This window comes from Mycetohabitans endofungorum (assembly GCF_037477895.1).
Taxonomy (GTDB): Bacteria; Pseudomonadota; Gammaproteobacteria; order Burkholderiales; family Burkholderiaceae; genus Mycetohabitans.
The window spans coordinates 2,245,213-2,302,883 of record NZ_CP132744.1 but is presented as its reverse complement, the minus strand read 5'-3'; the positions used below and the strand labels follow the sequence as shown (position 1 = coordinate 2,302,883).

The 57,671-nt window shown below is 62.6% G+C and carries 39 protein-coding genes and 6 pseudogenes (2 of these 45 only partly in view); 21 read left to right on the top strand and 24 right to left on the bottom strand.

Annotated elements, in window-relative coordinates; translation table 11 throughout:
* The 3 genes from tldD to RA167_RS10040 form a co-directional block, all read right to left on the bottom strand.
* Positions 1–538, bottom strand: partial view of a metalloprotease TldD gene (gene tldD, locus RA167_RS10050; RefSeq protein WP_076785437.1) — the start only. The gene continues 929 nt to the left of window position 1, outside the view; the window shows 538 of its 1,467 coding nt (coding positions 1–538); its start codon is at positions 536–538; the stop codon falls past the left edge of the window.
* 130 nt (positions 539–668) lie between these two features.
* On the bottom strand, positions 669–1,511 hold the full coding sequence (locus tag RA167_RS10045; protein ID WP_139336999.1) for a carbon-nitrogen hydrolase family protein: 843 nt from the start codon (positions 1,509–1,511) through the stop codon (positions 669–671).
* A complete protein-coding gene (locus RA167_RS10040; RefSeq protein WP_237574219.1) occupies positions 1,508–6,070 on the bottom strand; it encodes a YhdP family protein in 4,563 nt (1,520 codons plus the stop codon). Before RA167_RS10040 ends, RA167_RS10045 begins: the two co-directional genes overlap by 4 nt.
* 117 nt (positions 6,071–6,187) lie before the next feature.
* Between RA167_RS10040 and glnE the strand changes: the two genes are divergently transcribed.
* Entirely contained in the window at positions 6,188–9,040 is a 2,853-nt protein-coding gene (glnE, locus tag RA167_RS10035) for a bifunctional [glutamate--ammonia ligase]-adenylyl-L-tyrosine phosphorylase/[glutamate--ammonia-ligase] adenylyltransferase (RefSeq protein WP_237574220.1), read from the top strand.
* A 7-nt stretch (positions 9,041–9,047) separates the two neighbouring features.
* Here glnE and recN read toward each other — a convergent pair whose 3' ends face one another.
* Entirely contained in the window at positions 9,048–10,700 is a 1,653-nt protein-coding gene (gene recN, locus RA167_RS10030) for a DNA repair protein RecN (protein WP_076785435.1), read from the bottom strand.
* An 85-nt stretch (positions 10,701–10,785) separates the two neighbouring features.
* Complete coding sequence (locus tag RA167_RS10025; protein WP_139336998.1) at positions 10,786–11,685, bottom strand: NAD kinase; 900 nt, start codon at positions 11,683–11,685, stop codon at positions 10,786–10,788.
* Between the two features lie 73 nt (positions 11,686–11,758).
* Here RA167_RS10025 and hrcA point away from each other — a divergent pair, with 73 nt between their 5' ends.
* From hrcA to pabB, 7 genes are all read left to right on the top strand, one after another.
* Positions 11,759–12,823 (top strand): heat-inducible transcriptional repressor HrcA, encoded by a 1,065-nt coding sequence (gene hrcA / locus RA167_RS10020; protein WP_076785434.1) that lies wholly within the window; start codon positions 11,759–11,761, stop codon positions 12,821–12,823.
* Positions 12,824–12,968: 145 nt separating this feature from the next.
* The gene (hemH, locus tag RA167_RS10015) at positions 12,969–14,045 is read left to right on the top strand and encodes a ferrochelatase (RefSeq protein ID WP_076785433.1); all 1,077 of its coding nucleotides are present in this window, start codon (positions 12,969–12,971) and stop codon (positions 14,043–14,045) included.
* A gap of 8 nt (positions 14,046–14,053) precedes the next feature.
* On the top strand, positions 14,054–14,461 hold the full coding sequence (locus RA167_RS10010; RefSeq protein WP_076785432.1) for an RNA-binding S4 domain-containing protein: 408 nt from the start codon (positions 14,054–14,056) through the stop codon (positions 14,459–14,461).
* 487 nt (positions 14,462–14,948) lie between these two features.
* A complete protein-coding gene (gene grpE, locus RA167_RS10005; RefSeq protein WP_076785431.1) occupies positions 14,949–15,575 on the top strand; it encodes a nucleotide exchange factor GrpE in 627 nt (208 codons plus the stop codon).
* 146 nt (positions 15,576–15,721) lie between these two features.
* The gene (gene dnaK, locus RA167_RS10000; RefSeq protein ID WP_076785430.1) at positions 15,722–17,665 is read left to right on the top strand and encodes a molecular chaperone DnaK; all 1,944 of its coding nucleotides are present in this window, start codon (positions 15,722–15,724) and stop codon (positions 17,663–17,665) included.
* A gap of 163 nt (positions 17,666–17,828) precedes the next feature.
* Positions 17,829–18,956, top strand: a complete 1,128-nt coding sequence (gene dnaJ, locus RA167_RS09995) for a molecular chaperone DnaJ (protein ID WP_076785429.1) — start codon at positions 17,829–17,831, stop codon at positions 18,954–18,956.
* A gap of 1 nt (position 18,957) precedes the next feature.
* Positions 18,958–20,871: an aminodeoxychorismate synthase component I gene (pabB, locus tag RA167_RS09990; RefSeq protein WP_076785428.1), complete on the top strand. Its 1,914-nt coding sequence runs from the start codon at positions 18,958–18,960 to the stop codon at positions 20,869–20,871.
* A 31-nt stretch (positions 20,872–20,902) separates the two neighbouring features.
* Here pabB and panB read toward each other — a convergent pair whose 3' ends face one another.
* Genes panB through hda form a run of 6 tightly spaced genes read right to left on the bottom strand, consistent with a single transcriptional unit; the run spans position 20,903 to position 26,153 of the window.
* On the bottom strand, positions 20,903–21,721 hold the full coding sequence (panB, locus tag RA167_RS09985) for a 3-methyl-2-oxobutanoate hydroxymethyltransferase (RefSeq protein WP_076785427.1): 819 nt from the start codon (positions 21,719–21,721) through the stop codon (positions 20,903–20,905).
* Between the two features lie 22 nt (positions 21,722–21,743).
* Positions 21,744–22,436 carry a deoxynucleoside kinase gene (locus RA167_RS09980; RefSeq protein ID WP_076785426.1) on the bottom strand — a complete coding sequence of 231 codons (693 nt, stop codon included), beginning with the start codon at positions 22,434–22,436 and terminating at the stop codon, positions 21,744–21,746.
* Positions 22,433–22,975: a 2-amino-4-hydroxy-6-hydroxymethyldihydropteridine diphosphokinase gene (gene folK, locus RA167_RS09975; protein ID WP_076785425.1), complete on the bottom strand. Its 543-nt coding sequence runs from the start codon at positions 22,973–22,975 to the stop codon at positions 22,433–22,435. The genes RA167_RS09980 and folK overlap by 4 nt, the downstream gene beginning before the upstream one ends.
* Before the next feature lie 43 nt (positions 22,976–23,018).
* Complete coding sequence (gene pcnB, locus RA167_RS09970; protein ID WP_370642892.1) at positions 23,019–24,737, bottom strand: polynucleotide adenylyltransferase PcnB; 1,719 nt, start codon at positions 24,735–24,737, stop codon at positions 23,019–23,021.
* The gene (locus tag RA167_RS09965) at positions 24,734–25,432 is read right to left on the bottom strand and encodes an HAD family hydrolase (protein ID WP_076787394.1); all 699 of its coding nucleotides are present in this window, start codon (positions 25,430–25,432) and stop codon (positions 24,734–24,736) included. The genes pcnB and RA167_RS09965 overlap by 4 nt, the downstream gene beginning before the upstream one ends.
* A gap of 10 nt (positions 25,433–25,442) precedes the next feature.
* Positions 25,443–26,153, bottom strand: coding sequence for a DnaA regulatory inactivator Hda (gene hda / locus RA167_RS09960; protein WP_076785424.1), 711 nt, complete (start codon positions 26,151–26,153; stop codon positions 25,443–25,445).
* 111 nt (positions 26,154–26,264) lie between these two features.
* On the opposite strand from hda, the gene purM reads away from it, so the two are divergent.
* Positions 26,265–27,326 carry a phosphoribosylformylglycinamidine cyclo-ligase gene (gene purM / locus RA167_RS09955; RefSeq protein WP_076785423.1) on the top strand — a complete coding sequence of 354 codons (1,062 nt, stop codon included), beginning with the start codon at positions 26,265–26,267 and terminating at the stop codon, positions 27,324–27,326.
* Between the two features lie 44 nt (positions 27,327–27,370).
* Here the strand turns inward: purM and miaA are convergent, their stop codons facing one another.
* Positions 27,371–28,384, bottom strand: coding sequence for a tRNA (adenosine(37)-N6)-dimethylallyltransferase MiaA (gene miaA / locus RA167_RS09950; protein ID WP_076785422.1), 1,014 nt, complete (start codon positions 28,382–28,384; stop codon positions 27,371–27,373).
* Between the two features lie 7 nt (positions 28,385–28,391).
* Positions 28,392–30,737, bottom strand: a complete 2,346-nt coding sequence (gene mutL / locus RA167_RS09945; RefSeq protein ID WP_237574221.1) for a DNA mismatch repair endonuclease MutL — start codon at positions 30,735–30,737, stop codon at positions 28,392–28,394.
* Between the two features lie 133 nt (positions 30,738–30,870).
* Here mutL and RA167_RS09940 point away from each other — a divergent pair, with 133 nt between their 5' ends.
* A complete protein-coding gene (locus tag RA167_RS09940) occupies positions 30,871–31,530 on the top strand; it encodes a VTT domain-containing protein (RefSeq protein WP_076785420.1) in 660 nt (219 codons plus the stop codon).
* Between the two features lie 19 nt (positions 31,531–31,549).
* On the opposite strand, the gene RA167_RS09935 is transcribed toward RA167_RS09940, so the two are convergent.
* Positions 31,550–33,115 (bottom strand): N-acetylmuramoyl-L-alanine amidase, encoded by a 1,566-nt coding sequence (locus RA167_RS09935; protein WP_076785419.1) that lies wholly within the window; start codon positions 33,113–33,115, stop codon positions 31,550–31,552.
* The gene (tsaE, locus tag RA167_RS09930; protein WP_076785418.1) at positions 33,109–33,633 is read right to left on the bottom strand and encodes a tRNA (adenosine(37)-N6)-threonylcarbamoyltransferase complex ATPase subunit type 1 TsaE; all 525 of its coding nucleotides are present in this window, start codon (positions 33,631–33,633) and stop codon (positions 33,109–33,111) included. The genes RA167_RS09935 and tsaE overlap by 7 nt, the downstream gene beginning before the upstream one ends.
* A 14-nt stretch (positions 33,634–33,647) precedes the next feature.
* On the opposite strand from tsaE, the gene queG reads away from it, so the two are divergent.
* From queG to xerD, 3 genes are all read left to right on the top strand, one after another.
* Positions 33,648–34,802, top strand: a complete 1,155-nt coding sequence (gene queG, locus RA167_RS09925; RefSeq protein WP_076785417.1) for a tRNA epoxyqueuosine(34) reductase QueG — start codon at positions 33,648–33,650, stop codon at positions 34,800–34,802.
* Positions 34,803–34,919: 117 nt separating this feature from the next.
* Positions 34,920–35,411, top strand: a complete 492-nt coding sequence (locus tag RA167_RS09920; RefSeq protein WP_076785416.1) for a methylated-DNA--[protein]-cysteine S-methyltransferase — start codon at positions 34,920–34,922, stop codon at positions 35,409–35,411.
* Positions 35,408–36,334 (top strand): site-specific tyrosine recombinase XerD, encoded by a 927-nt coding sequence (gene xerD / locus RA167_RS09915; RefSeq protein WP_076785415.1) that lies wholly within the window; start codon positions 35,408–35,410, stop codon positions 36,332–36,334. The genes RA167_RS09920 and xerD overlap by 4 nt, the downstream gene beginning before the upstream one ends.
* Positions 36,335–36,512: 178 nt before the next feature.
* Here xerD and RA167_RS09910 read toward each other — a convergent pair whose 3' ends face one another.
* The 5 genes and pseudogenes from RA167_RS09910 to RA167_RS09890 all read right to left on the bottom strand — a co-directional run bounded on the left by RA167_RS09910 (position 36,513) and on the right by RA167_RS09890 (position 40,226).
* Positions 36,513–36,875, bottom strand: coding sequence for a type II toxin-antitoxin system PemK/MazF family toxin (locus RA167_RS09910; RefSeq protein WP_076785414.1), 363 nt, complete (start codon positions 36,873–36,875; stop codon positions 36,513–36,515).
* Positions 36,875–37,129 (bottom strand): AbrB/MazE/SpoVT family DNA-binding domain-containing protein, encoded by a 255-nt coding sequence (locus tag RA167_RS09905; protein ID WP_076785413.1) that lies wholly within the window; start codon positions 37,127–37,129, stop codon positions 36,875–36,877. The genes RA167_RS09910 and RA167_RS09905 overlap by 1 nt, the downstream gene beginning before the upstream one ends.
* Before the next feature lie 398 nt (positions 37,130–37,527).
* Positions 37,528–37,915: pseudogene (locus RA167_RS09900) on the bottom strand (IS5/IS1182 family transposase); the annotation flags it as partial.
* Positions 37,914–38,495 (bottom strand): NMCC_0638 family (lipo)protein, encoded by a 582-nt coding sequence (locus tag RA167_RS09895; RefSeq protein WP_139336996.1) that lies wholly within the window; start codon positions 38,493–38,495, stop codon positions 37,914–37,916. The pseudogene RA167_RS09900 and the gene RA167_RS09895, both read right to left, overlap by 2 nt.
* A 54-nt stretch (positions 38,496–38,549) precedes the next feature.
* Complete coding sequence (locus RA167_RS09890; RefSeq protein WP_237574223.1) at positions 38,550–40,226, bottom strand: ShlB/FhaC/HecB family hemolysin secretion/activation protein; 1,677 nt, start codon at positions 40,224–40,226, stop codon at positions 38,550–38,552.
* A 307-nt stretch (positions 40,227–40,533) separates the two neighbouring features.
* Here RA167_RS09890 and RA167_RS09885 point away from each other — a divergent pair, with 307 nt between their 5' ends.
* Positions 40,534–50,058, top strand: coding sequence for a hemagglutinin repeat-containing protein (locus RA167_RS09885; protein WP_076785410.1), 9,525 nt, complete (start codon positions 40,534–40,536; stop codon positions 50,056–50,058).
* Positions 50,059–50,066: 8 nt separating this feature from the next.
* A complete protein-coding gene (locus RA167_RS09880; protein ID WP_076785409.1) occupies positions 50,067–50,327 on the top strand; it encodes a hypothetical protein in 261 nt (86 codons plus the stop codon).
* A 198-nt stretch (positions 50,328–50,525) separates the two neighbouring features.
* Here the strand turns inward: RA167_RS09880 and RA167_RS09875 are convergent.
* Positions 50,526–50,804 (bottom strand): annotated as a pseudogene (locus RA167_RS09875) (transposase domain-containing protein); the annotation flags it as partial.
* Between the two features lie 40 nt (positions 50,805–50,844).
* Here RA167_RS09875 and RA167_RS09870 point away from each other — a divergent pair.
* Positions 50,845–51,435: pseudogene (locus tag RA167_RS09870) on the top strand (helix-turn-helix domain-containing protein).
* On the opposite strand, the pseudogene RA167_RS09865 reads toward RA167_RS09870, so the two are convergent.
* A pseudogene (locus RA167_RS09865) lies at positions 51,425–51,685 on the bottom strand (IS66 family transposase); the annotation flags it as partial. The pseudogenes RA167_RS09870 and RA167_RS09865 overlap by 11 nt on opposite strands.
* A gap of 237 nt (positions 51,686–51,922) precedes the next feature.
* Positions 51,923–52,294 (bottom strand): transposase, encoded by a 372-nt coding sequence (locus RA167_RS09860; RefSeq protein WP_076785408.1) that lies wholly within the window; start codon positions 52,292–52,294, stop codon positions 51,923–51,925.
* A gap of 214 nt (positions 52,295–52,508) precedes the next feature.
* Between RA167_RS09860 and RA167_RS09855 the strand changes: the two are divergent.
* From RA167_RS09855 to plsY, 5 genes and pseudogenes are all read left to right on the top strand, one after another.
* Positions 52,509–52,772 (top strand): annotated as a pseudogene (locus tag RA167_RS09855) (transposase); the annotation flags it as partial.
* 365 nt (positions 52,773–53,137) lie between these two features.
* Complete coding sequence (ltrA, locus tag RA167_RS09850; RefSeq protein WP_076787392.1) at positions 53,138–54,628, top strand: group II intron reverse transcriptase/maturase; 1,491 nt, start codon at positions 53,138–53,140, stop codon at positions 54,626–54,628.
* A 58-nt stretch (positions 54,629–54,686) separates the two neighbouring features.
* Positions 54,687–55,745, top strand: a pseudogene (locus RA167_RS09845) (IS5 family transposase); the annotation flags it as partial.
* A 336-nt stretch (positions 55,746–56,081) separates the two neighbouring features.
* Positions 56,082–56,573 carry an aminoacyl-tRNA deacylase gene (locus RA167_RS09840; RefSeq protein WP_076785405.1) on the top strand — a complete coding sequence of 164 codons (492 nt, stop codon included), beginning with the start codon at positions 56,082–56,084 and terminating at the stop codon, positions 56,571–56,573.
* Between the two features lie 270 nt (positions 56,574–56,843).
* Positions 56,844–57,467 carry a glycerol-3-phosphate 1-O-acyltransferase PlsY gene (gene plsY / locus RA167_RS09835; protein ID WP_076785404.1) on the top strand — a complete coding sequence of 208 codons (624 nt, stop codon included), beginning with the start codon at positions 56,844–56,846 and terminating at the stop codon, positions 57,465–57,467.
* A gap of 28 nt (positions 57,468–57,495) precedes the next feature.
* Here the strand turns inward: plsY and RA167_RS09830 are convergent, their stop codons facing one another.
* Positions 57,496–57,671, bottom strand: partial view of a YajQ family cyclic di-GMP-binding protein gene (locus RA167_RS09830; protein WP_076785403.1) — the 3' end only. It continues 310 nt past the right edge of the window; the window shows 176 of its 486 coding nt (coding positions 311–486); the start codon falls outside the window, past its right edge — the gene reads right to left on this strand; it ends in the stop codon at positions 57,496–57,498.

The window sequence follows — 57,671 nt, the reverse complement described above, 5'->3', positions numbered from 1 at the left end:
CCAGTACGACGTCGTATTCGCCCGCCAGGCCCGCCATGACCTGGGTGATGCGTGGATCTTTCGCGCGAGCCATTTTTTCGACGCGCTCCAGCAGTGCCACTTTTGCATTCGCATCCAGCGAGTGCAGCGGATCGGCCGGCCGGTACAGGTCGCGGCCCGCGACGCCGTGCAACGCACCGGCCGCCCGCACGCGAACCTTTCCGCCACCCGCACGGGCGATCGCGCGGGTGGCCTGGGCGGCTTGTGCCAGCGCTTGCGGCGACAAGTCATCCGAGTACGCGAACGCGGTGCGCTCGCCGGCCACCGCGCGCACGCCCACGCCCTGGTCGATGCTGAAGCTGCCCGATTTGACGATGCCTTCCTCCAGGCTCCACGCTTCGCTGCGGGTTGTTTGGAAGTACAGGTCCGCGTAGTCAACGCGATGGGAGAAAATCTCGCCCAGCGTGCGCACCAGAATGGCCTCATCGAGCCCGTAGCGCGTGAGCAGCAGGTCCTTGGCGGTGGCGAGGTGGCAGAGGTTTGGTTCGATGATGTTCATGCGGGCTCGCCCGTTTGACTGGTAAATGGACAGAAATTGGCGTTGCGACGGCACGATTCAAGCCGCGGGCGACCCTGCTGGAAGCGGTGTGGGCCGCCGCCGCTTTGCGGGCAACGACGCTGCGGTGCGCTCATGCCAGCACCCGATGCCGATACGCTGGCAAGCTCTGCCGTACCTGCGTGATACGTCGGACATCGATCGTGCCCGCTACCACGCCGGCACCGTCCGCGCGCACTGCGACGACTTCGCCCCATGGGTCCACCAGCATGCTGTGGCCCCATGTACGGCGCCCGTTCTCGTGCTTGCCGCCCTGGGCCGCGGCCAGCACGTAGCATTGGTTCTCGACCGCGCGCGCACGCAGCAGCATCTCCCAGTGTGCGTGGCCAGTCGTGTATGTGAAGGCCGATGGCACGACGATGAGCGCGCAGTCGCCAAGCTTGCGATACAACTCCGGAAAGCGCAAGTCATAGCATACCGACAAGCCCACGCGGCCAAACGGTGCATCGAACGCGACGACGTCGGTGCCGGGCCGGATGGTGCGCGTCTCGTCAAACGACTCATCATCTTTTTCGAAGTTAAACAGATGGATCTTGTCGTAGCGGGCCACGGCCCGGCCTTGCGGGTCAAACACCAGCGTGGTGTTCATCACCCGCCCGGATTCTGGTGCCACGAGTGGCAGCGTGCCGCCGATGACCCACACGCGGTGGCGCGCCGCGGCATCGGCGAGAAATTGCTGAATCGGGCCGTCGCCCGGCGTTTCCCGCACGGCCAGCTTGTCGGCGTCGCGGTGCCCCATGAAGCAGAAATACTCGGGCAGCAGCACGAGTTGCGCGCCGCCGGCGGCGGCTTCAGCGATTAACTCGCCGGCGGCCTGTAGATTCCGCGACACGTCCGGCGTGCTGACCATTTGCAGCGCCGCCAGCGCGAACGTGCTGGGCGCGGCACCGCTTGAGCGGAAAACGGAGTTGTTCATTGCCATGACACATAAGATTCAGGTCGGCCCATCTTACCGCGATCGCCCGGCACCTGCTCGACCTGCGGATGTGACCACGAGCCGGTGACCGCGTAGTGGCGTGCGAACGACTGCGAAATGGGGTCCGCCAAGACCAGGCCGGCGACGAAGGTACCCAGGCCGAGCAGCGGGTTGACCACGGCCGTGGCCAGTGCCGCGGTACCCACGCTCAGCGATGGCGCCACCGTCACCAGCAGGTCCTGCTGCTCGCGTCCAAGATCCGCGTTGCCTTGCATCGTGACCTTTGCGGATGTACTGCTCAGCGTGAAATCATCGGTCCTAGCAACGCCGTTGCGGATCGTGCCGGTAGCGGACACATTGTCAAACGGCAGTCCTTCGCCAAACAATGTGTTCAGATCCAACGTCGCCACGCGGGCGAGCGATTGCAAACTGAGCACGCCGAGCAGCCTGGCGGCGCCCGGATCGACCTTCAGGATCTGGCCATGCGACAGTCTGAGCGACAGCTTCCCGCTCAGTGTCGGATAATCGATGTGCGTCGGTCCGCCTCGCCAGCCAACGTTGCCTGATAGCGTGCCATTGCCGCCCTTGAGCGTGCGGGGCAGGCCGAGACGGTCGAGCAGGGCACCGCCGTCGGCGATATCGAGCTTGAAATCCAGCACAGTGCACTGCGGGTTATCGTCGCTGCTGTTGCCGTTGCTGCCGTTATCGTTGCTGCCGCTATCGTTGCTGCCGCTATCGTTGCTGTTGCTGTTGCTGTTGCTGTTGCTGTTGCTGTTGCTGTTGCTGTTGCTGTTGCCGCTGGCGCTAGTGCTAATGCTAGTGCTAGTGCTAGTGCTAGTGCTAGTGCTGGCATTGGCATTGGCATTGGCATTGGCATTGGCATTGGCATTGGCATTGGCATTGGCATTGGCATTGGCATTGGCATTGGCATTGGCATTGGCATTGGAGCGGCGCGTCGTTCTCCAGTTCGCGGTTGCCGACAGCTTGGCTGCTGGGTTTGTCACATCCAGCTTGTCCAATTGCCAGACTGGCGCGCCGTTTTCGTCGATGCTGCGTGCATTGACTTCTAGCTTGCCCAAGTTGTGTCCGCGCACGGTAAGTTCGTTGACGATCAGGTCAATCGCCGGGACATGCTGCGCCGGCTCTTCGAGCGCGCGACTCACCAGTGTCGCCTCGTGGCTGTCCGGAATCACCAGTTTGGCTAGCCGCGCGTCAAGCTGCCCGTATGGGCTGCGCGGCGTCTTCGCGTGCCACGCGATATGGCCGGATACTTCGTCCGATGCAATATTCGCTTGCCATGCGCCCGGTGTTTGTGTCGCATCGACTACCACGTTTTCCCAGCGGCGGTTCAACAATGTCAACGTATCGAAGTGCAGGCCGACGCGGGTAGGCACGAGTGCCGCGACGCTGTCGGGCAGGCTGAGCGAGGTGGCCGTGTCCGGCGAACAAACCGATGGGCCGGCGCAAGCTGCAGTGGGGCACGAGGATGGCGCAGCGGCCACCGGCTCAGTTGATATGGCGTCGGCGGGGACCGACATGGCGCCGAGCAGCGCGCGCCACGCGTCTGCGTCGAAGTGCGCCACATCCACCGCCGCGCTCACGCCTTCACTGGGCAGCACCGCTTTCCGGTTCACGGCGATCGCGCCGCGCATGATGGCCAGCTTGTCGTGGTTGCCGCACCGCACCAGATAAATGGCATTGAGCGGACCGAGTCGCGCATCCAGCCGACTGATGCCTGTCGTGGGTCGTTCACCGGCAGCCGTCGGCCGCAGGCGCATCGAGAACGGCATCGGCGCGCCTGCCGGTTTCCTGAATGGCGCCGGCAGTTGCAGCGCCAGCCCGCTCAGATCCGAGGTGGCCGAGATGTCGGGCGGTTCGTTCTTGCGCGTGCGCATGGCCACCGAGTAAGGGGCGCCGCCCGACATGCGGGTGAGCAGCGTGGCCAGCGGCCCGGGCGGCACTGCAGTCCGGGCTGCATCGGCGAGCAGGTGGCCCGACACGTCGAAGCTGCTTGATTCATCCTGCTGGATCGCGCCGTCGGCGCGGATGTCGCCGCCGAGGAATTGGCCGGTGGCGCGCCTGAACGTCATCGTGTGTTCGGTGAAATCGACCTTGCCATGGATCTGCGTGATCGGCGGCAGCGCCGCGAGCCGCTTGCCGGGCACGAATGACACCGTATTGTCCGCTAGCGTAACCGAGCCGTTTACGCCGACATGTGGCTTATCCGGATGGCGCGCAATCGCCAGCCGCAGCGCCAGCGTCGCGTTGCCTTTAGCCTGCACGGTCTCGCCCAGATGGTCGGACAGTACCGCGAGCGAGCTGCGATTCACGTAGTCGAGCATGTCGGCCAGCGGGCCACTAGCCACGCCATTGATCGCCAGATCCGAGTTCAGCGTGCCCAAATCGTCGATGCGGCCGGTCAACTGCGTGAGGGCGACACGTTGGTAGCGTGCGCGCTGGATATCAAAGCGCAGCACGTTTTGGTCCATCCGGAACAGCCCGTCGATGCCGTCGAACGCGGGCCATACCTGCGGCGTGCCGTTGCTCATCCGCTTCGGCGGGTACGGTGTCGGATCGAATCCGCCGTCTCGAAACGGCGCAACGATCTTGAAGATGCCGGCTTGTGGGTCGTGCGTGTACGGGAACTCGGCCAGTTCGCCATGGATGGCGATCGTCGCATTGCGCGAGGTTCCGGCCGTCAATGCATGGTCCAGGTAGGCGCGGGTATGTTCGCCGACGCCGGTCGGCAGATAGCGCGCGAGGCGGGGCAGCGACAGCCGGTCGAACCTCGCCTCCATGTCGAGCTTGCCGCGTCCGTGGCCGGGATTCGAATAGGTGCCGGTCGCGCTGGCGCGCACGTCCTCGTTATCGACGATGAATCGCGAGAGGTTGACGGTAACAGCCGGGCGGGCCGCGTCCGAGGCCAGCGGATGCGCGGTCCATGTCGCTTCGGCCGCGAACCGGTTGAACGTAAGTCGTGGATTGTCGAACGCCCCCGGGATCGTGACCGCGGCGTGGGGGGTATCGATCGCCGCGTGACCGCCGTTCTGGTCGGCGTCAATTTCGCCCCAGATGTTTTCCGCGCCGGGCAGGCCCACGTGCGGGTGGCCGCCCGGTGTAAGGCCGGGCGGCGGCTCCTGCGCGTTGACGCTGACACCTTCGAGTGCGGTCTTGACGCGATAGCGTACGATCGGCTCGCCGCCTTCGACGGCCGCCACGCTGGCGGCCTCGCGGGTTCGCGGCGCGCGGCGCTCGACCTGTATCGCGTAGTTTGTCAGCGTGCCGCGTGGGTCGAACCGGTCCAGTTCATTGAGCACGTGATGTGGCAGCGGCAACGTGCGCACGAACTGCGCGAGCAGCCCGAGATCGACCGTATCGCCGCTGATGCGAATCAATTGGCCACGGCCCAGCGTCGCACGGCGGAACCGGCCGTTGAATTCACCGATGTTCAGCAGTCGGGTAATCGGCGTGCCGTCCGCGAGCGGGGGCTGCCCGCCGAGTTCGGCGCGCAGATTGCCCAGATTCAGCGTGTAATCGAGATTGCGCATGTCGTTGCGCTGCAGCGACCAGTCCAGTCCGATGCTGGGCACGTCCAGCCGCGGCAGCGTCGGGGCCATGCGCAGCCGCAACTCGGACCCGGACAATGCGCCGCGCGCACCGCTCCATTCACCGGCCGCAAAGTCGAACCACGCAGTCACGTCCAGCGTGCCGCTTTGCGCATCCAGGCGCGCATCCGTGTAGCGGGCCAGTTCGGGCAGCGCCATGTCGCTGCTCGACACAAACATCGTGCCAGTCCAACCCGCTGGCTCGGTGAGCGGCTTCAGTGGCGAATGACGCAAGCGTGCGCGCAAGTCGAGCGGCCCGCGCAGCAAGCGTCCGTCCGGCTGCGCCTGCACGCCGAGTCGGTGAATTAGGCCGTGGTTGTCGATGGCCACGTGGATGTCGCGTAACGTCAGCGTCGGCAAGCCGCGCTGCGCGTCGGTCCAGTGCAGGACGCCGCCGCGCAACGCGATGGCGCGCTGCGTCATCAGCCAGCGCAGGAACGCGCTATTGTCGTGCTGGCGTGGATCCACCTGTACGCCGGCAATCGTATAGGTGCCGTCGGGGTGTCGTTTGGCGAAGACCTCGGGTTGTTCCACTATCAGACTCGAGAGCACCGGCGCCAGACGCGGCAATGAGCGCCACGACAGCGTTGCACTGGCGGCAGGCACCGCGAGCATGCGCTGGCCGTCCGGGTCCATGATCGTCAGTTGCTCGATGTCCAGCGTTGGCTGCAGCCCACTCCAGCGCCCGATCAGCCGACCGATGTGCACGTGCGCGCGAAGCGTATCCGAGATCCGTTGCTCGATGCGCGGCCGCAGCGAATCCAACTGGGGAAAGAGGATGTAGCGCAGACCGACGTACGTGGCCGCGGCGCCAAAGTACAGTGTGATGGCCAGGGTTGCGCAGAACGCGAGTACGCGGCGCAGCATCCGCTCACTCGGCCCGTGCAGCCGTCCGCCCCCGGCTTTTGCGTTGTGCGCATCGTTCGGGTCGAGTGTTTCCTGGCGGTTGGGCATGCGAGGAGCGCGGAACGTATGATAAGGAGCGGCGGAAAAACCAAATGTAACATACGGCATGCGAGTCAAACCTACCGCCGCCAAGGGTTTCATTGCATATGCCGTACCAATGACACGATGACTGACATGCCGCCGCCAAGTTCCCCGCTTGCTTCCGACGCCGAACCGCTGTTGAGCGCCGTCTATTCTCGCTATGCCGTCCGGCAGTACGCGGCACGGCCTGAACTGGCTGCGCGGGTGCGTGAACTTGCGCGCGCGCCGCTGACGCGGCAATGGATCGAGCAGCGGCTCGCGCAACTGGGTGCGCCGCAGGACGAGCCCGTAGACGACAACGTGCTCAAGCGCGCACTGCGCCTGGTGCGCACCGAGCTATTCTGCGCGGTGATGGAGCGCGACCTGGCCGGGTTGGCCGATGTGTCGGAGGTGACCGGCGCGATGACGGATTTGGCCGAGGTGGCGATCCGCCGCGCCCTTGCCTCGATCAGTGCCGAGTTGCACGCGCTGTATGGCATGCCGCTGAACGCGCAGCGACAGCCGCAGACGCTCGGAGTGGTCGGCATGGGCAAGCTCGGCGGACGCGAGTTGAACGTGTCTTCGGACATCGACTTGATTTTCGTCTACGAGGACGACGGCGAAACCGAGGGCGGCTCCCGCGCGCCGATCTCAAACCAAGACTTCTTCACCCGAGTCGGGCGCCGGTTGATCGGTGCGCTGGCCGAGCATACCGCGCACGGACACGTGTTCCGCGTGGACATGCGGCTGCGTCCAAACGGCGATTCAGGTCCGCTTGTCTGCAGCATCGGCATGCTGGAGGAGTACTTCTATGTGCAGGGGCGCGAATGGGAACGCTATGCGTGGATCAAGGCACGGCTGGTGTCGGACGTGGGTAGCGACGCCGGCGCGCGACTGGCGGCGCAACTTGATGCACAGGTCAGGCCGTTCGTCTATCGCCGTTATCTCGATTTCGGCGTGATTGCGGCGATCCGGGCGCTGCATGTGCAGATCCGTCAGGAGGCCACCCGCCGCGCGTCGTCGCGCCGCGACAAGGCCGATGACATCAAGCTAGGTCGCGGCGGCATCCGCGAGATCGAGTTTACCGCGCAGGTCTTCCAATTGATCCGGGGCGGTCAAGACGCCGGGTTCCGTATCCGGCCGACGCTGGCGGTACTCGATCATGCCGCGGCGCGCGGCTTGATAGCGCGTGGCGCGGTTCAGCGACTCGCACAGGCGTATCAAATGCTGCGCTGCATCGAGCACCGGTTGCAATACGTGAACGACGCGCAAACCCATGCGATGCCTGTCGATGAAGGCGAGCGCACGCAACTGGCAGCATCACTCGGTTTTGCTGACTATCGGGCACTACTGGCTGTGCTGGAGCGCCACCGCGCGTTCGTCGGGCAGCAGTTTGACCAGATCTTCGCGGACAAGCGTGGCGACGCGGCGGCGCCGGCCGGCGCAGGCGATCAGGCGCTCGGCAAGATTGGCAGCACAGCGTGGGAGGAGACCGCCACATGGATTTGGAGCAGTGCACTCGCCGATGAGGCAGCCGACGATGAGTTGCGCACTCGGCTTGCATCGCTGGGGTTCAACGACCCGCCAGCCATCCTGTCGCGATTGCATGCGGTCTGGCAGTCTGCGCGCTACGCCGGCCTGCCGGAACGGCATCGGACGCGTTTCGACAAGCTCGTGCTGCGTGCATTGGAGGCGACGCCGACGCATTGCAATGAAAGGGCCGATGCGACGTTGCTGCGTTTTCTCGATCTGCTCGAAGCGGTCGCGCGGCGTGGCTCGTACCTGGCGTTGCTGGTTGAGTATCCGGCTGCGCTGGCACGCGTGTTCGCCGTGCTCGGCGAGTCGCGTTGGGCTGCCGGCTATCTGATTCGCCATCCGCAGGTGCTCGACGAGTTGCTCGACGACGAGGCGCTGGTGAGCCCGTTCGACTGGACCGAGTTCAAGCGGATGCTGCTCGCCCGGCTTGCTGATGCAGACGGCACTGAGCATCAGATGGATTTGCTGCGTCACGCGCACCAGGCTGAGGTGTTCCGGATCCTGCTGCTGGATCTCAGGGGTCATCTATCGGTCGAGCACATCAGCGACCGGTTGTCGGAACTGGCCGACGCGGTCCTGGATGTGACGCTGCAGACCGTATGGCCGCAGTTGGCTCGCCGTCATTGCGACGTGCCGCGCTTCTCAATCATTGCGTACGGCAAGCTCGGCGGTAAGGAGCTCGGTTATGCGTCAGACCTGGACCTCATCTTTCTGTACGACGATCCCGATGAGTGTGCCGCAGAGATCTACGCGCTGTTCGCGCGGCGGCTGATCACGTGGCTGACCATGTCCACTGGCGCCGGCACGCTGTTCGATGTGGATCTGAGGCTTAGGCCGAACGGCGAGGCCGGGCTGCTGGTCACGAGCCTCGCCGCCTTCCGACGGTACCAATTGCGCGAGGGGGATGCCGCCAACACCGCGTGGGTATGGGAGCATCAGGCGTTGTCGCGCGCGCGCTTCTGTGCCGGGGATGTGCGCATCGGCGCGCAGTTCGATGCGATCCGTGCCCAGGTGCTCGCTCAGCCGCGCGATGCGCGGGTGCTGGCCACGGAGATTGCCGCGATGCGGCAAAAGGTGGCCGAAGGCCATCCCAATCCCACAGCGCTGTTCGATCTGAAGCACGATCGCGGCGGCATGGTGGACATCGAGTTCATCGTCCAGTACTGGGTGCTGCTGCATGCCGGCGCGCATCCCGTACTGCGGCGCAACACCGGTAACATCGCGTTGCTGCGTGAGGCGGCCCGCATCGGGTTGATGTCCGAGACACAGGCGGAACAGGTCGGCGGCGCCTACCGGACCTATCGTAAGCTGCAGCATGCGCTGCGGCTCGATGGAATGGACAAGGCGCGCGTGCCGCCCGAGCGTGTGCAGGTCGAGCGCGACGCGGTCACGCGACTATGGGAGCAGGTCTTCGGTGCGTGAAGAGGCTTCAAGCGGCCAGCATTTCCTTCGCGTGCTTGCGCGTGGTGGCGGTAATCTCGACGCCTCCGAGCATGCGCGCGACTTCCTCGACGCGGCTCGCGCGATCCAGCGCGGTCACTTCGCTGCGCGCTGCGCCTTGCGCATCGGTGGACTTGGCCACGCTGAAGTGGTGCTCGCCGCGGGCGGCGACCTGCGGCAGGTGGGTCACGCACAACACTTGTCGGATCTGGCCGAGCTGGTGCAGCAGTCGTCCAACGACCTCCGCGACGGCGCCGCCGATGCCGCTATCGACCTCGTCGAAGATTAGTGTCGGCGTCGGGCTCGCGGTGCTCGCGATCACTGACAGCGCGAGGCTGATGCGTGCCAACTCACCGCCGGATGCCACCTTCGCCAGCGGCCGCAACGGCACGCCGGCGTGGCCGGCCACGCGGAACTCGACCTGCTCGAGCCCATGCTGGCCGCCTTCAGGCAAGGGCTCCAACGCGACCTCGAACCGCCCGCCAGCCATCGACAAGTCCTGCATCCCGGTGGTCACCGCGTGGCTCAGCGCCTTGGCCGCCTTGGTGCGGGCTTTGGATAGTCGCCCCGCAAGCGTCATGTAGGCTTGCTCCGCGCACGCCTGCGCGGCGCGCAACGCGTCGATGTCCGTCGCCGCATCCAGCGCTTGCAATTGGGCGCGCCGTGCCAGCAACTCGTCGGGCAGGGCATCCGGTTGCATCCTGAATTTGCGCGCAGTCGAATGCAGTGCATCGAGCCGGGCTTCGACCTGCGCGAGTCGCGCCGGGTCCAGCTCGAGCCGCTGCGCGTAGTGAGTCAGCGAGTAGGCCGCTTCCTGCAGTTGAATTTCGGCCGGCTCCAGCGCGGCCAATGCGTCGCCGAGCGCGCTGTCGATTTCGGCCAGGCCGCGCAGTTTCGCGATGATGGCACCCAGTTGCGTGATCATGGCGTCGTCCGATTCGGACAAGGCGCCTAGCGCCGCTTGCACACCGTCGATCAGGTTTGCCGCGTGCGACAGCCGGCGGTGCTCGGCGCTGATTTCATCCCATTCGCCGGATTGCGGCGCCAGCTTCTCAAGTTCTGACAATTGCCACACCAGCCGCTCGCGCTCGAGGTGCACCTCGCGCTCCCGCGCTTGCGCGGCCTGCACGGCCGTCGCCGCGTCGCGCCAGCCGCGCCACGCCCGCGCGACGTCCGCGGTCAGCGCCGTCAGGCCCGCGTGCGCATCGAATAGCGCGCGCTGCGCGTCGCCGCGCATCAGTAACTGGTGGGCGTGCTGGCCATGGATGTCCACCAGCATTTCGCCGATGTCCCGTAACTGGCCAAGCGTGGCGGCTGTGCCGTTGATGAATGCACGCGAGCGGCCGTTGGCGTCGATTACGCGGCGCAGCACCACGTGCCCGCTGCCGTCGTCGAACGCATGCTCGGCCAGCCACTGCGCGGCGCCCTCATGCGCGTCGAACTCAGCAGTGATGTCCGCACGGTTCTGGCCAGTGCGTACCACCGTCGCGTCGGCTCGCGCGCCCAGTGCCAGCGCCAACGCGTCGATCAAGATGGATTTGCCGGCGCCGGTTTCGCCGGAAAAAACGGTAAAGCCACGCTCGAACTCGATGTCGAGCGAGGCGACGATGACAAAGTCCCGGATCGACAGATGACGCAGCATAGGCGAACGAAAGCGGTCGTCGTGAAAGGCGGATTGGGTGAGTTTGCAATGATTGAGCCGGCGTGCAGCGGTGACTGGCACCGGCTCAGCCGGGCTCGTCCTCGCCAAGCGACGAGTGCTCATTCCAGTGCAGCTTCTTGCGCAAGGTTCGGTAATAACTGTAGCCGACCGGATGGAGGAACGGCACCGTGTGCCTGGAGCGCCGCACCTCGATCGTATCCTCAAGTTGCAACGCGGTGAACGACTGCATGTCGAAATTCACGTTGACGTCGCGCCCGCCGATGATCTGGATCGCGATCCGGCACGTGTCGGGCAGCACGATCGGCCGATTCGACAATGCGTGTGGCGCGATCGGCACCAGCACGATCCCTTGCAATTGCGGATGCAGTAACGGACCGTTGGACGAGAGCGCGTATGCGGTGGAACCGGTTGGCGTGGCGACGATCAGCCCGTCTGAGCGCTGGTCCGACATGAAGTTGCCATCGACCAACACGCGTAACTCTGCCATCCCAGAGAAGCCGCTGCGGTTCACGACGACGTCGTTAAACGCCAGCGCGTGGTAGATCGGCTCGCCAGTGCGCATGATGCGGGCCTCCAACAATGAGCGCTCCTCGCGCTCATGGCTGCCCGACAGCATTTGCGGTACCAACCGGTTCATGTCGGCGATGGCGATATCGGTGATGAAGCCAAGCCGGCCGTGGTTGACACCGATGAGCGGGGTGCGGTATGGCGCGAGTTGTCGGCCGATGCCCAGCATTGTGCCGTCGCCGCCGAGCACGACGGCGACGTCGGCGCGCGTGCCGATCTCGGCCGGCGTGAGCGCTGGATAGGCGTGCAGCCCGTTTTCGCGCGCCGTGTCGGCTTCGAACACGATCTGAAACCCGCGTTGCGTTAGGCAGCCGGCGAGCGCAGCAAGCGGCTCACCGATGCCAGGTGTGTTGTTGCGGCCGATCAGCGCAACAGTTTTGAATTGGCCCATTTCCATGCCCGCATTACACCATAGGTGTCTGGCAAACTGTATGCTTTCGTGGTTCGGGTCGCACGTGCGCGTCGGATAGATGCCGACCCTCGCTGCGTGCAAGATTTACGCTAGAATTTTCACTATGCTAGATCCTCGTGCCCAGACCCTGCTTAAGACGCTGATCGAACGGTATATCGCCGAAGGTCAGCCGGTCGGTTCGCGCACGTTGTCCAAGTATTCGGGCCTCGAACTGAGCCCGGCGACGATCCGCAACGTGATGTCCGACCTCGAGGAGCTAGGACTGGTCGCCAGCCCTCATACGTCGGCCGGGCGGATTCCGACGCCACGCGGCTACCGGTTGTTCGTCGACACGATGCTGACCGTGCAGCCCGACGCCCAGGAAGCCGAGGTCAAGCTCGCGGTGCAGGACAAGCTCAAGCCGGGCGAGACGCAGAAGGTCGTCGCGGCAGCGGCCAGCGTGCTGTCCAACCTGTCGCAGTTCGCCGGCGTTGTGCTCACGCCGCGGCGCAGTCACGTGTTCAAACAAATCGAGTTCATGCGGCTGTCCGACAAGCGGATTTTGCTGATCATCGTCACCCCCGAAGGTGACGTGCAAAACCGGATCATGGCGACCCAGCGCGACTATTCGCCGTCGCAGCTGACCGAGGCCTCCAACTATATCAACACGCATTATGCGGGCCTGTCGTTCGACGATGTGCGACGCCGACTGCGCGAGGAAATCGACGCGCTGCGCGGCGACATGATGCAGCTGATGCAGGCCGCTGTCACCGCCAGCACGGAAACCGACGACGAATCCGACAACGTCCTGATCTCGGGTGAGCGGAACCTGCTCGAAGTGGTTGATCTGTCGTCCGACATGGCTCGCCTGCGCAAGCTGTTCGATGTCTTCGACCAGAAGACTAGCCTGCTACAGTTGCTCGACGTATCGAGCCATGCGCAGGGCGTGCAGATTTTCATCGGTGGAGAATCTACGCTCGTGCCGATCGAAGAAATGAGCGTTGTGACCGCCCCGTATGAAGTCGATGGCAAGATCGTTGGCACGCTCGGCGTGATCGGCCCGACCCGCATGGCGTACAACCGCGTGATTCCGATCGTGGACATCACCGCCCGGCTGCTGTCGTTCGCGTTATCTCAGCATTGACGCGAGCCTGCGGCTCCAGCCTGAGCCGATTCGTCGTGGCGCGCCACTATCCGGATGGCCAGCCGGCGCGCCACGGCGCCAAGCGCCGAGCGGCCGTTATAATCGGATAACAAGTGCACCATTGCGGTGCTCAACGGATCCTCTCATGCATTTTGATCTTGAGCTGCCCTCGCAGCCGAGCGCATCGCACCGGGTCGGCGTGCTGCTGATCAACCTCGGCACCCCCGCTGCACCGACGCCGCGCGCGGTGCGGCGCTACTTGGCCGAGTTCTTGTCCGACCCACGCGTCGTTGAGATCCCTGCGCCGCTGTGGCAGATTGTGCTGCGCGCGCTGATCTTGCCGTTGCGCGGCCGCGCGTCGGCGCGCAAGTACGCGGCGATCTGGGACGCGGAGGGCTCGCCGCTGCGCGTGCACACCGAGCGGCAGGTCGACGGCCTGAGGCAGTGGCTGGCGGCAGGCCGGTGTTCCGTGCTCGTCGACTATGCAATGCGCTATGGCACACCCAGCATCGGCAATGTGCTGAATCAACTCAAGCGCGCCGGCGCTGAGCGGGTGCTATTGGTGCCGCTGTATCCTCAGTATTCGGCCTCGACCAGCGCCAGCGCATTCGATGCAGCGTTCTCCGCGCTGGCGCGTATGCGCAACCAACTGGAGATCCGCACGATCAAGCATTATGCGGACCATCCCGCCTATATCGAGGCGCTGGCGTCTCAAGTGCTGCACTATTGGCAGCAGCACGGCCGACCCGATTTCACGGCCGGCGATCGGCTGTTGTTGAGCTTTCATGGCGTGCCTAAGCGCACGTTGGATTTGGGCGATCCCTATGCCGAGCAATGCCGGCAAACCGCGACGTTGCTGGCCCACGCGCTCGGGTTGACCGAGGTTGAATGCCGGCTCACGTTCCAGTCGCGGTTCGGACGCGCGCAATGGCTGCAACCTTATACCGCACCGACGCTGCAGGAGTTGGGCGCGGCCGGAGCCGGTCGGGTTGACGTGTTCTGCCCGGGCTTCACGTCTGATTGCCTCGAAACGCTCGAGGAAATCGGCATCGAGGGTCGTGATACGTTCTTGCGGGCGGGGGGGCGCGAGTTCCATCGGATCCCGTGTGTCAACGATGCGCAACCGTGGATCCGCGCGCTGGCCGAGATCGTCGTCACTCATCTGCAAGGGTGGCCGATTGCTACGCCGCAACAGAGCACGGCAGCGACGACATCCGCGTGAGTTCGCCAATGAATTTGAAGATCTTAACCGGTCCTCACGCGCGGCTGCGCATCGACAAGTGGCTGTGGGCGGCGCGGTTTTTCAAGACCCGTTCACTGGCGGCCGAGGCGCTTGGCAAGGGTCGGGTGCGCATCGGCGGCGAGTCGGTGAAGGCGGCCAAGGAGGTGCGCGTCGGCGACATTGTGCAAATCGACATCGAGCGCATCGTATGGGAAGTGCAGGTGCGGGGCGTATGTGATGTGCGTGGTCCGGCGGCGATCGCGCAGACGCTATACGAGGAGACGCCGGCCGGCAACGCGCGGCGGCTGGCCGAGTTGGAGCGGCGCAGGACTTTTCGGGAGCCTGCTGCGACACTTCACGGGCGGCCAACGAAGCGCGATCGGCGCATCATTGACAAATTGTCCGGTGCGGATTGAATAACGACTCGAGCGTCGCGTGGACGCCGCCGTACTCAGTCGTGGATTCGGTGACGGCCCCGGATAGGCAAATGGCGGTCGTTCCCGCGATCAATACCACGGCGACCACCCCAATGGCAAAAGTCAGTTTCATGGCACGGGCGGAAACGGGCATTTGGCTGGGCGGTGGGAGCGCCGTTGACGCAATCAGGGGACACGCGTCTTGAAGCGCCTCATAACGAAGTGTAGGTCAGCGTCGGCGGGCGCTCAATCTATTTGCGGTGCAACATACGGGAAATCGTGTAACCCATACAGGAAATCGTGTAACGATAGGTTGCCATGCCAGACGGCGCCGCGCCGTGACTTTTTGCGGCGAGCTATTGAAAAGGCCTGCGTTGACCCCATGTCGATTGCGCAACTACGGTTTCCCGCGCCCCGGCGCCTGTCGGGCCGGCCGGACGCGGGAATAGCCGAATCGAACCATTGACTGAAATTGACCACGGCCATCATGGAAGAGAAGCAAGCAAGCCAGAATCGCCCCGCATCGGATACTGAACCTGCCGGCAACGGCACGCAAACGGCGCAGGACGCACAGGTGCAACCGGCCGAGGCTCAGCGCGAGGTCGCCGCGGCGGCACAGCCGGGCGCCGACAATGGGCAATTCGGCGAGGCCGATGCCGCCGCCGAGGCCAAGGCGCTCGAGCAAGCGCATGCCAAGATCGCCGAACTGCACGAGAGTTTCCTGCGCGCCTGCGCGGAGACGGAGAACGTGCGGCGGCGCGCGCAGGACGACGTTGCCAAGGCGCACAAGTTCGCGATCGAGAGTTTCGCCGAGCACCTGCTGCCGGTCGTTGACAGCCTGGAGGCTGCACTGGCGGACAACGCCGGCGACTTGGCGAAGGTGCGTGAGGGTGTCGAACTGACGTTACGTCAATTGTCGAGCGCTTTGGAGAAGGGACGCGTTGTGCAGATCAATCCGGTCGGCGAGAAATTCGATCCACACCGGCACCAGGCGATTTCGATGGTGCCGGCCGAGCAGGAGGCCAACACGGTCGTCAGCGTGTTGCAAAAAGGCTACGTGATCGCCGACCGCGTGTTGCGCCCGGCGCTGGTCACCGTGGCCGCGCCCAAGTGAGTGCGGCCGGCGTCTCGCCTCGGCAAAGCTCGCGTGCATGCCAGGGTATTGAAATCAGCACTGTTGCACCCACGTTGTGGGCAGACGTGAATGGATGACCGCGCGCTGCGCGGGTCTGCTAGATCAAAGCCAGGAGATTAGTAAAAATGGGCAGGATTATCGGGATCGACCTCGGTACCACGAATTCGTGCGTGGCGCTGATGGAAGGCAACCAGGTGCGGGTGATCGAGAATTCGGAAGGCGCTCGCACGACGCCTTCGATTATCGCGTATATGGACGATGGCGAGATTTTGGTCGGCGCGCCGGCCAAGCGCCAGTCCGTGACGAACCCGAAGAACACGCTATTCGCTGTCAAGCGGCTGATCGGCCGTCGCTTTGAAGAGAAGGAAGTGCAGAAGGACATTGGCCTGATGCCTTACCAGATCATCAAGGCGGACAATGGCGACGCGTGGGTACAGGTGCGCGACAAGAAGCTCGCGCCGCCGCAGATTTCTGCCGAAGTGCTGCGCAAGATGAAGAAAACGGCCGAGGATTACCTCGGCGAGCCGGTGACCGAAGCGGTGATCACCGTGCCAGCGTACTTCAACGATAGCCAGCGGCAAGCCACGAAGGATGCAGGCCGCATCGCCGGCCTGGACGTGAAGCGGATCATCAACGAGCCGACCGCCGCGGCGCTCGCCTTCGGACTGGACAAAACCGAGAAGGGAGATCGCAAGATCGCGGTCTATGACCTGGGCGGTGGCACGTTTGATATCTCGATCATCGAGATCGCCGACGTGGACGGCGAAATGCAGTTCGAGGTGTTGTCGACCAACGGCGACACGTTCCTCGGTGGCGAGGACTTCGACCAGCGGATCATCGACTACATCATCGGTGAATTCAAGAAGGAGCAGGGCGTTGACCTGTCCAAGGATGTGCTCGCGCTGCAACGGCTGAAGGAAGCGGCCGAGAAGGCCAAGATCGAGTTGTCGAGCTCGGCACAAACCGAGATCAACCTACCGTACATCACGGCGGACGCATCCGGCCCGAAGCACTTGAATTTGAAGATCACCCGCGCGAAGCTGGAGGCGCTGGTCGAGGAGCTGATCGAGCGCACGATCGAGCCGTGCCGCACCGCGATCAAGGACGCGGGCGTGAAGGTGAGTGACATCGATGACGTGATCCTAGTGGGTGGCATGACACGGATGCCGAAGGTGCAGGACAAGGTCAAGGCGTTCTTCGGCAAGGAGCCGCGTCGCGACGTGAACCCGGACGAGGCGGTCGCGGTGGGTGCGGCGATCCAGGGCCAGGTGCTCTCCGGCGACCGCAAGGATGTGCTGCTGCTGGATGTGACACCGCTGTCGCTGGGCATCGAGACGCTTGGCGGCGTGATGACGAAGATGATCAACAAAAACACGACGATCCCGACCAAGCACACGCAGGTGTACTCGACGGCCGACGACAACCAGTCGGCGGTGACGATCAAGGTGTTCCAGGGTGAGCGTGAGATGGCGGCCGGCAATAAGCTGCTGGGCGAATTCAACCTGGAAGGCATCCCGCCCGCACCGCGCGGCGTGCCGCAGATCGAAGTGACGTTCGACATTGACGCGAACGGCATCCTGCACGTGCATGCGCGTGACAAGGGCACGGGCAAGGAGAACAAGATCACGATCAAGGCGAATTCGGGCCTGTCCGAGGCTGAGATCGAGAAAATGGTGAAGGATGCTGAGGCGAACGCTGAGGAGGATCATCGCCTACGCGAGCTAGCCGACGTGCGTAACCAAGGTGACGCGCTGGTGCACAGCACGAAGAAGGCGCTGTCTGACTACGGCGACAAGATCGACGCGAGCGAGAAGAGCGCGATCGAGGCTGCGCTCAAGGAACTGGAGGAAGCGCTGAAGAGCGCGTCCGACAAGGCGCAGGTCGAGGCGAAGATCGAAGCGCTGTCGAAGGTGTCGCAAAAACTCGGTGAGAAGATGTACGCCGACATGCAGGCCCAGGCGGGCGCGGCCGGGGCATCGGCCGGGGACGGCGCGTCGTCCGCTGCACCGTCCGGCAAGGCCGAGGACGACGTCGTCGACGCCGACTTTAAGGAAGTGAAGAAGGACTGAGCGAAGCGGCGGTGGCAGCCGGTGCGCGGTGCGCGATGCGTGCCGCGTCCACCGGGCCGGCCATTTGTGTGCCATCGTGTACCGTAGCACGGTGGCGAAGGCAGAGCGCCTGGCGGGCTTAGCGGCTCTCCGGGCCCATTTTGTTTGATGGCATTGACTCGATATGGCCAAACGGGACTACTACGACGTGCTGGGTGTCGCCAAGAATGCGTCCGATGACGATATCAAGAAGGCGTATCGGAAGCTGGCGATGAAGTACCACCCGGACCGCAATCCTGGCAACAAGGAGGCGGAAGAGCGTTTCAAGGAGGCGAAAGAGGCCTACGAAATGCTGTCCGATTCACAGAAGCGCGCCGCGTACGATCAGTACGGCCATGCGGGCGTCGACCCGAACATGGGCGCGGCGGGTGCGCAAGGCTTTGGCGGTTTTGCCGATGCGTTCGGCGACATCTTCGGCGATATTTTTGGGCAAGCCGCAGGCGGTGGCCGGCGGGCTGGTCCGCAGGTGTACCGCGGCGCGGACCTGCGCTACAGCATGGAGATCACGCTGGAGCAGGCCGCGCATGGCTATGAGACGCAAATCCGCGTGCCGAGTTGGGCATCGTGCCAGGTATGCCATGGCTCCGGCGCGAAGCCGGGCACCAAGCCTGAGACATGCCCGACTTGCCATGGGCAGGGGCAGGTGCGCATGTCGCAGGGTTTCTTCAGCATTCAGCAGGCATGCCCAAAGTGTCACGGCACCGGGACGTACATTCCGGAGCCGTGCGCTCATTGCCACGGCGTCGGCAAAGTCAAAGAAAACAAGACGCTGGAGGTGAAGATTCCGGCCGGCATCGATGAGGGGATGCGGATTCGTTCCGCCGGCAACGGCGAGCCGGGCATCAATGGTGGCCCGAACGGTGATCTGTATGTGGAGATCCACATCAAGCCGCACACCGTCTTCGAGCGTGACGGCGACGACCTGCATTGCCAGATGCCGATCGCGTTCACCACCGCGGCGCTGGGCGGTGAGATCGAGGTGCCGACGCTGGCTGGCAAGGCATCGTTCACCGTGCCGGAGGGCACGCAATCGGGCAAGACGTTCCGTCTGCGTGGCAAGGGCCTCAAGGGTTTGCGCTCGAGCGTGCCGGGCGACTTGTACGTGCACGTGCAGGTGGAGACGCCGGTCAAGCTGACTGATACGCAACGTGACCTGCTGCGCCAGTTCGAGAAGTCGCTGGTCGAAGGGGGCGCGCGGCATAGCCCGCAGAGCAAGGGCTGGTTCGACCGCGTGAAAAGCTTCTTCGAGTGACATGATGGCAGTTGACGCGGGAGTGGCACAGGCTGCGGGCGACCCCGACAGCGCCCGCGTGTTTGCGCTGCTCGACGACTGTGCGCCCGAGGAGGCGTCGGCTGATGCCCCTGCATGCCGCTCGCGTCTCTACACGGCGTTTTCGCATGAGCGCACTTGCACCGATCCCGATCGGCTCGATGCGGTGCTCGCCGAAGTTGACGCAGACTTGCGCACGGGGCTGCATGCGTTGTTACTTGCGGACTACGAATGGGGCGTACGGCTGCAATGCTCGGCCAGGCGCGCTGGCGGCGGTGCGCTGCGCATTCTTCTGTTCCGCGAGTTGCGCTGCCTGTCCTCGGAGCAGGTTGCGGCGTGGTTGCAGCAGCAGGACGGCGGCCGCGCGGATCCTGGGGTGGCTGGCATCGCGAACGTACGCAGCAGCGTCACGCGTGACGCATTTGACGACGCGATCACGCGCATTCATGCAGCATTGCGCGACGGCGATTCCTATCAAGTCAACTATACGTATCGGCTCGCGTTCGATATGTTCGGCTCAGCGCCTGCATTGTATCGACGTTTGCGAGCGCGCCAGCCGGTGCCGTTCGGCGCTTTGCTGGCGCTGCCCGATGGCACCCATGTGCTGTCGTTGTCGCCCGAACTGTTTGTCGAGCATCGTGGCGGGAAGATCGTCGCGCGGCCGATGAAAGGCACGGCGCCGCGTGCGAATGACGCGCAGCTCGACGCGCAGCAAGCGCGGGCATTGGCCGCCGACGATAAGAACCGGGCAGAGAACTTGATGATCGTTGACCTGCTGCGCAACGATCTGGGCAGGATCGCGCGGACCGGTTCGGTTCGCGTGCCCGCGTTGTTTGAGGTCGAGCCGTACGCGTCGGTGTGGCAAATGACATCGACCGTGCACGCGCGCGTGTGTGACGAGATCAGTTTTGCCGACGTGCTGCGGGCGCTTTTTCCGTGTGGCTCGATTACTGGCGCGCCAAAGGTTCGCACGATGGCGTTGATCGAGTCAATCGAGACGACACCACGTGGGCTGTATACCGGTGCGATTGGCTGGCTCGACACGTGTGCTGCCGCACGCACGCTTGGCGATTTTTGCCTGTCGGTGGCTATTCGCACGCTGGTGTTGGCACCGCGATCGGACACTGGTATGGGTGCCGACGTGCGGGCGGGCACGCTCGGTGTGGGTGCCGGCATCGTGCTGGACAGCGTCGCGCACGACGAATATTTCGAATGTGCGTTAAAGGCGCGTTTCTTAACCGAGGTGGACCCCGGTTTCCAGTTATTCGAGACGATGTATGCCACGCGGGAGGGCGTGCGCCACGCAGGTCTACATGTCGCCCGTATTGAGCGCAGTGCGCGCTATTTCGGCTTCCGGTTCGACGCCGAGGTATTTGCGGCACGGCTCGTGCAGGCCTGCGCGGCGCTCGCGCCGGATCGCGCATATCGGATGCGCGCGACGCTGCGCAAGGACGGGGCCATCGACGTCAGCGCGACGCCATTGCCGTCGCTTGCGGCCGGTCCGGTGCGCGTAATGCTGGCGTCCGACCACGGCATCGCTGCGCCGGACCCGGGCGATCCGTTGCTGCGTCACAAGACCACCTGCCGGGATACCTATGACCGAGCATGGCAGCTGGCGCAAAACCATCACGCGTTTGACCTGTTGTTTTTCAATCGGCTTGGCGAGCTGACCGAAGGCGGCCGCAGCACGGTATTCGTGCGAATCGACGGCCGCTGGGTCACCCCGCCGCTGGCCAGCGGTGTATTACCCGGCGTTATGCGCTCGGTGTTGCTCGCGGATCCGGTGTGGCAAGCCATCGAGCGGCCGATCACGCGCGCCGACTTCGAGCGCCGCGATGCGCTCATTGTCTGCAATGCGCTGCGCGGTGCGATGCCGGCACAGTTGCTTCGCCGTTAGCTTCGCCTTCTTCGCCTTTAGCGACGTCGATTCAGAACGTGTGTTCTGCGGTGGGGAACGTCCGTTCTTTGACTGCACGCACGTAGGCCTGGACGGCTGCCTCGATCGACGGCTGGCCGACCATGAAATCCTTGACGAACCGGGGCCGTTTGCCAGGGAACACGCCGAGCATGTCATGTAATACCAGTACCTGGCCCGAGCAGTCGACTCCGGCGCCGATGCCGATGGTCGGAATCGTCAGCGCCGCGGTGACCTGGGCGCCCAATGCGGCAGGGATCGCTTCGAGCACGAGCAGCTGCGCGCCGGCCTGCTCAATCAACTGAGCGTCCTTTTTCAACTGTTCGGCTGCCAGATCGTTTTTGCCCTGGACCTTGAAGCCGCCAAACGCGTGCACCGACTGCGGCGTGAGCCCCAGGTGCGCGCAGACCGGCACCGATCGTTCGACCAGGAAGCGGATCGTCTCGGCAAGCCACGCACCGCCCTCGAGCTTGACCATCTGCGCGCCCGCCTGCATTAGCTTGACGGCGCTTGAATACGCGTCTGCTGGCGTACCATAGCTGCCGAACGGCAAATCCGAGACGACCAGCGCGTTGCCGCGGCTGCCGCGCGCCACGCTGGCGGTGTGGTATGCGATATCCGCTACGCTGACCGGCAACGTCGTGTTCTGGCCCTGCAACACGTTGCCGAGCGAGTCGCCGATGAGGAGCACGTCCACGCCCGCGCGCTCGAGCAATGCCGCAAAGCTTGCGTCGTAGCACGTTAGCATCGCGATTGGCTCGTCGGCCTCGCGCATCTGCTGAAGGCGCGGAACAGTGACGGCGCGACGGCCAGAATTTTGCAGATAGCTCATAACAAATGATCCTTGGAGAGCGTTATCGCGCCGTGCCCTTCACCCATACCGCCTTGCGGCCGCGCATCGATCCGATGTGCTTGACCAGCAAGTCCAGGTCTGCGTCAGATCCTGCCAGATCCAGATGGTCAGTATTGACGCTGAGCAGCGGCGCGTCGTTGTAGTGATAGAAAAATTCGCTGTACGTGTCGCACAATGCGCGCAGGTACGCATCGGTGATATGCGTCTCCATCGGAATCGCGCGCTTTTGAATCCGGGCGAACAGCGTTTCCGGGCTGGCTTGAAGGTAAATCACGAGATCCGGCACTGGCCGGGCGAGCGGCACATGTGCAGCCAGCGCGCGATACAGCGCGAATTCATCGTCGGGCAGCGTCAGGCGGGCAAACAATTCGTCTTTCTGCGGCAGGAAGTCTACGACGAGCGGCGTGCCGCGCTGCCGTGCATCGGCGATCGCGCGCATTTGCGTCTCGCGCTGCAGTAGGAAGTCCAATTGCGCTGGTAACGCGTAGCGCGCGTTGTCGTGATAGAAGCGCTCGAGGAACGGGTTGTCAGCCGCGCGCTCCAGCAGCGTTTGCATTGACCAGCGTGTCGCCAGTTGCGTCGCCAGCGTGGTCTTGCCGGCGCCGATTGGCCCCTCGATCACTAGATAGCCGAACGGCGTGGGCTGCACCGGCGCATGGACGGTCAGCGGTGGTACGACGGTGGACGGGTTCATTGGCGCGGCCCCGACTTGCCGCCCACGATCGCAGCAGCGACGCGTCGGAACGGGCATTGGCAAGGGGCGACCTTTTCGATGCGCTGCGACGCGACGCCAGGCAGGTAACAGTGCGCATGGCCCAGCGCGGGAATCTCAATCGCTGCGTCCAGTTCGAGCAGCGGCACTAGCGCGAACGCCCGCTCGGTTAACCGCGGGTGCGGCACCGTCAGGTCGTGCTCGTCGAGTTGCCCGGTGCCGTACAACAGAATATCGATGTCCAGCGTCCGAGGTGCGTTCCGGTACGGGCGCTCGCGGCCGAAGTGATGCTCAATGCCGTGGCACAGGGCGAGCAGCTGCCGTGCGGCAAGCGTGGTATCGATCTTCACCACGCAATTGTAGAAGTCGTCGCCACCGGCATCGACTGGGGCGGTGCGGTACAGGCTCGATTTCGCGAGCACGGTAACGGGAGCCTGCTGCGCGAGGCAGACCACGGCGTCCTTTAGCGTCTGGCGCGCGTCGCCAAGGTTCGCGCCCAGGCCAAGATAGGCTACGGTCATGACGTCGACTCCTGCATTCGATGGCCGGCGTTCGTGCAAGCCGCTAGGCGTCGCCGTTGCCACGTGGTTCACCGTCGGTCGGCGACGAGGCCTGCTGGGCACCTTCGCCAGGATCCTTGCGGTTGCGCGAGCCGCTACGGCGCCGGCGCTTGCGCGGCGAGCGCTCCTTGTCGCCCTGCGCCAGCAGCGCCTCGCGCGTGCCCGGATCGCCGGCGATGAAATCCGTCCACCATTGACCGACCGACGCGTCCAACTCGCCTGCCTCGCAGCGTAGCAAGAGAAAATCATAACCTGCTCTAAACCGCTGGTGCTCCAGCAGCTTCAACGCGCTGCGGCCGGAACGTTTCTCCAGCCGGGGCTGCAGCCCCCAGATTTCGCGCATGTCGGCGGTGTAGCGCCTCTGGATCGCGAGCTTTTCGGTCTGCTGGTCGAGCACGTCGTCCATGGCACGATGCAGCGCCGGGATCGAATGTTCGCCGCCAGCCTCGTATTGCTGCCAGCGCAGTTGCATTTCGCGCCACAGCAGCGAGGCAAACAGGAACCCGGGTGAGACCGGTTTGCCCAAGCGCACGCGCTCGTCGGTATGGGTCAATGCAAGCGTGATGAAACGCTCCCCGCCGGGCTGCTCGAGCGCCACGTCCAGCAGCGGCAACAGCCCATGGTGCAGGCCCAGCGCGCGCAACTGCTTCAGGCAGCCGAGCGCGTGTCCGGACAGCAGCAGCTTGAGCATCTCGTCGAACAGCCGGGCCGCCGGCACGTTGTTGATCAGATCCGCCAGCTCGGCGATCGGCGCCTGCGTCGACGATTCGATTGTGAAGTCCAGCTTGGCTGCGAAACGCACGACACGCAGCATCCTGACCGGATCCTCGCGAAAGCGGGTGGTGGGCTCGCCGATCATTCGCAGCACGCGTTGGCGAATGTCGTCCATCCCGCGATGGTAGTCGAGCACGGTCTGCGTCGCCGGATCGTAGTACATCGCGTTGACGGTGAAGTCGCGCCGCGTCGCGTCCTCGTGCTGTTCGCCCCACACGTTGTCGCGCAGCACGCGCCCGCTCGCGTCCACCGCATGCGTGCGCCGGTCCAGCTCGCCGCGTCGCAGCTTGCGCGGTGGCGCAGCCGGCTCGCTGTCCGTGGGCCTGGCGCCAGCTGGCGCCGCGTCCATCAGCGCGCGGAACGTCGATACTTCGATGATCTCCTGTCCGAACTGGACGTGGACGATCTGAAAACGCCGGCCGATTAACCGGGCGCGGCGGAACAGCTTGACGACCTCATCCGGCGTGGCGTCCGTGGCGACATCAAAATCCTTCGGCGCGATATTGAGCAGCAGATCGCGCACCGCGCCGCCGACGATAAACGCGCGAAAACCGGCTTGTTGCAGCGTGTCGGTGACGCGGATGGCATGGCGCGAGATCAGCGCCGGATCGATACGATGGATGTCGGCTGGCACGATCACCGGTACTTCGGCTTCACCATCAGCAGCAGTATGGCTGCTGGCATGGCCACTGGCGGCTAAGGTGTTGCGGCGCGGCGTGCGGCGCGGTGGCTTGCGCGACGGCAGCCTAGTGTCCTGCGCGCCCCGCGCGTCAGCTGGCGTGCTGCGCTGCGCGTCGCGCGCCGTATTGCGCCGACGGCCTGTCGCAGCGCTGTCCGTGTTGGCATTCGCGCCGCCTCGATCGGCGTCGGCGCTGCGCGATGTGTTGGCCGGCGAGGTGGCATCGCCGCTACGCGAGCCGAACAACTTGCGGATGAATTTTGTAATCACGTCGATTGGAACAGTTCAAGGATGTGCCAACCACGGGCCAGCGCATACTCGCGCAGCTTCTCGTCTGGATTGGTCGCCACCGGGTCGGTGACCTTTTCGAGTAGCGGGATGTCGTTGTGCGAGTCGCTATAGAAGTAGCTGTGCGCAAAGCTCGTCCAGTCGCAGCCGAGCGAATCCAGCCACGCCTGCACCCGCACGATCTTGCCCTCGCGATAGCTCGGCACGCCCATCGAGTTGCCCGTGTACGGGCTGTCGGGATGCCCGTCCGTCGTCTCGACCTCGCACGCAATCAATGTCTCGATGCCGAATGCTTCCGCGATCGGTGCGGTGATGAACGCGTTGGTCGCCGTCACGATGCAGCACAGGTCGCCCGCCTCCTGGTGCTCTTGCACCAATGCGCGGGCGGCGGGCAGGATCCGCGGGTTGATGACCTCGTGCATGAACAGTTCATGCCAGTCGTCCAGTTGCCGCCGCGAGTATTTCGCCAGCGGGGTGAGCATCGCGCGCAGGTACGCATGGATGTCCAGCTTGCCTGCCTGGTAGTCGGCGTAGAAGCGGTCGTTTTCGCGCGAGAAGCTGTCGGCGTCGACAATGCCGAGCTTGACCATGAAGCGTCCCCACTCATGATCGCTATCGGTGGGGATCAGCGTATGGTCCAGGTCGAACAGGGCGAGATTGCGTGCGGTTTTCGTCATGGAGCGCATTTTACTTGAAGCTGTCCGCCAGCATCGCGCGCAGCAGCGGCAGCGTGACCGCGCGCTTGTGCTCGAGGGCGAAACGGTCGAGCTCGTCCAGGACGTGCATCAGGCTGGGCATGTCGCGGCGGTAGTGTGTGAGCAGCCATGTCGGCACGTCGTCGGCGAACGTCAGGCCGCGTTCGCGCGCGGCTTGCTTGAGCACGGCCGCCTTGTCCTCGTCGGCCAGCGCGCCGAGATGGAACACCAGGCCCCAGCCCAGGCGCGTGCGCACATCCTCGCGCACGGCTAGATGCAGTGGCGCGGCGTTGCCGGTGGTCACCAGCGCGCTGCCTGGACTGGCGCGCACCTCGTTGAACAGGTTGAACAGCGCGATCTGTTGTGCGTCGGCGAGTTGGTCGACATCGTCGACCGCATAGATTGCGACACGCGGATCGTAGCCGAACGCCGACAGCGGGCTGGGTGGCGCGACAAAGCGCGCGCGGCCGCTGGATGCGCCGGCCACCAGCGCCTGCAGCAGATGGCTGCGCCCGCTCCCGGCGTCTCCCCACACGTAGAATGTGCGGTCCGCGACCGGCCCGGCCGCGAGGGCGGTGTCCAGGCCGGCGAGACGGGCGACCAGTTCGGCATGGGCACCGGCGAAGAAGTTTTCGAATGTCTTTGGCGGCGGTGTACCCAGGTCGAGTGTGAGTTGACGATGGGAAGCAGACGAGGTCGGCACGGGTGGCAAGGGTCCTGGAATGCAGTTTGACGAGTTCGTGCGGGTGGCACACTCGCATCGGGTAAAATTGTAATTTTACCGACCTTCCCGCGAGCTTCTCGCGCTTTCGCCATGAATCAACCGAAATCCACTCCCGGCGCGCCGGCGCCGGGCCTGTCCTACCGTGATGCGGGCGTCGACATCGACGCGGGAGACGCGCTCATTGACCGCATCAAGCCGTTCGCAAAAAAGACGATGCGCGACGGCGTGCTGACGGGCATTGGTGGATTCGGCGCGCTGTTCGAGGTACCGAAGAAATACCGCGAGCCGGTGCTGGTCTCCGGCACCGACGGCGTGGGCACGAAGCTCAAGCTCGCGTTCCATTTGAACCGGCATGATACGGTCGGGCAGGATCTGGTGGCCATGAGCGTCAACGATATTCTTGTGCAAGGGGCCGAGCCGCTGTTCTTCCTTGACTATTTCGCCTGCGGCAAGCTCGACGTCGAGACGGCGGCGAGCGTGGTCAAGGGTATTGCCGTCGGGTGCGAGCTGGCGGGCTGTGCGCTGATCGGCGGCGAGACGGCCGAAATGCCGGGGATGTATCCGGATGGCGAATACGACCTTGCCGGGTTCGCAGTCGGGGCAGTCGAAAAAAGCAAGATCATCGACGGTAGCACGATCGGCGCCGGCGATGTGGTGCTGGGCCTGGCCTCCAGCGGTATCCACTCGAACGGCTATTCGCTGGTGCGCAAGATCATCGAGCGTGCGGCGCCGGATCTGCAAGCCGATTTCGATGGCCGCTCGCTGGCTGATGCGCTGATGGCGCCTACGCGCATCTACGTGAAGCCCGTGCTCGAGTTGATGCAGCAACTCCCGGTCAAGGGTATCGCCCATATCACGGGGGGCGGGCTCGTCGAGAACGTGCCGCGCGTGCTGCCCGAGCAGCTGTGCGCGGAACTGGACCACCGTGCATGGCCGTTGCCGCCACTGTTCGCGTGGCTGCAGCAGTACGGTGGCGTGGCCGACGCGGAGATGCATCGCGTCTTCAACTGCGGAATCGGGATGGTAGTCATTGTCGCGGCCGAGCACGCGCAGACGGCGGCCGGCATGCTGTCGGCAGCCGGCGAACAAGTGTGGACGCTCGGCACGGTGCGCGAGCGCAACGCCGGCGAGGCACAGACGATCGTGGTGTGACGCCCTGGCGTGGCGTGGCGCCGCCGCACTGATCGCGGCGTCTGCTACGTCGGTGCCCATATCCGCCGCACTGCGTCGACGGCACGCGGGCCGGCGTCGGTGCCGACACAGTCGACGACAATCCGCTCGGGCATCGAGCGCAACCATGTCAATTGCCGCTTGCAAAGCTGGCGTGTCGCGAAGATGCCCTTGTCGCGCATCGTTGCATAATCGTATTCGCCGTCCAGGTACGCCCACGCCTGTCGGTATCCGACGCAGCGCATCGACGGCAATCCGGGGTGTAGATCGCCGCGTGCACGTAATTGCTGCACTTCGTCGATCAAGCCGGCGTCCAGCATCGCGTCGAAGCGCCGTGCAATGCGCGCGTGCAGCACCGACCGGTCGGAGGGTTCCAGCGAAACGGCAGCGAAGCGGGGCGACGGCGGTAGACCGGCGTGCTTTGTCACGCGCGCGTCGACGTCGCCTGCGGCCTGGCGACCGCTACTCGGATCGGCGCCCGGGTGGGACGCCGCCCGCAGCAGCGTGGACATCGGCTGACCGGTCAGCTGCCAGACCTCCAGTGCACGCTGAATCCGCTGTGAATCGTTGGGCGCGATTCGCGCCGCCGATACCGGGTCGATCTGCGCCAATTTCGCGTGCAGGGCGGGCCAACCCTCGCGCGCTGCATCCTGGTCGAGTGCGGCCCGGATCGACGCGTCGGCGCCCGGCAACTCGTTCAAGCCCTCGACTAGTGCCTTGTAGTACAGCATGGTTCCGCCCACCAGTAATGGCAATTTGCCGCGCGCGATGATTTGTGTGCACAGGCGTAGCGCGTCGGTGCGGAACTGGGCGGCCGAATAGGCGTCGAGCGGGTCGATGATGTCGATCAGATGGTGGGGCACCGCAGCGCGCTCGGCCGCGGTCGGCTTGGCGGTCCCGATGTCCATTTGCCGGTAGACGAGCGCCGAATCGACGCTGACGATCTCAATCGGGGCATGGCGCGCCAGTTCGAGCGCGGCGGCGCTCTTACCAGACGCGGTCGGCCCGAGCAGGCATGCGATGACGGGGGCGGATGCCACGGCGCGACTATTGGCCCCGCATGAACAACCGGTCCAGTTCGCTGAGCGTGAGCTGAAACCAGGTTGGACGACCATGATTGCATTGATCGGCGCGCTCGGTGGCTTCCATTTGCCGCAACAGCGCATTCATCTCGTCAATGCTCAGGCGCCGGTTCGCGCGCACCGCATGGTGGCACGCCAGCGTGCCGAGCAGCTCATGCTGGTGCTCGGTCAGCACCTGCGAGCCGCCGTACGCGTGCAGGTCCGCAAGCACCGCGCGCGCCAGCGAGACTAGGTCGGCATCCTTGAGCAGCGCGGGCACGGCCCGGATAGCCAGCGTGGTTGGAGACAGCGAAGCGATGTCAAAGCCCAATGCATCAAGCGTCTCGCGTTCCTCGCAGGCCACGCCGATCTCGACCGCATCGGCTTGCATTGTCACCGGGATCAGCAGCGGTTGTACAGCGATGCGCCGCTGAGCGAGCGCGTGCTTGAATTGCTCGTACAGGATGCGCTCATGCGCGGCGTGCATGTCGACTAGCACCAGTCCGCGCGTGTTCTGCGCCAGCACGTAGATGCCGTGCAACTGGCCGAGCGCGAATCCCAGTGGATGCTCGTCAAGCGGCTGTGCCGGCGCCGCCGCAGGCCCGTTAGCGGGAGAGGGGGGAGGGGCCTCGTTGGTGGCAGAGGCAGAATCAGCCTCGTCGGTGGCGGACGGGCTGGGTCGTATGCTTTCGGTGTCCGTCGGCGACGATGGTTGGTCCGCTACCGAGCCGGGTGCCGGCGAAGGCGCGGAAGAGGCGTCACCGTGTACGGGCAACAAAGAGGCTGCGGCCCCATCGCGCCGGCCGAACAACGCATCGTAGACGGCCAGCGGTTGGGCGACCGGTAGCACGCCCTGGCGCATCCGCGTATGCGATATCCAGCTCGGGGATCCCGGTGTCGCGGCAGGCCCGCCACGGCGAAGCCCGGCGGACTGCCCCCCGCCCTGTGGCAACGCCACGCCGGACAACGCTGCTGATACGGCATTGGATTCGGCCTGCGAGCCCGCGCCCACACCGCTGCCTCCGGCCCCCGGGCCCGCCGTGTCCGGCACGGCAGGTGTCAGGCGCGCCGCGTGGCCGCCCGTGGTCGTGTCGGGCGAGGCGCCGGCGTGCCGAGCCAGCGCGCGCTGCACCGCATGGAAGACAAACTGATGGATCGAGCGCGAGTCACGAAAGCGTACCTCGATCTTGGACGGGTGAACGTTGACATCAACGCCTTCGGGTGGCAGGTCGAGGAACAGTACGTAGGCCGGATAGCGGTCACCGTGCAGCACGTCCTCGTAGGCGGCACGCACCGCATGCGTGAGCAGCTTGTCGCGCACGAAGCGGCCGTTGACGAAGAAATATTGCTGGTCGGCGCGGTTGCGGCTCGCGGTCGGCAGGCCGGCGAAACCATAGATCGCGATCGGGCCGGCCGCTTCCTCGAGCGGTAGATGCGACGTCGCGAACGCCTCGCCTAGGATTTTTGCGGTGCGCGCGGCGGCGCTGGCCGCGTTCCAGTGCTCAACGGCGCGGCCGTTGTGCAGCACCGAGAATACGACATCCGGGCGCGATAGCGCGGCGCGCCGGATCACCTCCAGGCAGTGCCCAAGTTCGGTCTGCTCGCTCTTGAGGAACTTGCGGCGCGCAGGGGTGCTGAAATACAGATCGCGCACCTCAATTGTCGTGCCTACGCCGCCGGCGGCCGGCGACAGCGCGCCGGTCTGCGCATCGATGCGGGTGGCGTGCGGCGCGTCGGCGGTGCGGCTCGTGATGCTGGTCTGTGCGACCGATGCAATCGACGCGAGCGCCTCGCCACGGAAGCCCAATGTGCAGACGCTCTCAAGCTCCGCCAGCGAGCGGACCTTGCTGGTGGCGTGGCGCATCAACGCCAGCGGTAATTCGTTGGCTGCGATGCCGCAGCCGTCGTCTGCGATCATGATGCGTTTGACGCCGCCTTCGTCCAGCGTGATGCGCAGCGCTGTCGCGCCGGCGTCCAGCGCATTCTCGATCAACTCTTTGACGACCGATGCCGGCCGCTCGACGACCTCGCCCGCCGCAATTTGGCTGATCAATTGATCCGGCAATGGCTGGATGGCGCGCGTCGGCCTGCCATGCCGCTGCACGGTAGGTCCATCGGTGGGAGCCGGATCAGCGACGGAGGGCGGATCGGCAGCGGGGGCCGGATCGGCAGCGGGGGCCGAATCGGTGGCAGGGGCCGAATCGGTGGCAGGGGCCGAATCGGTGGCAGGGGCCGAATCGGCGACAGGGGAGGATGGCGTCGCCGGTGGCGATTCGCCGTCAACGGATGGGCGTGCCGCGTCGGACATGCCCGGCTCAATAGACTGTGACATTCATCTATTATAGCGAGACACCGCTGCCCGGTCGTGACGGGGTTGGTTGCGCTGGCGACCGGACGGTTTCATCGGAGCAGACCGAGTATTCCGGTATCATCCACGCCAATTTTCGTGGTTTCAAGGACGCCTTTTGGATACCTTCCTGCAATTTCTCAGCCTTGTCCTGCATATTGACAAATTTTTGGGCGACTTCATCCAACAGTACGGCGCTTGGGTGTACGTCGTGCTGTTCCTGATCGTGTTCTGCGAAACCGGTTTGGTCGTGTTGCCGTTTCTGCCGGGCGATTCGCTGCTGTTCATCGGCGGTGCGTTCAGCGCTTCCGGATCAATGGACCTGCTACTGTTGAACGTGCTGTTGCTGGTGGCCGCGGTTGGCGGAAACACGGTCAACTATCTGATCGGCGGCTATATCGGGCCAAAAGTCTTCGATGCGCACTGGAAGTTCGGCGAGCGCTTCTTGGATCGCGCCGCGCTGCTGAAGACGCATCAATTCTATGAACGCCACGGCGGCAAGACGATCGTGCTCGCGCGCTTTGTACCGGTGGTGCGCACGTTTGCACCGTTCGTGGCCGGCGTATCCGGCATGAGCCCGGCGCGTTTCCAGCTATACAACATGCTAGGCGCGCTGCTGTGGGTCGTGTTGCTCACGGTATGCGGCTACTTGTTCGGCAATATTCCGTTCATCCGTGATCATCTAAATACGATCGTACTGGTCGGCGTGGCCACGGCGGTCGTGCCGGTGGCGCTGGGCGCGGGCTGGAAGATGTTGCGCCGGCGCCGAGCCGACTAGCCGTAGGCGCGCTGACGCATTACGCCATCCGGTTCTTCGAGAGCGGCGGATTCGCGGCGAAGTAGCGCTTGATGCCTTTCAGGATCGCAGTAGCCATCTGATCGCGGTACGCTTCGGAGTTCAGCCGCTGCTCCTCGTCCGGATTGCTGAGGAACGCGGTTTCCACGAGGATCGATGGAATGTCCGGCGCTTTGAGTACCGCAAAGCCCGCTTGCTCGACGCTGGCCTTGTGCAGTTTGTTGATGCCACCGATCTCCTTGAGTACGTAATTGCCGTACTTCAGCGAGTCGCGGATCTGCGCGGTCGTTGACATATCAAACAGCGCCCGCGTCAATGTCACATCCCGACTCTTGAAATCCACGCCGCCTATCTGATCGGAAGCGTTCTCCTTTTGCGCTATCCAGCGCGCCGCGGCACTGGTTGCGCCGCGCTCGGATAGCGCGAACACCGACGAGCCGCGCGCCTGCGGCGAAGTGAACGCGTCCGCGTGAATCGACACAAACAGGTCGGCGCCGACACGCCGCGCCTTTTGTACACGCACCGCGAGCGGCACAAAAAAGTCCGCGTCACGTGTCATCATCGCCCGCATGTTCGGCTGCGCGTCAATTTTCGCGCGCAGTCGCTTGCCGATGTCCAGCGCGACGTGCTTCTCATAGGTGCCGGCACCGCCAATCGCGCCTGGGTCTTCGCCGCCGTGTCCGGGGTCGATGGCTACGGTCAGCAGGCGGACCGTGCCGGTCTTGCCCGGCGGCACTTTGAAGCCGTAGCCGTCGTTGTCGCGGCGCGCCGCCAACGCGCCCCTATCGGCATTGTGGTTGGGCTGCGGCGGTGCCGACGGCGGTCGGGCAGGCTTGGCCGATGGGGCGCTCTGTGGCGGCACCGCATCGGCCTGCGCAAAGCGCTGGAAGAACGCATCGCTGTTGTCGCTCGCATGGCCGCGTCCGCTGGTCGGCGGTGCGATGCCGGCCAGCGCGTCGCGCCCCGGGGCGCCGTCGGACGGCGACGGCATCGCGAGCGCCGGGCCCGACAGCGTCGCGCCCGGGACCGAGCGTTGCTCGAGCGCTTCCTCCTTGCGTTGCGTCTGCGCGAGCAACTCCATCAGCGGATCGGGCGGCACTGCCGGATACAGGTCGAACACGAGCCGGTACTTGTACGAGCCGACCGGGGTGAGTGCGAACACCTGCGGCTTGACTGACCCCTTCAGGTCGAACACCATTCGGACCACGTGCGGCTGGAACTGGCCCACGCGTACCGATTGGATCTGCGGGTCGTTGGGCGTGATCTTTGCGACCAGGTCCTTGAGCGTTTGGTCCAGCTCCAGTCCATCGAGATCGACGACGAGCCGATCCGGTTCCTGTAGCAGTTTTTGCGAGTTCTGCAGCGGTTGGTCCGACTCGATCGTCACGCGCGTATAGTCACGCGCTGGCCACACGCGCACGCCCAGCACCGCGGCCGCGTGCGCGATGCGCGGCGCGGCCAGGCCCAGCAACAGCGTCGAGGCGCCCGCGCGCAGGATCTGCCGGCGTCGCCAGCAATGCGATGCGGTGGCCGCGGATTCAATCGAACGGAACGGTTTGATCAGCATCGGGCAACGCACTCTTTTCCGGTTTCGCTATAGGCACGCACAGTCAGCTTGCGGCCTTCGCCTTGGACTTCGAGGTCGATCTGCAGGTCGGGTATGCCAAGCACGTCGCCGGCGCGCTGCGGCCACTCGACCAGGCACAGCGCCCCAGTGCCGAAGTACTCGCGAAAACCGGCATCCTCCCATTCCGCCGGATCCGCAAAGCGGTACAAGTCGAAGTGATAGATCGACAGCGGCGCGCCGTCGACATTCTCGATCGTGTAGGGCTCGACAAGCGTATAGGTTGGGCTGCGCACGCGTTGCGTGTGCCCGAGCGCGCGCAGCATCGCGCGCACTAGCGTTGTTTTGCCGGCGCCGAGGTCGCCAACCAAGTGCACTTGCATGCCATGCGCGGGCGCGGCACGCATCGCCGCCGTGATCGCCGCGGCCAACGTTGCGCCAAACGCGTTAGCCGCGTGCTCGTCCGGCAGCACGAACACGCGTTCTGTCAACGGACGAGGCGAGGCTTGTGCATCTGGCATTGCGTACAATAGAAATGATGAAACAATCGCCGGATACTGAAATTCGCCGCACGACGCTCACCGACGCCGAACTTGTGTCGCTGGCGCGGCGTGTGCGCGAATGGGCGCGCGAACTGGGCTTCAGCGCAATCGGTATTTGTGATACCGATTTGTCCCATGCTGAAGCGGCGCTCGCCGCATGGATCGACGCAGGTTATCACGGCGAGATGGATTATATGGCCAAACACGGCATGAAGCGTGCGCGGCCGGCCGAACTTGTGCCCGGGACGCAACGGGTCATCAGCGCACGGATGCTGTATCTGCCCGCCGGGACGCCGGCGTCATGGCGCGCGCGCGAGCATGCGCGGCTGGCCGATCCGAGCGCTGCGGTGGTCTCGATTTATGCGCGCGGTCGCGATTACCATAAAGTGATGCGCCAGCGCCTGCAGCGATTAGCCGAGCGGATCGAAACCGCCATCGGCCCGCTTGGCTACCGGGTGTTCACCGACTCGGCGCCGGTGTTGGAGGTCGAACTTGCGCAAAAGGCCGGACTCGGATGGCGCGGCAAGCACACGTTGCTGCTCGATCGCGACGCCGGTTCGTTATTTTTTCTCGGCGAGATCTTCGTTGACGTGCCGTTGCCCACCGATGCGCAAAGCCAGCCGTCGCGCGCGCCGCAACACGCGGGCGCGCATTGCGGCGCTTGCACGCGCTGTATCGACGCGTGCCCGACGGGTGCCATCGTGGCGCCGTATAGGCTCGATGCGCGCAAGTGCATCTCGTACCTGACGATCGAGTTGCGCGGCAGCATTCCGGTCGAGCTGCGCGAGGCGATTGGCAACCGCGTGTATGGATGCGATGATTGCCAGCTTGTGTGTCCATGGAACAAGTTTGCGCAGCCGAGCGGGTGCGCGGACTTCGATGTACGCAATGGGCTGGATGGCGCGCAACTGATCGAATTGTTCGGCTGGAGCGAGCAGGATTTCGACACGCGCCTGGCGGGCAGCGCGATCCGCCGGATCGGCTACGAACGCTGGCTGCGCAATCTCGCGGTCGGACTCGGCAATGCGCTGCGCGCCGGTGGCGGCGCGGCAGGGCGTGATGCTGTGCTGGCAGCGTTGCGCAAGCGTGAAGACGACCCGTCTGCGCTGGTGCGCGAGCATGTGCGCTGGGCGCTGGGCTACGGGTAGCCATTGCCCATCTGCTGGCCGTCGCGGATGCCGCGTCGTGATGCCGTAGACACGATTCGGACGTAAAATCGACCGTCCGTGCCGCGTACCGCCGCGCGCGTCCCCAGGAGAATTGGCATGTTCAATGCCGTGATCGATGCACCATTCGGACGGGTCGGTATCCGCAGCGACGACCGGTTCGTTCATGAAATTGTTTACCTGCCCGGCACGACTCCGCTGTGCATACCGGACAATGCGCTGGCCCGGCGGGCGGCAGCGCAGATCGTCGCCTATTTCGAACGGGCCGACACGGTGTTCGACTTGCCGCTGTCGCTCGCCGGCACCACGTTCCAGCGCCGGGTATGGGACGGTATCTGTCGCATTGCACCCGGCACCGTTTGGACCTATGGGCAACTGGCGGCGTCGATCGGCGCGGTGCCGCGTGCCGTCGGACAGGCATGCGGGTCCAACCTCGCGCCACTGGTCGTTCCATGTCATCGCGTCGTGGCAGCAAACGACCTCGGTGGCTTTGCGCATCATGCGGGCAAGGGGTTTTTTCGTGACGTCAAGTGTTGGCTGCTGCGCCATGAAGGCATCCGGGTGCCTCAGCAGGGTGAGTTGTACGCATGAGCGACGTGCAAGTCGAACAGTTGAGCGCGTATCGCAACACGAGCGCGCAGGCGATCGACGCATTCTGCGACGCGCTATGGCTCGAGCATGGATTGTCCCGCAATACGCTGGATGCGTATCGGCGCGACTTATCGCTGTATTGCGACTGGCTCGCGGCGACGCACGAGCGCACACTCGATGCGACGCGCGAGTCGGACCTGAATGGCTACCTGGCGGTGCGCAGCGATGGCAAGGCCAGTTCCGCGAACCGGCGCTTGTCGGTGTTTCGGCGCTACTTCGCATGGGCGTTACGTGAGCATCGCGTCGCCGCTGATCCGACGCTGCGCATCCGTTCGGCTCGGCAGCCGCCCCGTTTTCCGTCCACCCTCAATGAAGCGCAGGTCGAGGCGTTGCTAGGTGCGCCGGATCTGGACACGCCACTTGGATTGCGCGACCGTGCGATGCTTGAGTTGATGTACGCGAGCGGGTTGCGTGTCTCAGAGTTAGTTATGCTCAAGACGGTCGAGGTGGGGTTGAACGAGGGTGTGGTGCGCGTGATGGGCAAGGGTGCAAAAGAGCGCTTGGTGCCGTTTGGCGACGAGGCGCGAGGCTGGCTGGAGCGCTACCTGCGCGAGGCGCGCGCGGTGCTCCTTGGGGGGCGCGGCGCCGACGCGCTGTTCGTGACAGCGCGCGGCGGCGCGATGACGCGTCAGCAATTTTGGAACCTCATCAAGCGATATGCGTTGCGCGCTGACATTCACGTGCCGCTGTCGCCGCATACGTTGCGGCATGCGTTTGCGACGCATCTGCTCAATCATGGCGCGGACCTGCGCGTGGTGCAGATGCTGCTTGGCCACAGCGATATTTCGACGACCCAGATTTACACTCATGTTGCACGTGAGCGCCTCAAGGCGCTGCATGCGATACATCATCCGCGCGGGTGAGTGTGTGGGACTGATTGGCTTGGTGGGCGGTAAGCTTTGCGCTGCTCGTGTATGCGAGCGCGTGGTTCAAATGCCGTGCGCCGGCTGCGTTTCTGTGTGCGCTGCTAAACAGTCAACTTTTAAGCCCGACCAGTGCTCGCACGCCTAGCATAATCCATGACTGTCTTTTTCCGTTTTCTTAATCGCCAATCGCAATAATTTGGTTTAATTGTTCGCATGCGGCTGCGAACACATCATCCGGCACGCGCTTCCACGGATGTGCCTTTGCTCCCCGTGTTCGCCAGTCAAATGACTTGGGCTGGTGTCCAAGCACGTAGCTCGTGACGTTTTTCGGCCCCTGAAACTTGATAGCAAACGGATTGGTGTCATTGAAGTCGGCAGTTGTCATCGGAAGCCCGATGACAATGCCGGTTCGCTCGTTGAACGGTTTCGGTGACAAGACCAGCATCGGATGCAAATTCTTCATTTCACGACCGACCTGCGGATTGCAGTCAATCCAGATAATGTCACGTCGGTCAGGCACCCACAAAGCACCTGTCATTAAAACACCTCCGCACCAACGCGGCTTGTTGCCATCGCTTCACCGCCGTGCTTTATTGGATCAAACCGCGCCAGTTTTTCCGCGAGCGTAAGCTTACGCGGACCCACCGGCTTCACTGTTACACCAACTTCATCCGTCGTCACCTCCACCTTCTGGCCAACTTGGAAATGCGCTGAGCGTGCAACCGCAGCGGGAATGCGCACAGCTAGGCTGTTCCCCCACTGTTGGATCGTGAGCGTCGCGGTTTTTGCCATGATGTCACTCCTTCTATCATTGTATAAACAAGTATATACGAATATACTGGGGGTTTCAACGCGTTTATACGTTATGCGTCTCGTGCGACACGAAAGTCGGGCAGTTCGTTGTTTCACCGCCGATGTTAGACGGCGATGGGAGTGCGGAAAAAGCGAAGGCTGCCCTGTAGTGGGCAGATAAGGGTTGCATCGCAAGTCGAGGAGAGGAGGTTAGCAGCGGCTGGCTGATCTGTCGCATTTACTGGACTCGTTAGTGACAATGAGTCGCAATTTTGTTAAGGCAGCGCTGGTTCGGTGCACACTGGCAACATCAATCGGCTCGCATACCGATCATGCTTGAGACCGTCACACTCATTACGTAGTCCGCCCTAAACAATTCGTTTTGGCCTCCGATGAACTCAGGCCGCTGACGGTGCGGTGGTTTTGAAGCTGAGCAAAGCGACGAGCATCAGGGCGCAAAAAAAGCCACAGCTTGCGCAGGATCATCCGCAGGTTGTAGCCGGCGCCGCACAGCACCGCATGAATCGCATCGCCCAGCGTACCCTTGAACCAGTTGCGATCGAGCTTGCCGTCTGACTTTATGTGTACGATGGACGGCTCGATCGCGCTGCGATGTCGGATCATTGCGCGTAAATCTCGCGTGATACCGCGTCGCAAGCCCGGATGATGAACCTTTACGCCGTCGATCACTACGCCCTTGTAGCCGTGATCGACAACAGCGATCTGCGGTTGCACATCGCTCAGGATCGCCGCTTGTTCCAACGATTCAACCAACGTGTGCCCGTTAATTTGATGAAGAAGCGACGTTGGCTGCGGCCACCCGGAGAGAGGCTTGAAATGCGCCATCCGGATGTTCGGTAGTCAGCATGATAAATACAAAGCCGGTCGAAGCGCCGATTGCAGACAATTCATACACAAGTACACGTGTGTTTCCAGTTGGCTCCTCCAAGGTTTTATCTTCTAACACGTCAAAATTCATCCCGGGTCGTTTGCTGCCTTCGACTATTTTTCTGAACATGGACTCAACTTCGTCCGCCTTAGCTGCTTGCGCATAGACAGCGCATGCTTGCGTCTGTCCGCGTATAGCGAGCGCGAAATTTCCGTAGCGAGTTGGCACGGCCCAGGCCTTTCCTTTCTTTCCCTCTCCGACGAAAACATACAACGGGATAGGATCGGTGATTTCACGCAAATTCATCTTTTCTGCCCACTTTCGCACATCCTCTGGTTTTCCCATGTTGGGTATGCATGCGTCTATAAACAGCCTAACAACAGTATGTGCAGCTAGATCCGCTGCAAATGCGGTATGAGAGGTTAAGGACAGCGCTAAAGCTAAAAACAACACGACACGACTCGTTCGGATGCGCATAGGACTTCCTCGAAAAGGCGGGAAAATGGATAGAGAGCAATGACGTGTGCCTGCTCACAGCTGCACGCTCAGTTGAAAGCCGACTGTGACGCGGGCCGTCGATAACGCCGTTGGACGATACAGGGGCGTGCCAGCGAACAACTCGTACGTGTAAGTGGCCAAGCGCGTAGGCACCGTGCCACGCAGCCCAAGGGCCGTGCCAACGAGCCGCGTGCCGTCTTGGCCTCGTGTCAGTGGACCGAAGACTTGGCCATAATCGAGCGCCGCATAAGCGTGCTGCCCGGTGTGCGCGATGGGCGCTTGCAGTTCATTGCGCCAGTAAAAGCCGCGCTCGCCGGCGAGCATTGTCTCGCCATCGAAACCACGCACCGTGTAGCGGCTGCCGATGGTCAAGCTATCCAGATAAAACAGCCGGTCGTTGGTGAACTGCCCGTGTGCGGCACTGACGTAGCGCAACGGCTGGCTCGCGAGCGTGAACGGCACGGACAGATTCGCATCGAGCGATGCCATGCGCAGTCGATACGTCGGATAGCCGCGTGGCAACGCCGGCGTTGCGCCGAGCCAACCCAGGCCATGCCGGTACGCGAGCAGGCCGTCAAACTGTGCACCGCCGACATAATGCCGATGGGTCAAACCCAACTCGATAAACGTATTATTACGTCGTTGTGGTTTGATTTCGGTGTCTTCGATAAAGCTCGCGCCAAAGCGCTTAATGCCGCGCAGCTGCACACCGAACACACCGGCCTGGCTGCGCGCCAGTGTGCGATGCACGCGCGCGTCGACGAACTGGCTGTTGCCGCTTGCGACAAAGGTGTGGTTCACGCCGACAATCTGTTGGTAGTAGGTGTTGGTACTGGCGGACAGCGATGCGGTCCAGTATCCATACGGGATCGAATAGGCAGCGTTCCAGCCGTGCGAGCCGAGCCGCTTGTCGCTGAAACTGAGATCATGGTTGGCGCCCACGTTCAGTATGTCGTTCAAGCCCAGTGGGTTATCGACGCCGACGCTCACGTGGCCTTGCAGCTTGCCGGTCGCCCGTGCCCCCGAGTTGTCCACTGCTGCGACGATCGTCCACGGCTTGGCGCGCCTTAGCTGGATCACCACGTCACTTTGGCCTGGCGTCTGGGCGGGTTCAATCCGCATGTCGACGTCCTGACTCGGCACGCGCTTGAGCTGCTCCAGGCCTTGTTCAAGATCGCGCAGATTCAGCGCGTCGCCGGCTCTAGCTGGAAACGCGGACTTCCATGTGCCGCGTATCGTCGGCTCCGAGAAACGCACGGTATGAATCACGCCTGGCACTAGCGTGACGGTCAACTCGCCGTGCGACAGATCCTGCTCGGCCAGCATAACCCGTGTTGTGATATAGCCGCGGCTTAAAATCTCCTGTGTTAGCCCACTGACAAGCCGGTCCAAACCCTGCTTGCCGACGCATTGACCCGCGTAGTGTGCCAGCCATTGACGTGCAAATGCGAAGCGGTCCTGGGGCAGCGCCGAGGCGCCTTGCGCGCGCACGGATGCCGGTAGAAGCTCGGGCACCTTAAGCGCGAGGCGGTCAAGGCGAAAGCACGGCTGCTCGATGGGCAACACCGGGTAGGCCGCGGCGGGCGGCGCGCTGGAGCGTACAGCAGGCGTGTTGATGGCCTGTTCGCGCTCTTGTGCCTGGCGCTGTTGCTCAAGCCGCTGTTCCGGATAGGTGGTTTGCCGCGTCGGTTCAGGCGGGTTTTGCGCCAGCGCCCCGGGGCTGGTGCCTATGCCGCCGAGCAGCAGGGCCGCACATCCCACAAGCGGGCCAGCGTAGCGAGGGGGTAGCCGTGCTGTCGAGGTTGGCAAAGCAGGCGCTCCTTGGCAAATAGGGCTGGCGCGGCCAGCGGGGACCTGATATTGGCATGGCGGGGCGGCCCACTGGGGTGGGCGGGTCCGTCCCGCGCAGTATTTTTTCCGATTGAATGGGGGCGGTGTCCGGGGCACGGCACAGGCGGTTGGCCAATGGCGAATCTTTATACTAAGGTAGTTCAATTGCCCAACGAGGCGAATCTCTATGGCAACGCGTTGGATTCTAGTGGGTGTTGAGCCGGTGTGGCGTGTGGGCCGCGCCCGCTTCGTGGCGCTCTGGCTAAGCGCGTGGCCAGCGTGTGGACTTGCGCAAATCGTGCCGGCTCCTGGGGGCGAGACGCGAGTCATCCAAACGCAAAATGGTTTGCCGCAGGTCGATATTGCCCGGCCGTCCGGGGCAGGCGTGTCGGTCAATCACTACCATCAGTTCGACGTCCAAGCGCCCGGCGCGATCCTAAACAATGCTTCGGCGATTGTTAAAACGGATCGAGCAGGCTATATCAACGGCAATCCGCACTTCGGCCCGAATCAGTCGGCGCGCCTCATCGTCAACGAGGTTCATAGTCTAGAAGCAAGCCAGCTGCGTGGCCCTGTGGAGGTGGCCGGTCCGCGCGCTGAGGTGGTGGTCGCTAATCCGTCGGGCATTATCGTGAACGGCGGGGGCTTTATCAACACGAGCCGGGCGACGCTGACGACCGGACAACCGTACTATGGCGCAGACGGCTCGCTAGCCGGCTTCAATGTGTCGCGTGGGCTGGTGACTGTGCATGGTGCAAAGTTTAATGCGTTGAACATCGATCAAGTGGACCTGATCGCACGCGCGGTGCAGGTGAACACCGAAATTCGCGCCAAAAACTTGAACGTGGTGAGCGGTGCGAACCAAGTGCCTTACGCTACGCTAGCGGCCACGACCATTCAAGGCGACGGGCCGGCGCCAAGCGTATCGATTGACGTTGGCCAACTTGGCGGTATGTACGCCGATCGGATCGTGATGGTCGGCACCGAACACGGTGTGGGAGTGCACAGCGCGGGTACGATTAGCGCGCAGGCCGGTGATTTGACGTTGACGAGCGAAGGCCGCCTGGTGTTGACGGGCAAGACGCAGGCGAGCGGCAATATCGGGCTGTCGGCCGCTGGCGGGATCGACAATCGCGGTACGATCGATAGCCGACAGTACCTGTCTGTGAATACGGGCGCTGACCTCGTCCACAGCGGAATGCTGACGGCCCAGAAGGATGTCACGGTGAACGCCGGCAGCGTCCATTCGACTGGTACGCTCGGCGCGGGCGTGAATGGCGACGGCTCAATGGGCCAATCCGGCGACCTGCAAGTGACGGCGACGGGGCTGTTGAGCGTGACCGGCAAGCACGGCGCAGGCAGCAACGTGCCCCTAACGGGCAGTGACGTGCCTCTGACGGGTAGCGACGTGTCCCTGGCCGGCAACAACGTGTCCCTGACGGGCAGCAACGTGAATCTTGCCGGTAGCCTTACCATCGCAAATGGCGGCCTGACGTTGAACGCCAACGCGGGCGACTTAAATCTATCGGCCGCGACAGCGAGCGCGCAAGGCGGGATCAAGGCGACCGCATCGGGCGCATTAATTAACGATCACGGCAAGCTGTCGAGTGACGCGGACATGACGCTGATGGGCGGCAGCGTGTCGAACCAAAGCGGCAAAGTCTCGGCGCAAGGTCCGCTATTAGTAAAGACAGGCGGACAAGTTGCCAATCAGAGCGGCGAGCTGCTGTCGCAAAGTACGGTCGAGGTGCACGGCGGTGCAATCTTGAACCAGCAAGGCATCATCGAGAGCGCCAGCCACATGACTATCGACGGCGCATCGCTGGACAATTCTGGCGGTCGGGTGACGTCGCTCAACCGCGACAGCCTATCCGTCACGACGAGCGGCCAGTTGACGAACACAGCGGGCACGGCGGCGAACGGCGCGCAAGGCGGTGTGATTAGTGGCAACGGCGACGTGACGGTGCAAGGAGGAATTGTCGCCAATCACGGCACGATGTCGACCACGGCGAATCTGCGCGTGATCGGACAGCAGTTTGTTGACAATGGCAACGGACTGCTGAAGGCCGCTCAGAACGTCACGGTCGATGCGGGTTCGCGTCTTTATAATGCCGGCGGCACGATCGTAGGACAGGCGGCCACATTGAACGGAACGACGCTGGACAATCGTTTCGGGACCGTACAGGCAGATCGGTTGTCGTTGAACGGGACCGACTTGCTCAATCGCGGCGGCTCCATAACGCAGACCGGAAGCGATCCGATCGCCGTCAACGTTAGCGGAACGCTCGACAACTCGAACGACGGCACGCTCAAGACCAACAGCACGGATCTGAAACTTGCCCCCGCGGCGTTGATTAATGACGGCGGTACGCTTTATCACGCAGGCAACGGCACGCTTACGCTCGGCAATGGCACAGGCTCGATTTCGAACGTCAGTGGTAAGATCGACAGCAACGGCCAGATCGTCGTCCAAACGAACACCTTCAACAATACGTCGGGGTCCCTGGTCGGCCAAACCGGACTCACCGCGACGCTCGGCGGCACGTTGACGAACGACAACGGCACATTGAAGACAAGCGCGGGGGCGGCGATCCTTCATAGCACCACGCTGTCGAATCACAGTGGTTCGATCGGCGCACCCCATTTAAGCCTGACGGTCGATTCAACGCTGGATAACGACGAAGGGACGATCGAAGCTAACCAGCTTGCATTGAAGGCGGCGGACCTTACGAACCGCGGCGGCAAAATCACGCAATGGCAAGCGTTGCCGATGACCGTTGAGGTAAGTGGCAAGATCGACAACTCGAACGACGGCACGCTCAAGACCAACAGCCATGAGCTAACGCTCGCTCCCGCTGAGCTGATCAATTCAGGGGGCACGATTACGCATGTCGGCACAGGGACGCTGACGGTGGCGCCAAGTCACAGCGCAGGCCGGCTGAACAACACATCGGGCCGGATCGAAAGCACGGGCCAGGTGCTTATTGAAGCCGGCGACCTAAGCAACGTACAAGGGGTCGTGTCGGCCCAGCGCGGCATCATTGCTACGATCAAGGGCGATGTCAATAATACGCAAGGATTGCTGCGCTCGGACATGTCCCTGTCATTGACGAATGAAGGCGCGCTCGTGAACCAGGCCGGCCATATTCAGGCGGGCCAACCGACGTCCGGCGATACGAGTACGCTCGAGATTCAATCCGCGTCGATCGACAATACTGACGGTTCGATCAACGATCTCGGCACGGGCAACATGACTGTGCAAGGTACAAACCAAATCGTCAACAGTCATGCGGGCGGTGTTGCCAGCATGGGCAAGATTACGGGCAACGGCGATGTGACGGTAAGTGCGGCGTCGATTGTCAACGCGCAAGGTGGCCAACTGAGCGGCGCGACGCTCCACGTTCAAGGGGCCACGCTGGACAATCGTGGCGGCAAAATCGGCAATCTCGCCAACTCTAACGGCGACGTGGACGTGACAATGACTGGCGCAGTGACGAACACGGATGGCTTGATTAGCTCGACGCGCAACCTGACGGTAGCGGCGGCCACGCTGCAAGGCGGCGGCACATACGGCGCGGCCAACGATGCAACGTTGCATCTGCAAGGCGATTACACGATAGCTTCCGACACGCAGTTCAAGGTCGGTCACGGCTTGACCTTCACGTTGCCGGGCACGTTCACGAACCACGCGAACCTGCAATGGGTCCCTAATCTGAGCGTCAATGCAGGCAATATCGTCAACTCTGGTTCGATCTCGGCGGTTAATTGGCTCCGTACGCATTCGGGCAATCTGACCAATACCGGAACGCTGGTTGGAGGCAGTGCGACGATTCAGGCGCACGGTACGGTGTCCAATCTGGGGCCGACGGCGCTGATGGGCGCCTCGGATAGCCAAGGCCTGCTGGAAATTCTCGCGCGCGACATCGAGAACCGCGACGACACGACGGCCATTGACACGATGGCACAAACGGGAATCGTCGGCATGGGCAAGATCGTGTTGGCCGGGGGCAAGGATGCCAATGGTCACTACACGAGAGCTGCACTGATCAACAACCAGTCCGCGCGGATCGAGTCCGGTGGCCCAATGCAGTTGCATGCCGACAGGGTCTTGAACACGCGCCGCGTGATGAGGACCTCGGGCTTCACCGAAAACGTTGACCCGGCCTTGCTAGCGCGACACAACATCAGCATGCAAGGCTGCACTGCGATTTATATGGAGGCCTGCTACGGTCACAATGTCCCTTGGCCCCCCATGCCCAGGCCGGACATGACGCACATGATTGGCGGCGCATTCATCGAGCCGCCGCAAGGCGGTCAGTGGAACAGCGGATATCAGTACACGACCTACGAGGGCAAGGCGGTCGCAAACACTGTGACGGACATCAGCCCAGCCGGACAAATCATTTCGGGTGGAGCCCTCGACGCGTCGGCAGTCGGCCTGCTGCAAAACTATTGGAGCAATGTGGCGGCAGCCGGCGATATCCAGCAACCCACTCACCTGGACATGGATGGTTGGGCCGCCACCGGCCAGCAGGCGCCGATGGTCAGAGTGAGGTACTCGGGGCAGTATCATTACAACAACTACGACAACAGTGAACACAACTGGCAGTTGCCGTTTGGCGATGCGCCGTTCGTCACTGGCCGTCCGGGAGGCTATACGCAAGCGGCACCTGCCGACATCAAAGATTACAGGCTGCCGGGTTACGACGCGACCTGGGGGGCCAACGGCACGATTTCCGGCACGGGCGTGAGCATCAACAACCCGACGAGCAACCCATCGATTCCGTCGCTCGGCCTGCCCCCCGGCCAGTCGGTGTCAGGGCCGGAGATCAGCTCGCTCAACGGCAATGTGAGCGGGACGGAATTGCCGGGGATGCCAGTACGGGGCAGCGTATCGACGATCGTCGATCCAATCATCGCGAGTGCCACGGCGCTAAACGTGCTGAACAACTTGACGATTCCGCAAGGCGGGTTGTTCAGACCGAATCCCGCACCAAACCCAAGCTATGTGATCGAGACGAACCCCGCGTTCACGAACCACAAGCATTTCATTTCGAGCGATTACTTCTTCAAGCAGATCGGCGTCGATCTGACGCCCCTCGCGAAACGTCTCGGCGATGGGTTCTACGAACAGCAACTGGTGCGCAATCAGGTTACGGCGCTCACGGGCAAGGCGGTGCTCGGTCCGCACACGAATGTGCAGTCAATGTACCAATCCCTGATGGCCGCCGGTGCCGAGTTGTCCAAGTCGCTTGATTTGCCGATTGGCGTGAGCTTGTCAGCCGAACAGGTGTCGAAGCTGACGGGCAACGTGGTGATGATGGAGACGCGCGTGGTCGACGGTCAGTCGGTTTTAGTGCCGGTCGTGTATCTGGCGAAGGCTAGCCAGCAAAACATGGACGGCCCGCTGATTACCGCGACAAATATCGATCTGCAAAATGTGCAGTCGTTCACGAACAGCGGCACCGTCAAGGCAGAGCATACGCTCGCCATTCAGGGCAAGCAAATCGACAACGCGTTTGGCGTGCTGCAAAGCGGCGACTTGATGTCGCTCACGACCGAGGGCAAGATCGACCTGACGTCGGCCAACGTGAAGGCCGGCAGCCTGCAACTGGATGCGGGGAAAGATCTGGTTCTTGATACCGCGACGAAGACGACGCACCAGGTGAGCCGTGACGGCGCGACGCGTGTCACGACGAGGCTGGGACCGACCGCGAAATTGGAGGTGGCGGGTGACGCGAGCATCGTGACTGGTGGGGATGTCCAGCAGCATGCGGGCAATCTTGTGGTTGGCGGCGATCTCAATACCGATATCGGTGGTCACTGGACGCTCGGCGCGCAGCAGATCGGCGAGCACAAAATCGTACAGCGTGCGAATGGTGTATCGAACACGGACATCAACCGTATTGTCGGCAGCTCGCTCAAGGTCGGCGGTATGTCCAATATCAACGTTGGCGGCGACCTCACGGCGAAGGGTGCGCAGATCGACCTCGGGCAAGGCGGCAACCTTGTCGCCAAGGGGGACGTGTCACTCGGCTCGGCGAGCGCGACAACGACCACGAACAGTAACAGTTCGGGCAGCGACAGTCATGGCAGCTATGCGGAGACGCTGCATACGTTGAATCAGACACTCACGGGTACGACACTCAAGGGCGGCAATACCGTCAATATCGTGTCGGGTCAGGACATCACGGTCAGCGGCAGTGCGATCAGTCTGGACAAGGGCCGTGCGAACCTGCTGGCGGCCGCAGACGTGAACGTGGGCGCGGTGACTGAAACGCACGTGTTGAATTCGCACGAGACGCATAGCCACAGCAATGTCGTGAGCGGATCCCAGGCCGCGAGCGGTATTGACCGGACGGCGGTCTACAGTCAAAGCAGCACGATTTCAGCCGACGGCGTGACGGTGGCAAGTGGCCGGGACATCAATATCACGGGCAGCCATGTGGTCGGCACGAATGATGTGAAGTTGCAGGCGGGCCGCGATGTCAACATGACGACCTCGCAGGACAGGGTACAGTCGTCGACCTACTACGACAAGAAGGAATCGGGCCTGCTATCCGGAGACGGGCTGGCCGTGACGATTGGCTCGCGCGCGCAATCGGACCAGGCGCAATCCTCGTCGCTCACGCATCACGGCAGCGTGGTCGGTTCGGTCAAGGATGGCGTGACGATCGAGGTGGGCAACGAGTTGCACGTGAAAGGCAGCGACCTCATCGCCGCGAAGGACGTGGTGGGCACGGCGAAGACGGTGACGCTGCAGACTGCGACTGATGAACAGCACCATAGCGGACAACAGGCGATGCGGCAAAGCGGCGTGACGCTCGGGGTTCAAACGCCGGGCATCGCAGCGGTGAATAATGTGGTACAGCAGGCCAGCGCGGGTGCCCACAGTCAAGACGATCGGGTACGGGCGCTGCGCGGGCTAGCCGGGGCCAGTGGCCTGTACGATGCGTACCAGTCAGTGCCGGGCGAATTAGGCACGCTGGCCAAGGGCGAGATGCCCGAAGCGAAGCTGACGGTGAGTATCGGCTCGTCCGGCAGCCGCTCAGCGTTCAGCGAGGACAGTACGCAGGCGCGCGGCAATCGTGTGCAGGCAGGCGGGCTCACAAAATTCCAGGCAACGGGCGAGAAGGACCCAGGCCAAGGGAACGTGATCATTCACGGCTCGCAGATTGATGCGCAAAACGTCCACCTTGCGGCCACCGATCGGGTCGATCTGCGCAACAGCACCGACACCGAGCGTGTGCGTCACGACAATGGCTCGACAAGCGGCAGCGTCGGCGTATCGATTGGCACGAAGGGGCTTGGCGTGTCGGCGTCGGCCGCGCGTGCCAACGGCGACGGCAACTCGGACGGGGCGATGCAGAACAACACGCACGTTCGCGCACGCGAGAGCGTGACGATTAAGAGCGGTGGCGATACGAACGTTGTGGGCGCGAACGTGAAGGGCAATCGGGTGGTCGCCGACGTGCAGGGCGACCTGAATGTGGCGAGCGTCCAGGACACCAGCGTAAGTGCGGCGCACCAGCATAGCGCGGGCGTCGGGCTGAACGTGAGCCAGGGCGGGGGCAGTGCCAGTTTCAACGTGCAGAACGGCAACGCGCGTGGCAATTACGCGAGCGTTACCGAGCAAGCGGGGATCGAGGCTGGCGAAGGCGGTTTTGACATTGCCGTGAAGGGCAACACCGATCTGAAGGGGGCGTATATTGCAAGCGAGGCGGCGAAAGCGCAGAATCGCTTGAAGACCGGCACGCTGAGCTATTCGGCGATTGAGAACCACTCGGATTACCAGGCAAGCACCTTGGGCATCAGTGGTGGCGCGACGACAGGCGACGGCGGCAATGTGTATCAGCCGACCGGATCGAGCTCGGGCAAGAATGCCGGGGGGGCGTCGCCGCTGTATCTGAGTGAAAGCGGCAGCAGTCGTGCCCGTACGCAAAGCGCGATCAGCGCTGCTGAGATCGAGATCACGAACCCTGATCAACAAAAGCAGGCTATCGCGGGGCTGAACCGCGATGCGACGAATCTGAACGGTCGGGTGGACAAGACGCCGGACGTCCAGCAGAGCTTGCAGAATCAGGGTGAGCTGATGAGCGCGATGCGTGACGCCGGCGAGGCGGTTGCGCGGCGGATCGGGGACGTGGCGGATGCCAAGCGAGACGCTTTGCTCCAGGCGGCTAGCGAGAGCGACGATCCGCAACAGAAGCAACAGTATTTGGCTGAAGCGGAGCAATGGGATGAGAGCGGGCGCTACCGTGTTGGCCTGCAGAGCGCGGGCGGCTCGCTGGTGGGAGGCATTGGTGGAGGGCTGTTGGGGGCGGCGCAAAGTGGCGCGGGGTCGTTGGTATCGGCGTTGCTGGCGAATAAGCTTGATGCGGTGAGCCGGCAGATTGCGGACCAGAAGCCGACCGGCAACGCGGACTTGGACAAGACGCTGGGCAACATTGTGGCGAATGTGATGTCGAGCGTGGCGGGGGGCGTGGTTGGGGGAACGCAGGGTGCGCAGGCGGCGTACAACGTCGATCGGTTCAATCGGCAGTTGCATCTAGAAGAGAAGCAGCGTATCAGAGAACTCGCAGGAAAAGACGAAGTTAAAGAAGCTCGGCTGGCGGCAGCAGCCTGTGCGATGGCGAAATGCTATGCGGAATACCCAGAGGACAGTGCGGCCTATCAGCATTTCAAGCAAATCGCGGAATTCGGTGCGAGCGATGCGTTGGCCGATGAACGCCGGATACTTTCGCAACAAGACGGCCTGTTCGGTTATACGACGTCGGGCTTATTCAGTGACGCGAATATCGATGCTGCGAAACAGTGGAACAACACGTATCAGTTCACGTCTCGGGGTGCGGGGGCAGCGCAAGCGACATTGGGTGCGATGGGTGTTGCCGGAGCAGTAGCGAGTGCGCCGATAACGTGTACGACAGGCCTTGGCTGCGTGGCGAATGCATTTGTGGCGGGTACGAGTGCAGATGTACTGATAGCGGGCGCGAAGCAGACGGTGTCAGGGCAGCCGGAATCGACCTATTTGAACCAGGCGTTGACGGGGCTTGGATTGTCGCCGGGTGCGGCAAGTCTGCTTGAAGCGGGATTGGGATTGGGCAGTGCAGTGACGGCGGGAGCGGTGGTGAACGCCATTACTGACCGGGCGGCGGCGTTGAACAAGCTGAGCGCGGCTAGTTATAAAGATTTCATGACCGATGGCGTTAAAATGCCGCCAGAGATGATGCAATCACCCCAAGCGCAAGCATTGATGCAGGAGATTCGGATGGGAAACCCGAATATGCCCAAGGTGGATATTGAGACAATTGCTCAACGTTACATGAGATCGGGCGCGAATTTGCCTCAAATGGGGACGGCAGCACCTGGTGCGATGTTGGTGAAGGTGGTGCCAAAGGGCGATAGTATCTCACCGTACAGTGGTTACTGGTTGAGTCCCGAGCAAGCACGCGCAATCGCAACGATGACACCTGAACAAGCGGGCCAGATTTTGGGTTTACCGGCAACCCAAGCGGCTAACATGATGGGTAAGGGCGTGGATTACTACGCTATTACGCCCAAAGCGGGCATTGCGCCGAATGTGTTTGTATCGGAAGTTGCGGGAACTTCGCAGGGAATGGTAACGATGCCTGGCGGAGCGCAGCAAGTCATTGTGCCGAACCGAGGTCAGTGGATTGAGCCGTTCAAGATTAATCCATTTACGTTGCGTTGAGGTGAAGTGTGGATAAGGTCAAGAATTTGCAAGAGAAGGCGCGTGCATTGCACGAACTATTGGCTCGCTATGCCAAAGTAGATGACGATGCGGAAATGGTATTGGGATTTATGAGCGGCTTATTTGAGGAGATTGAACAGGGTAAGGTAGTGCCCCCGGTGGAGGACAAATATCAATGGTATTTTGCAGATACCGACGGGCCGTTGTTCAAATATGCTGACTTACTTCATGTATTTGCTCAATATTCTCATGCTTTAGAAGATTGGTAGATATGAATTCACATGAATGTTTCCATTCGCGCAGCGCTTCTCTCCAACCGGCAGTTGCATCCGCAGGAGAGGAAGTGAATCAGTGATCGTGAAGCGATGTATGCGAAGCGTTACGGTTTGACCGCTGAACAGGTGCGTGAAGGGTTGACAATACGTAAGCATCCGGCGAAGGCATTCCAGGGCGTAAATGGCCGTCAATCAAGCTGCGGTGGGCACCCAGCGATGTGGTAGCAGGGTGGCGATGTCGTCGGCTCGATGGGTGGGCAATCGATTGAGCACGTTTTTCAGATAGACGTACGGGTCATGATCATTGAGCTGCGCGGATCGAATCAGGCTCATGATTGCCGCGGCGCGTTGTCCAGCGCGCAACGAACCGGCAAACAACCCGTTCGAGCGACTGATAGCCCAGGGACGAATCTGATTTTCCAGCCAGTTGTTGTCGATGGGCACGTGTCCATCGACTAGATAACGCGTGAGCTGTGCGATTCACAGACATCGTTTCAACTAAAATGAGACGATGGACCGAGAGATCGCCGCGCGATTACGTTGGGTGCACATGTATTACGAGGCCGGCGTTGCCGGCCTCGTGTGTGCGCGGTGTGGCATCTCTCGACCGACACTTCGCAAATGGCTACGCCGCTATCAGCAAGCCGGCGAAGCAGGTCTCCAATCCCAAAGCCGCCGTCCACACCGAAGTCCAAACCAGAAGGTTTCTGAGAGCGATCGAGCAACGATCCTCCGACTGCGTGCCGAGCACAAAGGCGCGCGGCGGATCCAGAATGAGCTGTGATTGCATGAGCAAAGAGAACTGACCGAAGGCGCGATCGAGGAGCAAATTGAACAGTGGCACCTCGACTATAACTGGCGCCGCCCGCACGGATCACTCGGTGGCAAAACGCCCGTCGATCGCATAGCAGAACTGGGCGAACTGACACCCCTCTCGGAAGAGGTAGTTGGTGCCTACAACGAACTGAAAGAGCGCGTCCAACGCCGCGAATGGCGACTCGACAAGACCCTTGCTACATATCGCCGGCGCGTGTTAGAACTCGTGGCGCCGATAGGAGATGCAAGTTCCAACACGCCACGAAAACGGCCCTCTAAAAAGTGAAACGATGTCTGTGAATCGCACACGTGAGCGCCTCCCAGCGCTTGAGACTGTAGTCGAGCGCTTTGGCGATCGCCGATCCTTCACTGACCCGTTTGCGCTGAGTGAACATCCACTCATGTAGCGCATCGGCAATGGGCCCAGCGCGCTGCTGACGCACTTCCCCCCTGCGATCAGGCTTGAGTTGTGCAACGTCGCGCTCGACAGCGTAAAGTGCGCCGAAGTATTCCAGCGCCTGTTCAGCGATCTGACTCTTGTCGTCTAATTCCTGTCAATAAGCTTACTCTCTGTTGCAATGCTTCATAGAGGCCGTCTCGTTGTCGTCTACGTGGTCGCAGTGCGCCACAACGTGCCGTTTGAAAGTCGCTACAGCGTTCCGATGTGATTGCCGCGGTGGGACCGCAAAGAGAGTGAAGGAATCGCTGCGGCGACGTAATCAGCCTGAATGAAGTATTCGGCTCTGGCAGTGCAAATAGTCAAATCGAATCCACTATCTGATCGCCTTAAAGTCTGTTTGCCCCTTCCACATAGAAAGCAGTACGGTCGCTAATTTGCGCGCGGTGGCGACCATCGCCTTGCGAGCGCCAATGCGAGGAATAAGCGTCAGTGCCCATCGTCTCAGATCGCAGTTTTGCCGGTATCGGGAGATGAGAGAGGACGCCGCTTCGAACAGTAGATGGCGCGTAAGCCGACATCCTGCCTTCGAAATGCCTGCGTTACGATCGACATTGCCGGATTGATATTTCGTCGGCGTCAGCCCCAGGTAGGGGCCAATGTCACGCACGCTTGAGAAGCGCTCAGGATTATCAACGGCCGATGCAAACGCCACTGCAGTCAGCGAGCCCACGCCGGGCACGGTCATCAAGCGTCGGCAGACCGGACTTGCTTGAGCCACGCGACGGATGGCCTAATCCAGTGCATTAATTTGAGTTCCAATATGGCGCAAGCTATCTAGTCTGACCTGAACAATCCGTCCAGGCTGATGCAGCAAGGCTGGGCAGCTGAAACGGTGTTGTGGGAATTGCAAGAGACAGGCATATTGGTGTGAATTTCCTGCAAATTTCGACGAGGGTTGAATGGGTCCGAAGACGCTGGTGCCAGAGAGGGATTTATTCCGTCAGCCGCTGCGCGAGCAGATCAACTTAAAGCATCCATTGGTTCGTCTGGCCGATCTGATTGATTGGGACCGATTGAGCACGGCGATGAGCGCGAGCTTCGTGTCGCACCGCGGCCGGCCGGCAACGTCGCCGCGTTTGATCGCGGGGTTGCTGTACTTGCAGCATGCGTTCGACCTGTCGGACGAGGATGTGGTCTGGCAATGGCTGGAAAATCCGTACTGGGTGCGCCGGGAGACCGGCAAGGTGTAGGTGGTGAGAGTCCACTACGATGAAGGCATAGCGAGCCACATTGCCCCCGAGCCGTGCGCGGGCATCCGTGAGGAGGTCAGCGAAGCGTCGGCAGGGGAACGTGCAGGCCAGCCATGGAGCCACGAAATGGTTGATATCCCGGATGCCGACGCGCTCCAGTACGTGGAAGGCAATACGAGCGGGCGCGACATCGCGAGTGCCTGCCGATCCGGCGTGGTCGTAGAACCTGGCATGCACGCAAGCGCCTTGCACGGGAACCGGGAGATCTCACGTCTGACCTGGCGTTGTAGCGGTACTGGCCAGGCCCGCGTCGGGAAGGCGAGGAGCCGAAGCCGATGATGCACGGACGTGAGAAGTCAGACTCCGCCGTAGTAGCGAAGAAACCTGCGAACAAGGTCGGGAAACCGGCTGCGGAGTGGGTGGAGCCAAGGGCGGGGACCGAGGGGAACGCGAACCAGAATCACACGTGCCGGGCACAGAACCGGGCAAGCGTGTCACAGGGACTGGATCGCGTACGGCAGTTGGCGAGACAGCATAAGAAGATGCGTTTCACGACGTTGCTGCACCACGTCACAGTCGAGCGGCTGAGCGCTGCATTCTATGCGCTCAAACGTAAGGCAACACCGGGAGTCGATGGTGTGACGTGGCAAAGCTATGAAGTGGGACTGGGGAGCAATCTCCGGGACCTGCACAGGCGGGTTCATACAGGGAGCTACCGTGCCCTGCCAGTGCTGCGACGTTATATACCCAAGGCAGACGCAGGTCTCAGGCCCTTGGGTGTCGCTGCGCTGGAAGACAAGCTTGTGCAGAGCGTAATGGTTGAGGTTCTAAACGCCATTTATGAGGAAGACTTCCTCGGCTTCTCGTATGGATTTCGTCCGGGTCGTAACCAGCATGATGCACTCGATGCATTGGCTGCAGCGATTCAGTGGCGACCGGTAAACTGGATTCTGGATGCCGACATTCGAAGCTTTTTCGACACCGTCAACAGGCAATGGTTGATCCGTTTCGTGAAGCACCGGGTGGCGGACCCGAGAGTCATTCGCCTGATCGGCAAATGGCTCGATGCTGGGGTGCTGGACAATGGCCGGTTGATGTCGGTACAGGCCGGTACGCCCCAGGGTTCGGTGATCTCCCCATTACTGGCCAATATCTATCTGCACTATGTCTTTGATTTGTGGATAGAACGGTGGCGGCGTCAGCGAGCCCGTGGCACGGTGGTGGTGTCGCGATATGCGGACGATACGGTGGTGGGCTTCCAGCACGAAGCAGATGCGCTGCGGCTGATGAAGGAGCTGCGGCAACGCATGGAGGAGTTCGACCTCACGCTGCATCCGGAGAAGACTCGTGTGCTGGAGTTTGGTCGGTATGCCGCCGAGCGGCGAAGGCGTAAGGGCATGGGCAAGCCGCAGACGTTTGCTTATCTGGGTTTCACTCACATCAGTGGGACGTCACGCAACGGCAGCTTCCAACTCAAGCGCAAAAGCCGTAAGGACCGGCTGCGCGCCAAGCTTAAGCAGGTCAAGGAGCAAATGCGCTTGCGAATGCATGAGCCGATCGCCTCACAAGGGCGCTGGCTGGCGCAGATCGTTCGGGGCTACTTTGCATACCATGCCGTTCCGACCAATATCCGGGCGTTGCGTGCGTTCAGGCACGGCATTATGAATATCTGGCGGCGCACGCTCCGGCGGCGCAGTCAGAAGGACACGATGACGTGGCAGCGTATTGAGCGTCTGGCAGACGAGTGGTTACCTCAACCGCAGATTCTTCATAACTGGCCAGATCGCCGATTTGCCGTCAATCACCCGAGGTGGGAGCCGAATGCCTGAATTGGGCACGTTCGGATCTAAGCGGGGGGTATCGGGTAACGGGTATTCCTACCGCAATCAGGTGTTCACCGGCCAGACGTACTTGCAGACGAAGCCGCCGATTGATCCGTCGAGCCTGACGCGCTGGCGCAAGCGGCTAGGCGAAGCCGGCGTTGAAGAACTGTTGGCCGAGACGATCGAAGCGGCCAAACGCGCGAACGTCATCAAGACTTCGAGCCTGAAGCGCTTGATCGTCGATACGACGGTGATGGAAAAGGCGATTGCGCATCCTACCGACTCGCGTCTGCTCGAGCGTTGCCGGGAACATCTGGTAAAAGCGGCCGCCCGGCACAGGCTGAAGCTGCGGCAAAATTACAATCGCGAGGCGCCGCGTCTGGCAAGCCAGGTAGGCCGCTATGCGCATGCGAAGCAGTACAAGCGGATGAACAAAGCGCTGCGCACTTTGCGTTCTCGAGTAGGACGCGTGATGCGTGATGTCCAGAGGCAGCTGGACGGCGTCGCTGAGCAAAGTCGCGCGGCGTTGGAAGCGCTGATTGGCCGCACGAAGCGAATTCTCACGCAAAAGCACAAGGACAAAAACAAGCTGTATGCGCTGCATGCGCCGGAAATCGAGTGCTTGGCGAAAGGCAAACCACGCAAGCCGTACGAATTCGGCGTGAAGGTGTCGATCACGACGACGCACAAGGAGGGTCTGGTAATCGGAGCTCGTTCGATGCCCGGCAATCCCTACGATGGACACACGCTGGCCGAAGCGTTGGAACAGGCGGCGATCCTAAGCGACGTTCAGCCGCAGATGGCTGTCGTGGACCGCGGCTACAAGGGCGTCGCGGTCGATGGCGTGAAGCTCTATCATCCCGGCTTGCGACGCGGCATCACGCGCGGCCTGCGAGCAATGATTCGGCGTCGCAGTGCAATCGAGCCGGCCATCGGACACATGAAGTCAGACGGCAAGCTCGATCGAAATTGGCTCAAGGGTACGCTGGGCGATGCGATTCATGTGCTGCTGTGCGGCGCCGGCCACAACCTGCGCATGATCCTGCGCAAGCTGCGGCTTTTTTGCGCCCTGATCTGGCTTGCTCTGCTCAATCGCGAGGCTCACATGGTGTCAGCAGCATGAATTCGCCGCAGAGCAAAGCGAATTGTTCAGGACAGACTAATTAAAACCGCGCTCACGAGGATGAGCGCGCACAGCGTCCTCATTTTCGTTTCCCCTTTGGGTAGTCCTGCCGTGCGTCGATGATGCGCACAATCTCAATTGCACTCGTGGCCGAAAATGGCTGGCGCGATTAACATTTTAAGGGCGGGACATGCCCGCCTTGCCTGTGAAGTGAGCGTTGCAGTCATGCCACCAGCAGAGGAACCCACCGAAGCGACTCACTGCGGCTCAATGCCGAGGCGAGCGCCGTAGGAATCCCCAGAATTTAAGCGGGGGAGGATGTCAAGATGGATCTTTATGGCGAAGAACAAACACGTTTCACAAACGCCGGCCACCCAACTACTGCGACATCACCATGTCGAGTTCGGCGAGCATCTCTACGAGTACGTGGAGCACGGCGGCACCGCCGAATCCGCGCGGCAGCTCGGTGTACCCGAGCATTGTGTGATCAAGACGCTGGTGATGGAGGATGAGCACGCGAAACCGCTGATCGTGCTGATGCACGGCGATCGCACGGTGTCGACCAAGAACCTGGCGCGTCAAATCGGCGCCAAGCGTATCGGGCCGTGCAGGCCCGACGTCGCGAACCGGCATTCGGGCTACTTGGTCGGCGGCACGTCACCATTTGGCACGCGCAAGCCATTGCCAGTGTATGTGGAGCGCACGATCTTGTTGCTCGAACGGATTTACCTGAACGGCGGGCGTCGCGGTTACCTTGTGAGCCTTGCTCCGGCGGTACTCACGACACTGCTGGCCGCCACGCCAGTAGACTGCGCGAGCCCTGACTGAACGCGTGGGATTGCGGCATGCAGCGCGCTGTCTTGCGTCATGTGCCATGCTTCGTGCTTCGTGCTTCGTGCTTCGTGCTTCGTGCTTCGTGCTTCGTGCTTCGTGCTTCGTGCTTCGTGCGCCATGCGTTATGCGTTATGCGTTATGCGTTATGCGTTATGCGTTATGCGTTATGCGTTATGCGTCGGCGCAGCAAGTTTTCGCGCGCGCCTGGGCACGACCGGGGTTAGGTAGAATGACGCGCTTTGAACGAGTTGCACATCCTCCTCCATGGCTAACCTGCTTGTCGCCGTCGCGGCGTACCTAATCGGCTCGATATCGTTCGCGGTGATCGTCAGCGCCGCGATGGGGCTGTCCGACCCGCGCACCTATGGCTCGAAGAACCCCGGCGCGACCAATGTGCTGCGCAGCGGCAACAAGGCGGCGGCGGTTCTGACGCTGCTTGGCGACGCTTTCAAAGGATGGCTTGCCGTGTGGCTCGTCAAGCATGTCGGCGCCGCATACGGGCTCGACGCATTCTCGGTGGCGTTGGCATCGATCGCCGTATTTCTCGGCCACTTGTATCCAGTGTTCTTCCGTTTCAAGGGTGGTAAGGGCGTGGCCACCGCGGCTGGCGTGCTGCTCGGAATCGACCCGGTACTCGGCATCTCGACTGCCGCCACGTGGCTGATCATTGCTTTCTTTTTCCGCTATTCATCGTTGGCCGCACTGATCTCGGCGCTGTTTGCGCCGTTGTTCGACCTTTTCATGTTTGGTGGCAACCCGATCGCCGGGGCCATTATCGCGATGAGCGTGTTGTTGGTGTGGCGGCACCGCGCGAATATCAGCAAGCTCCTGGCCGGACAAGAGAGCCGGATTGGCGACAAAAAAGGCGCATCCGATGCACGGCGGTGACGGCCGAGGCTGCTAGGCAAAGCGCCGCTCAGTCGCGAAAATTATTGAAGTCGAGCGGGGCGTCGTTCACCTCTTTGCGCAGCATCGCAATGACGGATTGCAGATCGTCGCGCTTGGCGCCGCTCACGCGCACCGCGTCGCCCTGTATGCTAGCTTGCACTTTGGTCTTGCTGTCTTTGACTAGCTTGACGATCTTTTTCGCGA

Excerpts from the sequence above, each read along its gene's own strand:
- panB (WP_076785427.1), bottom strand. The coding sequence starts at position 21,721 with ATGAGCTATCTGCAAAATTCTGGCCGTCGCGCCGTCACTGTTCCGCGC.
- folK (WP_076785425.1), bottom strand. The coding sequence starts at position 22,975 with ATGACCGTAGCCTATCTTGGCCTGGGCGCGAACCTTGGCGACGCGCGC.
- RA167_RS09905 (WP_076785413.1), bottom strand. The coding sequence starts at position 37,129 with ATGGCAAAAACCGCGACGCTCACGATCCAACAGTGGGGGAACAGCCTA.
- RA167_RS10010 (WP_076785432.1), top strand. The coding sequence starts at position 14,054 with ATGAATTTGAAGATCTTAACCGGTCCTCACGCGCGGCTGCGCATCGAC.
- RA167_RS09895 (WP_139336996.1), bottom strand. The coding sequence starts at position 38,495 with ATGCGCATCCGAACGAGTCGTGTCGTGTTGTTTTTAGCTTTAGCGCTG.
- RA167_RS09840 (WP_076785405.1), top strand. The coding sequence starts at position 56,082 with ATGGCGAAGAACAAACACGTTTCACAAACGCCGGCCACCCAACTACTG.
- ltrA (WP_076787392.1), top strand. The coding sequence starts at position 53,138 with ATGCACGGACGTGAGAAGTCAGACTCCGCCGTAGTAGCGAAGAAACCT.
- dnaJ (WP_076785429.1), top strand. The coding sequence starts at position 17,829 with ATGGCCAAACGGGACTACTACGACGTGCTGGGTGTCGCCAAGAATGCG.
- xerD (WP_076785415.1), top strand. The coding sequence starts at position 35,408 with ATGAGCGACGTGCAAGTCGAACAGTTGAGCGCGTATCGCAACACGAGC.
- grpE (WP_076785431.1), top strand. The coding sequence starts at position 14,949 with ATGGAAGAGAAGCAAGCAAGCCAGAATCGCCCCGCATCGGATACTGAA.
- RA167_RS10040 (WP_237574219.1), bottom strand. The coding sequence starts at position 6,070 with ATGCCCAACCGCCAGGAAACACTCGACCCGAACGATGCGCACAACGCA.
- pabB (WP_076785428.1), top strand. The coding sequence starts at position 18,958 with ATGATGGCAGTTGACGCGGGAGTGGCACAGGCTGCGGGCGACCCCGAC.
- RA167_RS09935 (WP_076785419.1), bottom strand. The coding sequence starts at position 33,115 with ATGCTGATCAAACCGTTCCGTTCGATTGAATCCGCGGCCACCGCATCG.
- RA167_RS09980 (WP_076785426.1), bottom strand. The coding sequence starts at position 22,436 with ATGAACCCGTCCACCGTCGTACCACCGCTGACCGTCCATGCGCCGGTG.
- queG (WP_076785417.1), top strand. The coding sequence starts at position 33,648 with ATGATGAAACAATCGCCGGATACTGAAATTCGCCGCACGACGCTCACC.
- plsY (WP_076785404.1), top strand. The coding sequence starts at position 56,844 with ATGGCTAACCTGCTTGTCGCCGTCGCGGCGTACCTAATCGGCTCGATA.
- RA167_RS09910 (WP_076785414.1), bottom strand. The coding sequence starts at position 36,875 with ATGACAGGTGCTTTGTGGGTGCCTGACCGACGTGACATTATCTGGATT.
- hrcA (WP_076785434.1), top strand. The coding sequence starts at position 11,759 with ATGCCGACCCTCGCTGCGTGCAAGATTTACGCTAGAATTTTCACTATG.
- hemH (WP_076785433.1), top strand. The coding sequence starts at position 12,969 with ATGCATTTTGATCTTGAGCTGCCCTCGCAGCCGAGCGCATCGCACCGG.
- tsaE (WP_076785418.1), bottom strand. The coding sequence starts at position 33,633 with ATGCCAGATGCACAAGCCTCGCCTCGTCCGTTGACAGAACGCGTGTTC.
- recN (WP_076785435.1), bottom strand. The coding sequence starts at position 10,700 with ATGCTGCGTCATCTGTCGATCCGGGACTTTGTCATCGTCGCCTCGCTC.
- RA167_RS09885 (WP_076785410.1), top strand. The coding sequence starts at position 40,534 with ATGGCAACGCGTTGGATTCTAGTGGGTGTTGAGCCGGTGTGGCGTGTG.
- glnE (WP_237574220.1), top strand. The coding sequence starts at position 6,188 with ATGACTGACATGCCGCCGCCAAGTTCCCCGCTTGCTTCCGACGCCGAA.
- RA167_RS09965 (WP_076787394.1), bottom strand. The coding sequence starts at position 25,432 with ATGACGAAAACCGCACGCAATCTCGCCCTGTTCGACCTGGACCATACG.
- RA167_RS09860 (WP_076785408.1), bottom strand. The coding sequence starts at position 52,294 with ATGACCGTGCCCGGCGTGGGCTCGCTGACTGCAGTGGCGTTTGCATCG.
- mutL (WP_237574221.1), bottom strand. The coding sequence starts at position 30,737 with ATGTCACAGTCTATTGAGCCGGGCATGTCCGACGCGGCACGCCCATCC.
- RA167_RS10045 (WP_139336999.1), bottom strand. The coding sequence starts at position 1,511 with ATGAACAACTCCGTTTTCCGCTCAAGCGGTGCCGCGCCCAGCACGTTC.
- RA167_RS09920 (WP_076785416.1), top strand. The coding sequence starts at position 34,920 with ATGTTCAATGCCGTGATCGATGCACCATTCGGACGGGTCGGTATCCGC.
- dnaK (WP_076785430.1), top strand. The coding sequence starts at position 15,722 with ATGGGCAGGATTATCGGGATCGACCTCGGTACCACGAATTCGTGCGTG.
- RA167_RS10025 (WP_139336998.1), bottom strand. The coding sequence starts at position 11,685 with ATGGAAATGGGCCAATTCAAAACTGTTGCGCTGATCGGCCGCAACAAC.
- purM (WP_076785423.1), top strand. The coding sequence starts at position 26,265 with ATGAATCAACCGAAATCCACTCCCGGCGCGCCGGCGCCGGGCCTGTCC.